Origin of the sequence: Mycetohabitans sp. B3, from assembly GCF_021498065.1 — a bacterium.
In the GTDB taxonomy this organism is placed as follows: Bacteria; Pseudomonadota; Gammaproteobacteria; order Burkholderiales; family Burkholderiaceae; genus Mycetohabitans.
Map to the genome: position 1 here is coordinate 170,566 of NZ_JAHLKN010000011.1, position 57,306 is coordinate 227,871.

At 61.6% G+C, this 57,306-nt stretch carries 52 protein-coding genes, 4 tRNA genes and 2 pseudogenes (1 of these 58 only partly in view); 47 read left to right on the forward strand and 11 right to left on the reverse strand.

What is annotated here, in order from left to right; genetic code table 11:
• From fabF to nagZ, 15 genes are all read left to right on the forward strand, one after another.
• A protein-coding gene (gene fabF / locus KQH55_RS02820; protein ID WP_076787297.1) for a beta-ketoacyl-ACP synthase II crosses the window boundary here: on the forward strand, positions 1-436 show its end. 803 nt of this gene lie to the left of the window's left edge; the window shows 436 of its 1,239 coding nt (coding positions 804-1,239); its start codon lies beyond the left edge, outside the window; its stop codon occupies positions 434-436.
• Positions 436-954 carry a protein YgfX gene (locus tag KQH55_RS02825; protein ID WP_235090149.1) on the forward strand — a complete coding sequence of 173 codons (519 nt, stop codon included), beginning with the start codon at positions 436-438 and terminating at the stop codon, positions 952-954. Before fabF ends, KQH55_RS02825 begins: the two co-directional genes overlap by 1 nt.
• Before the next feature lie 122 nt (positions 955-1,076).
• A complete protein-coding gene (gene rpoE / locus KQH55_RS02830; RefSeq protein ID WP_076797102.1) occupies positions 1,077-1,676 on the forward strand; it encodes an RNA polymerase sigma factor RpoE in 600 nt (199 codons plus the stop codon).
• A gap of 54 nt (positions 1,677-1,730) precedes the next feature.
• A complete protein-coding gene (locus tag KQH55_RS02835) occupies positions 1,731-2,405 on the forward strand; it encodes a sigma-E factor negative regulatory protein (protein WP_235090150.1) in 675 nt (224 codons plus the stop codon).
• 4 nt (positions 2,406-2,409) lie between these two features.
• On the forward strand, positions 2,410-3,456 hold the full coding sequence (locus tag KQH55_RS02840; RefSeq protein WP_076797104.1) for a MucB/RseB C-terminal domain-containing protein: 1,047 nt from the start codon (positions 2,410-2,412) through the stop codon (positions 3,454-3,456).
• Positions 3,457-3,487: 31 nt separating this feature from the next.
• A complete protein-coding gene (locus KQH55_RS02845; protein WP_076797105.1) occupies positions 3,488-4,984 on the forward strand; it encodes a DegQ family serine endoprotease in 1,497 nt (498 codons plus the stop codon).
• A 16-nt stretch (positions 4,985-5,000) separates the two neighbouring features.
• Positions 5,001-5,297 carry a glutaredoxin family protein gene (locus tag KQH55_RS02850; RefSeq protein ID WP_076785227.1) on the forward strand — a complete coding sequence of 99 codons (297 nt, stop codon included), beginning with the start codon at positions 5,001-5,003 and terminating at the stop codon, positions 5,295-5,297.
• A gap of 99 nt (positions 5,298-5,396) precedes the next feature.
• Complete coding sequence (gene lepA / locus KQH55_RS02855) at positions 5,397-7,190, forward strand: translation elongation factor 4 (protein ID WP_235090151.1); 1,794 nt, start codon at positions 5,397-5,399, stop codon at positions 7,188-7,190.
• Between the two features lie 18 nt (positions 7,191-7,208).
• Positions 7,209-8,120: a signal peptidase I gene (gene lepB / locus KQH55_RS02860; RefSeq protein WP_076785225.1), complete on the forward strand. Its 912-nt coding sequence runs from the start codon at positions 7,209-7,211 to the stop codon at positions 8,118-8,120.
• A gap of 50 nt (positions 8,121-8,170) precedes the next feature.
• Entirely contained in the window at positions 8,171-9,328 is a 1,158-nt protein-coding gene (rnc, locus tag KQH55_RS02865) for a ribonuclease III (RefSeq protein ID WP_235090152.1), read from the forward strand.
• Between the two features lie 161 nt (positions 9,329-9,489).
• Positions 9,490-10,353 carry a GTPase Era gene (gene era / locus KQH55_RS02870; RefSeq protein ID WP_139337134.1) on the forward strand — a complete coding sequence of 288 codons (864 nt, stop codon included), beginning with the start codon at positions 9,490-9,492 and terminating at the stop codon, positions 10,351-10,353.
• Positions 10,340-11,251: a DNA repair protein RecO gene (gene recO, locus KQH55_RS02875; protein ID WP_076785222.1), complete on the forward strand. Its 912-nt coding sequence runs from the start codon at positions 10,340-10,342 to the stop codon at positions 11,249-11,251. Before era ends, recO begins: the two co-directional genes overlap by 14 nt.
• Positions 11,248-12,012 (forward strand): pyridoxine 5'-phosphate synthase, encoded by a 765-nt coding sequence (pdxJ, locus tag KQH55_RS02880; RefSeq protein WP_235090153.1) that lies wholly within the window; start codon positions 11,248-11,250, stop codon positions 12,010-12,012. Before recO ends, pdxJ begins: the two co-directional genes overlap by 4 nt.
• Positions 12,009-12,500 (forward strand): holo-ACP synthase, encoded by a 492-nt coding sequence (gene acpS / locus KQH55_RS02885; protein ID WP_235090154.1) that lies wholly within the window; start codon positions 12,009-12,011, stop codon positions 12,498-12,500. The genes pdxJ and acpS overlap by 4 nt, the downstream gene beginning before the upstream one ends.
• Positions 12,501-12,529: 29 nt before the next feature.
• A complete protein-coding gene (gene nagZ / locus KQH55_RS02890; protein ID WP_235090202.1) occupies positions 12,530-13,534 on the forward strand; it encodes a beta-N-acetylhexosaminidase in 1,005 nt (334 codons plus the stop codon).
• Positions 13,535-13,549: 15 nt separating this feature from the next.
• Here the strand turns inward: nagZ and KQH55_RS02895 are convergent, their stop codons facing one another.
• The 3 genes from KQH55_RS02895 to earP all read right to left on the reverse strand — a co-directional run bounded on the left by KQH55_RS02895 (position 13,550) and on the right by earP (position 17,060).
• Complete coding sequence (locus KQH55_RS02895) at positions 13,550-14,908, reverse strand: sigma-54 dependent transcriptional regulator (RefSeq protein WP_076797111.1); 1,359 nt, start codon at positions 14,906-14,908, stop codon at positions 13,550-13,552.
• 285 nt (positions 14,909-15,193) lie between these two features.
• Complete coding sequence (gene efp, locus KQH55_RS02900; protein WP_076785219.1) at positions 15,194-15,751, reverse strand: elongation factor P; 558 nt, start codon at positions 15,749-15,751, stop codon at positions 15,194-15,196.
• Positions 15,752-15,848: 97 nt separating this feature from the next.
• Entirely contained in the window at positions 15,849-17,060 is a 1,212-nt protein-coding gene (gene earP / locus KQH55_RS02905; protein WP_235090155.1) for an elongation factor P maturation arginine rhamnosyltransferase EarP, read from the reverse strand.
• A gap of 101 nt (positions 17,061-17,161) precedes the next feature.
• Between earP and uvrC the strand changes: the two genes are divergently transcribed.
• The 7 genes and pseudogenes from uvrC (at position 17,162) to KQH55_RS16790 (ending at position 21,305) form a co-directional block, all read left to right on the forward strand.
• Positions 17,162-19,267 carry an excinuclease ABC subunit UvrC gene (gene uvrC, locus KQH55_RS02910; protein ID WP_235090156.1) on the forward strand — a complete coding sequence of 702 codons (2,106 nt, stop codon included), beginning with the start codon at positions 17,162-17,164 and terminating at the stop codon, positions 19,265-19,267.
• A gap of 98 nt (positions 19,268-19,365) precedes the next feature.
• Positions 19,366-19,953, forward strand: a complete 588-nt coding sequence (gene pgsA / locus KQH55_RS02915) for a CDP-diacylglycerol--glycerol-3-phosphate 3-phosphatidyltransferase (RefSeq protein WP_076787289.1) — start codon at positions 19,366-19,368, stop codon at positions 19,951-19,953.
• A gap of 136 nt (positions 19,954-20,089) precedes the next feature.
• Positions 20,090-20,165, forward strand: a tRNA-Gly gene (locus KQH55_RS02920).
• Between the two features lie 22 nt (positions 20,166-20,187).
• Positions 20,188-20,263: transfer RNA gene (locus KQH55_RS02925), tRNA-Gly, on the forward strand.
• A gap of 8 nt (positions 20,264-20,271) precedes the next feature.
• Positions 20,272-20,345, forward strand: a tRNA-Cys gene (locus KQH55_RS02930).
• Between the two features lie 259 nt (positions 20,346-20,604).
• Positions 20,605-20,886, forward strand: a pseudogene (locus KQH55_RS02935) (GNAT family N-acetyltransferase); the annotation flags it as partial.
• Positions 20,883-21,305, forward strand: a pseudogene (locus tag KQH55_RS16790) (MarR family transcriptional regulator). The pseudogenes KQH55_RS02935 and KQH55_RS16790, both read left to right, overlap by 4 nt.
• Here the strand turns inward: KQH55_RS16790 and KQH55_RS02945 are convergent.
• Positions 21,238-21,867: an SCO family protein gene (locus tag KQH55_RS02945; protein ID WP_235090157.1), complete on the reverse strand. Its 630-nt coding sequence runs from the start codon at positions 21,865-21,867 to the stop codon at positions 21,238-21,240. The pseudogene KQH55_RS16790 and the gene KQH55_RS02945 sit on opposite strands and share 68 nt — an antisense overlap.
• Positions 21,868-22,135: 268 nt before the next feature.
• On the opposite strand from KQH55_RS02945, the gene otsB reads away from it, so the two are divergent.
• Positions 22,136-22,915: a trehalose-phosphatase gene (otsB, locus tag KQH55_RS02950; protein WP_235090158.1), complete on the forward strand. Its 780-nt coding sequence runs from the start codon at positions 22,136-22,138 to the stop codon at positions 22,913-22,915.
• 37 nt (positions 22,916-22,952) lie between these two features.
• Positions 22,953-24,353 carry an alpha,alpha-trehalose-phosphate synthase (UDP-forming) gene (gene otsA, locus KQH55_RS02955; protein ID WP_235090159.1) on the forward strand — a complete coding sequence of 467 codons (1,401 nt, stop codon included), beginning with the start codon at positions 22,953-22,955 and terminating at the stop codon, positions 24,351-24,353.
• 146 nt (positions 24,354-24,499) lie between these two features.
• Here the strand turns inward: otsA and KQH55_RS02960 are convergent, their stop codons facing one another.
• Positions 24,500-26,362, reverse strand: a complete 1,863-nt coding sequence (locus tag KQH55_RS02960; RefSeq protein ID WP_235090160.1) for an ABC transporter ATP-binding protein — start codon at positions 26,360-26,362, stop codon at positions 24,500-24,502.
• A gap of 684 nt (positions 26,363-27,046) precedes the next feature.
• Between KQH55_RS02960 and KQH55_RS02965 the strand changes: the two genes are divergently transcribed.
• Positions 27,047-28,111, forward strand: a complete 1,065-nt coding sequence (locus KQH55_RS02965; protein WP_235090161.1) for a glycosyltransferase family 4 protein — start codon at positions 27,047-27,049, stop codon at positions 28,109-28,111.
• A gap of 195 nt (positions 28,112-28,306) precedes the next feature.
• Entirely contained in the window at positions 28,307-29,071 is a 765-nt protein-coding gene (locus tag KQH55_RS02970; RefSeq protein ID WP_235090203.1) for a hypothetical protein, read from the forward strand.
• A 310-nt stretch (positions 29,072-29,381) separates the two neighbouring features.
• Here the strand turns inward: KQH55_RS02970 and KQH55_RS02975 are convergent, their stop codons facing one another.
• A complete protein-coding gene (locus KQH55_RS02975) occupies positions 29,382-29,636 on the reverse strand; it encodes a hypothetical protein (protein WP_235090162.1) in 255 nt (84 codons plus the stop codon).
• Positions 29,637-29,857: 221 nt separating this feature from the next.
• Between KQH55_RS02975 and KQH55_RS02980 the strand changes: the two genes are divergently transcribed.
• The 3 genes from KQH55_RS02980 (at position 29,858) to KQH55_RS02990 (ending at position 32,162) form a co-directional block, all read left to right on the forward strand.
• Positions 29,858-30,280: a hypothetical protein gene (locus KQH55_RS02980; protein WP_139337452.1), complete on the forward strand. Its 423-nt coding sequence runs from the start codon at positions 29,858-29,860 to the stop codon at positions 30,278-30,280.
• 305 nt (positions 30,281-30,585) lie between these two features.
• Positions 30,586-31,323: a HipA family kinase gene (locus tag KQH55_RS02985; protein WP_235090163.1), complete on the forward strand. Its 738-nt coding sequence runs from the start codon at positions 30,586-30,588 to the stop codon at positions 31,321-31,323.
• Positions 31,323-32,162, forward strand: a complete 840-nt coding sequence (locus KQH55_RS02990) for a DUF3037 domain-containing protein (protein WP_235090164.1) — start codon at positions 31,323-31,325, stop codon at positions 32,160-32,162. The genes KQH55_RS02985 and KQH55_RS02990 overlap by 1 nt, the downstream gene beginning before the upstream one ends.
• A 308-nt stretch (positions 32,163-32,470) precedes the next feature.
• Here KQH55_RS02990 and KQH55_RS02995 read toward each other — a convergent pair.
• From KQH55_RS02995 to KQH55_RS03010, 4 genes are all read right to left on the reverse strand, one after another.
• Positions 32,471-32,545, reverse strand: a tRNA-Val gene (locus tag KQH55_RS02995).
• 176 nt (positions 32,546-32,721) lie between these two features.
• The gene (gene dnaQ / locus KQH55_RS03000) at positions 32,722-33,465 is read right to left on the reverse strand and encodes a DNA polymerase III subunit epsilon (protein ID WP_235090165.1); all 744 of its coding nucleotides are present in this window, start codon (positions 33,463-33,465) and stop codon (positions 32,722-32,724) included.
• A gap of 53 nt (positions 33,466-33,518) precedes the next feature.
• Positions 33,519-33,968: a ribonuclease HI gene (rnhA, locus tag KQH55_RS03005; protein WP_076797119.1), complete on the reverse strand. Its 450-nt coding sequence runs from the start codon at positions 33,966-33,968 to the stop codon at positions 33,519-33,521.
• A gap of 49 nt (positions 33,969-34,017) precedes the next feature.
• Positions 34,018-34,830: a class I SAM-dependent methyltransferase gene (locus KQH55_RS03010; RefSeq protein ID WP_076785199.1), complete on the reverse strand. Its 813-nt coding sequence runs from the start codon at positions 34,828-34,830 to the stop codon at positions 34,018-34,020.
• 21 nt (positions 34,831-34,851) lie between these two features.
• Here KQH55_RS03010 and gloB point away from each other — a divergent pair, with 21 nt between their 5' ends.
• From gloB to KQH55_RS03045, 7 genes are all read left to right on the forward strand, one after another.
• Positions 34,852-35,694: a hydroxyacylglutathione hydrolase gene (gene gloB, locus KQH55_RS03015; protein ID WP_235090166.1), complete on the forward strand. Its 843-nt coding sequence runs from the start codon at positions 34,852-34,854 to the stop codon at positions 35,692-35,694.
• Positions 35,695-35,914: 220 nt separating this feature from the next.
• Positions 35,915-37,639, forward strand: a complete 1,725-nt coding sequence (locus KQH55_RS03020; protein WP_235090167.1) for a transglycosylase SLT domain-containing protein — start codon at positions 35,915-35,917, stop codon at positions 37,637-37,639.
• A 27-nt stretch (positions 37,640-37,666) separates the two neighbouring features.
• Positions 37,667-37,978 (forward strand): hypothetical protein, encoded by a 312-nt coding sequence (locus KQH55_RS03025; protein ID WP_235090168.1) that lies wholly within the window; start codon positions 37,667-37,669, stop codon positions 37,976-37,978.
• Between the two features lie 496 nt (positions 37,979-38,474).
• On the forward strand, positions 38,475-39,635 hold the full coding sequence (gene carA / locus KQH55_RS03030; protein WP_235090169.1) for a glutamine-hydrolyzing carbamoyl-phosphate synthase small subunit: 1,161 nt from the start codon (positions 38,475-38,477) through the stop codon (positions 39,633-39,635).
• Positions 39,636-39,769: 134 nt separating this feature from the next.
• Positions 39,770-43,024 (forward strand): carbamoyl-phosphate synthase large subunit, encoded by a 3,255-nt coding sequence (gene carB / locus KQH55_RS03035; RefSeq protein ID WP_076785194.1) that lies wholly within the window; start codon positions 39,770-39,772, stop codon positions 43,022-43,024.
• A gap of 150 nt (positions 43,025-43,174) precedes the next feature.
• Positions 43,175-43,651, forward strand: coding sequence for a transcription elongation factor GreA (gene greA / locus KQH55_RS03040; protein WP_076785193.1), 477 nt, complete (start codon positions 43,175-43,177; stop codon positions 43,649-43,651).
• Between the two features lie 38 nt (positions 43,652-43,689).
• Positions 43,690-44,157 carry a DUF4149 domain-containing protein gene (locus KQH55_RS03045; RefSeq protein ID WP_235090204.1) on the forward strand — a complete coding sequence of 156 codons (468 nt, stop codon included), beginning with the start codon at positions 43,690-43,692 and terminating at the stop codon, positions 44,155-44,157.
• Between the two features lie 110 nt (positions 44,158-44,267).
• On the opposite strand, the gene KQH55_RS03050 is transcribed toward KQH55_RS03045, so the two are convergent.
• Positions 44,268-44,861, reverse strand: coding sequence for a YhbY family RNA-binding protein (locus KQH55_RS03050; protein ID WP_076797125.1), 594 nt, complete (start codon positions 44,859-44,861; stop codon positions 44,268-44,270).
• 107 nt (positions 44,862-44,968) lie between these two features.
• Between KQH55_RS03050 and KQH55_RS03055 the strand changes: the two genes are divergently transcribed.
• The 11 genes from KQH55_RS03055 to phoR all read left to right on the forward strand — a co-directional run bounded on the left by KQH55_RS03055 (position 44,969) and on the right by phoR (position 57,039).
• Positions 44,969-45,625, forward strand: a complete 657-nt coding sequence (locus tag KQH55_RS03055) for an RlmE family RNA methyltransferase (protein ID WP_076785190.1) — start codon at positions 44,969-44,971, stop codon at positions 45,623-45,625.
• A 206-nt stretch (positions 45,626-45,831) separates the two neighbouring features.
• Positions 45,832-47,724 (forward strand): ATP-dependent zinc metalloprotease FtsH, encoded by a 1,893-nt coding sequence (ftsH, locus tag KQH55_RS03060; RefSeq protein ID WP_076785189.1) that lies wholly within the window; start codon positions 45,832-45,834, stop codon positions 47,722-47,724.
• Between the two features lie 82 nt (positions 47,725-47,806).
• A complete protein-coding gene (gene folP, locus KQH55_RS03065) occupies positions 47,807-48,703 on the forward strand; it encodes a dihydropteroate synthase (RefSeq protein WP_076785188.1) in 897 nt (298 codons plus the stop codon).
• 92 nt (positions 48,704-48,795) lie between these two features.
• Entirely contained in the window at positions 48,796-50,151 is a 1,356-nt protein-coding gene (glmM, locus tag KQH55_RS03070) for a phosphoglucosamine mutase (protein ID WP_235090170.1), read from the forward strand.
• A 125-nt stretch (positions 50,152-50,276) separates the two neighbouring features.
• Positions 50,277-51,308 carry a phosphate ABC transporter substrate-binding protein PstS gene (gene pstS / locus KQH55_RS03075; protein ID WP_235090171.1) on the forward strand — a complete coding sequence of 344 codons (1,032 nt, stop codon included), beginning with the start codon at positions 50,277-50,279 and terminating at the stop codon, positions 51,306-51,308.
• A gap of 115 nt (positions 51,309-51,423) precedes the next feature.
• Positions 51,424-52,407, forward strand: coding sequence for a phosphate ABC transporter permease PstC (pstC, locus tag KQH55_RS03080; protein WP_235090172.1), 984 nt, complete (start codon positions 51,424-51,426; stop codon positions 52,405-52,407).
• On the forward strand, positions 52,404-53,309 hold the full coding sequence (gene pstA / locus KQH55_RS03085; RefSeq protein ID WP_235090173.1) for a phosphate ABC transporter permease PstA: 906 nt from the start codon (positions 52,404-52,406) through the stop codon (positions 53,307-53,309). The genes pstC and pstA overlap by 4 nt, the downstream gene beginning before the upstream one ends.
• Before the next feature lie 23 nt (positions 53,310-53,332).
• The gene (gene pstB, locus KQH55_RS03090) at positions 53,333-54,175 is read left to right on the forward strand and encodes a phosphate ABC transporter ATP-binding protein PstB (RefSeq protein WP_373566353.1); all 843 of its coding nucleotides are present in this window, start codon (positions 53,333-53,335) and stop codon (positions 54,173-54,175) included.
• Between the two features lie 30 nt (positions 54,176-54,205).
• The gene (gene phoU / locus KQH55_RS03095) at positions 54,206-54,910 is read left to right on the forward strand and encodes a phosphate signaling complex protein PhoU (protein ID WP_235090174.1); all 705 of its coding nucleotides are present in this window, start codon (positions 54,206-54,208) and stop codon (positions 54,908-54,910) included.
• 53 nt (positions 54,911-54,963) lie between these two features.
• Positions 54,964-55,665: a phosphate regulon transcriptional regulator PhoB gene (gene phoB, locus KQH55_RS03100; protein WP_076797130.1), complete on the forward strand. Its 702-nt coding sequence runs from the start codon at positions 54,964-54,966 to the stop codon at positions 55,663-55,665.
• Between the two features lie 60 nt (positions 55,666-55,725).
• Entirely contained in the window at positions 55,726-57,039 is a 1,314-nt protein-coding gene (gene phoR / locus KQH55_RS03105) for a phosphate regulon sensor histidine kinase PhoR (RefSeq protein ID WP_235090175.1), read from the forward strand.
• Positions 57,040-57,306 lie beyond the last annotated feature (267 nt).

The window sequence follows — 57,306 nt, forward strand, 5'->3', positions numbered from 1 at the left end:
CCACATCACGGCGCCACTCGAGGACGGTGATGGCGCGCGCCGTTGCATGCTGGCGGCGTTGAAGAACGCGCGCGTGAACTTGGATGAAGTCCACTACCTGAATGCCCATGGCACGTCGACGCCGTTGGGCGACCTGGCGGAGACTATCGGCATCAAGCGCACGTTCGGCGACCACGTGAAGCACATGGTCGTGAACTCGACGAAGTCGATGACTGGCCACCTGCTTGGCGGCGCAGGCGGTCTGGAGTCGGTGTTCACCGTGTTGGCGCTCCATCACCAAGTATCGCCGCCGACGATCAACATTTTCAATCAGGATCCGGCGTGCGACCTGGATTACTGCGCGAATACCGCGCGGGAAATGAAGATCGACGTCGCGCTGAAGAACTCGTTCGGCTTCGGCGGCACGAACGGTACGCTGGTGTTCAAGCGCGTCTGATGACGGATCGCACCGTCTTCGCAGAGTCCCGGTCCGCGCCGCCGCCGCACTCCGGTATCGCATCGACGGCGTGCGACGACGCGATGGTTTTGCGGCACTCGCGGATGCTCGCGGCGTTGGGCGTGGCCGCCGCGTGCGCGTGCGCGCTGGCGGTGATGCTGGCGCTGGTGCCGCGCATCAGTCTCATCGCCGCCGCAGCGGCAGCGCTCGCGGTGGCGCTCGTATTGGCCGTTTTTTCGCAGTGGCAGGAACGCAAGCGGCCCGTTGCGATCAAAGTCGGGCCGGACGGTGCGGTCACGTGGCACCGTCAGGGCGCGCCGGTGCGATATCACCGGATCCTTGGGCATGCGCGTCCTGCTGCTGGCCTGCTGGTGCTGCGCCTGGCGCCTGACGACGAGCGGGCGACGTGGCACAGTGCAGGACCGGGTTCGGTGCTGATCGCGGCGGATGCAATCGAGCCGTCCCATTTCCGCGAGTTGGCGATCGCGCTGGCACGTCAGCGCCGGCGGCCGGGATGAGTCGTTGCCCCGCAGTGCGCCCGCGCGGCCCCTTGTAACCGTTGTAACGCTTGCCTGCCCGCGGGGGCGCTACAATAGGCGTCCTTTCGCGTCGCAATCTATATAGATAACGGATTTTTCAGGTGAGCGAAAAAGAAATCGACCAGGCGCTGGTCGAGCGCGTCCAGAAAGGCGACAAAGCCGCGTTCGAACTCCTGGTCGCCAAATACCACCGCAAGATCATCAGGCTGATTTCGCGCCTCGTGCGCGATCCCGCAGAAGTTGAGGACGTCGCGCAGGACGCGTTCATTAAGGCATATCGCGCGTTGCCGCAATTTCGCGGCGAGTCCGCGTTCTATACGTGGTTGTACCGGATCGCCGTTAACACCGCAAAGAATTACCTTGCGACGCAGGGTCGGCGTGCGCCGACATCCACGGAAGCGGACGCGGAGGAGGCTGAAACTTTCTCCGATGCCGACCAACTAAGAGATATCAACACGCCTGAATCAGTGTTGATGAGCAAGCAGATCGCACAGACAGTCAACGCCGCGATGGCGCTGTTGCCCGAGGAGTTGCGCACGGCGATCACGCTGCGCGAGATCGAAGGACTGAGTTACGAGGAAATCGCCGAGATGATGGGTTGCCCAATCGGCACCGTTCGGTCGCGGATTTTTCGGGCTCGCGAAGCTATTGCGACAAAGTTGCGCCCGTTGCTGGATACTCCCGAAGGAAAGCGGTGGTAGCGGTAAGGGTCGAGCGGGGGAGTCTACGGGGTTGTCAGTCAGATGGGGAGCATCATGGGGTCCGTTCCATTGCAAATGAACGAGTCGGCGAGCCACATTTCGGTTGCCGAGCGTATTTCCGCCGCGCTGGATGGTGAGTCGCTGGAAAGCGGCGGGCGCGCGGCGCGCGCGCGCGTGTCGCATAGGTTGGCCGAGTTCCTGTCGACGCTGGATGCCGACGGGCGGGCCCTGTGGATCGACTATCATCTGATTGGTGATGCACTACGCTCCGACGAGTTGGCCGAGGATGCCGCGAAGAGCGCAGCGTTCGTTGCCCGGTTTTCTGCGCGACTGGCCAATGAGCCGCACGTGTTGGCGCCGTCGGCATGGCGGACCAACATGCGGCGCACGCTGGCGTTACGGCGCCGCGTGTTGCCAGTGTTCGCGGTGGCCGCTGCCGCCGCGACGCTGAGTTGGGTGGTCGTGCCGCAACTGCAGGGCCTTGGCAGTGCAGGCACAACGGCACAAGTTGCTTTGGTCAGCGAGCCGGGTTCGGATGCAATGCAGCGCGTCGCATTGGCGTCCACGCCGGTGGATGGCAGCGTGCCGCAGGGCATCCAGGATGCGAGCATTGTTCGCGATGCGAATCTAGATCAATATCTGGCCGCGCACCAGCAGTTCGCGCAGCAGCCGATGGTCCAATCCGCCACACCTTTGATCCGTGCCGCCGCGGTTTCCGAGGGCCAATAAACTGATGCAGCTTCAGCGGTCAAAAACAATCGACGCACGGGGGCGGCTGCGGGGAACGATGTTCGTCGCAGCCGTATTCATTTCGCTGGTCTGCGCGGCCGTCCACGTTCAGTCGCGCACCGACGACTCGCTCGTCCCACGGCGCCAGGCGGCCACTTGGCTGAATCGGATCCACCAGGCAGCACAGCAGCAGAGCTACGAAGGGATTTTCGTCTACCAGCGCGGTTCGGCGGTGCAGTCATCCAGCATCGTGCATTTCGCGGATCATGGTGACGGCGAATATGAAAGGCTGGAAAGCTTGGACGGCAAGCCGCGCCGGATGCTGCGGCACAACGACGAGGTCTACACGTTCGTGCCCGAGCGCAAGCTGTGCGTGTTCGAGCATCGGCAGAGCAAGGATTCGTTCCCCGCGCTATTGTCTGCGAGCAGCGACCGCGTATTGAGTGTCTACGATCCGCAGCTGCTGGGGGCCGACCGTGTCGCCGGACTTGACGCGACCGTGATCGAATTGCGTCCGAAGGACGCACTGCGCTACACGTACAAGTTATGGGCCGACCAGAAGACCGGCCTGCTGTTGCGCGAGCAGACGCTGGACAGCGACGGGCAGGTGCTCGAGCAGGTTGCCTTTTCACAGGTCCGGCTCGGCGTGACGGCGGACCGCAACGCGATTGCCCAGGCCGTGCGCAACGCATCCGGTTGCGTGCGTCCCCCGGTGGAGCCGGTCAACATGGAAGCAGCGGGCTGGCAACTGCCGAATCAGATTCCCGGGTTTCGCAAGGTACGGGAACTGCGCCGGCCGATGGCTGCGCGCGATCCGTCGTCGTCGCCCATTGCCGTGGATCAGGCGGTGTTTTCTGATGGGCTTTGTGCGATCTCGATTTTCGTTGAGCCATTCGAGCGCAATTCCCGCAAGGAAGGCTCGGGTGCGAGCGGAGCCACGCACATCCTGGTCAAGCGTCATGGTGATTATTGGATCACCGCGTTGGGCGAAGTACCGATGACGACGCTGCAACAGTTCACTTCTGCCATAGAATATAAGGCTCCTCGATAGTTCGCGCGGTCTCTTTCTTTTTATCGACAATATGAGTATCCATCCGGTGCGCAGATTCCTGCTCGCGGCCGCCATGGCCATCTGTATCCCGTTGGTGTCCCCGTGCGCAGCCGCGGCGCCAGCCGCCGCCAGCCTGCCCGATTTCACGGACCTGGTCGACAAGGTCGGCCCAGCGGTCGTCAATATCCGCACGGCGACGCATGCGCAGCAACAGGGCGCGACGGGCTTGCCCCCCGGGCTGGATGACGGCGACATGTCCGAGTTCTTCCGGCGCTTCTTCGGTATTCCGTTGCCACAGCAGCCAGGCAAGCCGAACCCGCCGCGCGGAGGGGGCGGGGGCGGCGATTCAGATCCGTCGGACTCGGAGCAGAGCAGCGGCGTGGGCTCTGGCTTTATCCTGTCGGCCGACGGCTATGTGATGACTAATGCGCATGTGGTGGATGACGCGGACACGATTTATGTGACGCTGACCGACAAACGCGAATTCAAGGCAAAGTTGATCGGCGTGGACGAGCGCACCGACGTGGCGCTCGTGAAGATCAATGCGGCGAGCTTGCCGACGGTGACGATCGGCGATTCGAACAAGGTCCGGGTCGGGGAATGGGTCGTGGCGATCGGCTCCCCCTTCGGGCTGGACAACACGGTCACGGCCGGCATCGTCAGCGCGAAGGGGCGTGATACCGGCGACTATTTGCCGTTCATCCAAACCGACGTCGCAGTCAATCCCGGCAATTCGGGCGGGCCGTTAATCAACATGCAGGGCGAGGTCATTGGCATTAACTCGCAAATCTATAGCCGTACCGGCGGTTTTATGGGGATCTCGTTTGCCATCCCGATCGACGAGGCAATGCGCGTCGCAGACCAACTCAAGGTCAACGGGCGGGTTGTGCGGGGCCGGATCGCGGTGGCGATCGGCGAAGTGACCAAGGACGTGTCGGACTCGCTGGGTCTGCCTAAGGCGCAAGGCGCGCTGGTGTCCAGCGTCGAGGCGGACGGCCCGGCCGACAAGGCCGGCGTGCAGCCGGGGGACATCATCCTGAAGTTCAATGGACGCAATGTGGACACGGCGACAGACCTGCCGCGGATGGTGGGCGAAACCAAGCCCGGTACCCAGGCGACGCTGACGATCTGGCGCAAGGGCCAAACGAAGGATTTGTCGGTCGTCGTGGCCGAGATGCAGCCGGACAAGACGGCGAAGGCGCAAACTAGCCGCCGCGCGCCGCCGCGCGAGCGTGCATCGAACCAGCTTGGGCTGGCGGTTAGCGACCTGTCGCCGGAGCAGCTTAAATCGATGAATCTGAAAGGCGGCGTGCAGGTCGAGGGCGTGCACGGTCCAGCGGCCCGCGCAGGGTTGCAGCGGGGCGACATCATCTTGCGAATCGGCGATACTGACGTCTCGAATACGAAACAATTCGAGTCGCTCGTGCAGCAACTCGATCCGCAAAAGGCCGCGGCGTTGCTGGTGCGCCGCGGTGATAACACGCAGTTCGTCCCGGTCAGGCCGCGGCCCACGCCGGCGCAGAAGTAATGCGGGCTGACGCTCGATGATGGCGCACGGCTTGCACCGCCTGCCCCGCCTGACGCTGTACGGCCGCGCATGGTGTCATCTGTGCGACGACATGCGGGCGCAGCTCGATGCGATGTGGCCCAGCACGAGCGGCATCGCCGTCGAGGTGGTCGACATCGACGCGGATCCGGTGCTACAAGCGCAGTATGACGAGGCAGTACCCGTGCTGCTGTTAGACGGCGTCGAGTTGTGCCGTCACCGGCTCGACCCTGTGCGCGTCGCGCGGGCGCTGGCGAGCTTCGATGCGGGGCGATGGCCCGCGGGTCCAGCCTGATCGGATGCGTTTTCCGCTAAAATGCGCGGATTCTTGACTTTATCGCAAGGCGTGCTCCGCTTTTGTCCGAGCGCGCCTTTTTCGCTTGATCGACATTGAATGGATCATATTCGTAATTTTTCGATCATCGCGCACATCGATCACGGTAAATCGACGCTTGCTGACCGCATTATCCAGCTGTGCGGTGGCCTGTCGGACCGCGAAATGGAAGCGCAAGTGCTCGACTCGATGGATTTGGAGCGCGAGCGCGGCATCACGATCAAGGCGCAGACCGCCGCGTTGACGTACCGGGCGCGGGATGGTCGTGTTTATAACTTGAACCTGATCGACACACCGGGCCACGTCGACTTTTCCTATGAGGTGAGCCGTTCGTTATCCGCCTGCGAGGGTGCACTGCTGGTCGTCGATGCGAGCCAGGGGGTCGAAGCGCAGACCGTCGCAAACTGCTATACCGCGATCGAGTTGGGTGTCGAGGTCGTGCCGGTGCTCAACAAGATCGATTTGCCCGCGGCGAACCCGGACAACGCGATGGCCGAAATCGAAGATGTGATCGGCATTGACGCCACGGACGCAGTGCAGTGCAGCGCGAAGACGGGTCTGGGCGTGCAGGACGTGCTCGAGGCGCTGATCGCCAAGGTGCCGCCGCCTCGCGGCGACGCGCAGGCGCCGCTGCAGGCGCTGGTCATCGACTCGTGGTTCGACAATTACGTCGGCGTCGTGATGCTGGTGCGCATCATCAATGGCGCGTTGCGCCCGAAAGACAAGATCAGGATGATGGCGACCGGTGCGCAGCATCCGGTCGAGCACGTGGGCGTGTTCACACCGAAGTCGCAAAACCGTGACGTCTTGTGCGCGGGCGAAGTCGGGTTCGTGATCGCGGGCATCAAGGAATTGACGGCCGCGAAGGTTGGCGACACGATCACCCATTTGGCAAAGCCGGCGGCTGAACCGTTGCCGGGCTTCAAGGAAGTCAAGCCGCAGGTGTTCGCCGGGCTGTATCCGGTCGAGGCCAACCAGTACGATGCGTTGCGCGAGTCGCTTGAGAAACTCAAGCTCAACGATGCGTCGCTGCAATACGAACCCGAGGTCTCGCAGGCGCTGGGCTTCGGCTTTCGCTGTGGCTTCCTAGGCTTGCTGCACATGGAAATCGTGCAGGAGCGGCTCGAGCGCGAATTCAACATGGATTTGATCACGACGGCGCCGACCGTCGTGTACCAGGTGCTGATGCAGGACGGCTCGATGGTGATGGTCGAGAACCCGGCGAAGATGCCTGAGCCATCCAAGATCGCCGAGATCCGTGAGCCGATCGTGACGGTGAACCTGTATATGCCACAGGACTATGTCGGCGCGGTGATCACGCTATGCACGAGCAAGCGCGGCAATCAGGTCAACATGACCTACCACGGTCGCCAGGTGCAACTTACCTATGAGATACCGATGGCTGAGATCGTGCTGGACTTCTTCGATCGGCTCAAGTCCGTATCGCGCGGCTACGCGTCGATGGACTATGAGTTCAAGGAATATCGGGCATCGGATGTGGTCAAGGTCGATATGCTGATCAACGGCGACAAAGTCGATGCACTGTCGGTGATTGTGCATCGATCGCAGTCGCAGTATCGCGGTCGCGAGGTAGCCGCGAAGATGCGCGAAATCATCCCCCGGCAGATGTACGATGTTGCGATCCAGGCGGCCGTCGGCGCGCACATCATTGCGCGCGAGAACATTAAGGCGCTGCGCAAGAACGTGCTGGCTAAATGCTATGGTGGCGACATCACGCGCAAGAAGAAACTGCTCGAAAAGCAAAAAGAAGGCAAGAAGCGGATGAAGCAGGTCGGCAGCGTCGAGATTCCTCAAGAGGCATTTCTCGCTATTCTCAAAGTCGAAGACAAATAACCGAAAAACGGAATCTCCATGAATTTTGCGCTGATCCTCTTTATCCTGGTCGTGTTGACCGGCATTGCATGGGTAGCGGACAAGCTGGTTTTTCTTCCTCAGCGCCGGCGGGCCGCGGATGCCGCCGCGCACGCGTTCGATCAGCAGCAACAGCGCATGGATGAGCGCTTTCGCGACGAAAATGCCGCCCGCACACGGGCAAGGCTGCGCGAAGAACGGCTGCGCCAGCCGTGGTGGCTCGAGTATTCGGCGAGCTTCTTTCCGGTGATCCTGCTAGTCTTCGTGCTGCGTTCATTCATCGTCGAGCCGTTCAAGATTCCGTCCGGCTCGATGGTGCCCACGCTGCTTGTCGGCGACTTCATCCTGGTCAACAAGTACGATTACGGGATCCGCTTGCCGATCATCGATAAGAAGATCATCTCGAATCGAGACCCACAGCGCGGCGACGTCATTGTATTTCGCTATCCGAAGGACGAGTCGGTCGATTACATCAAGCGCGTTGTCGGCGTGCCGGGCGACGTGGTCGCGTACCAGGACAAGCGCCTGATGATCAATGGCGAGGTGGTGCTTAAAACGCCGCTGTCGGATTATCTGGATGAGGACCGGCTGTCGATGGGGCAGCCAGCCAAATACGTCAAGCAGTACAGCGAGACGCTCGGGGGCAAGCGCCATGCGTTGCTCAATGATCCGGCCGTGCCGCCGTTCGTGATTGGCGCAGACGATTATCCCTATCGCGACAATTGCCACTACAACGACCGCGGTGTGATTTGCAAGGTGCCGCCGGGCCACTATTTCGTGATGGGCGACAACCGGGACAATAGTGCCGACAGCCGCTACTGGGGCTTTGTGTCTGACCGCAACCTGGTCGGCCGTGCGTTCTTCATCTGGCTGAATTTCTCGAACCTGAAGCGGATCGGCTCGTTCGAATGACGCCTGAGCGTTGCTCGGCTCAGGCTGCGGCACGCGTTATACTTCTATCCATGTCTTTGTCACCGCTGGAAAGCCGGCTGCACTACGAATTTCGCAATGCGGAATTGTTGCGGCAGGCGATGACTCACCGCAGCCACAGTGCCACGCATAACGAGCGGCTCGAATTCCTTGGCGATTCGGTCCTCAACTGCGTGGTGGCGGCCCTTTTGTTCCAACGTTTTGGCAAACTCGATGAAGGCGACCTATCCCGCGTGCGGGCAAACTTGGTCAAGCAACAGTCGCTATACGAAATTGCCCAGGCGCTGAATATTGCAGAGGCGTTGCGGCTCGGCGAGGGGGAATTGCGCAGCGGCGGCTTCCGACGGCCGTCGATCTTGGCTGACACGTTTGAGGCAGTGCTCGGTGCGATCTTCCTGGATGGGGGATTCGACGCGGCGCAAACGGTGATCAAACGACTCTATGTCCCCATTTTGGATCATATCGATCCGCGCACGCTGGGCAAGGATGCCAAGACGCTGTTGCAGGAGTATTTGCAGGGCCACAAGATCGCATTGCCGAGCTACGCGGTGATTGCGACCACGGGCGCCGCCCACAATCAGCAGTTCGAGGTCGAGTGCACGGTGCCGAAGCTCGAGGTCAAGGTGTTTGGCACCGGTGCCAGTCGGCGCGCGGCCGAGCAGGCTGCCGCAAAAAAGGCGCTTGAAGAAGTGATGGCGGTGGCGCCGCAGTTGCTCGGCAAGCCGAAGCGATCGAAGAGCGCGGCACGCGCCGCCAAGCGCGAATCTGAGGGCGCACCGTCGCATGGCACCGGAGTGCAGGGCGCGCTCGATTTACGCCTCAAGTTGGACCGCAAGGCCGAGCAGCTGGGCCGCGCCGAGCGCGCCGCGCATCCCGCCGAGCGGGCGATGCAGCCGATGGAGCGGGGAGGCAATCACCATGAGCGCGTGAGCAGCGCGCCGTCGTCAAATGGTGTGCCGAGCGCCGTCGCGATGATGCGTGCCGCGCATGCTGATCATTCGGTCGAGCGGGCGCCACGTCAGGCCGACAAGGGGGCTGCAGCGTCCGATGCGCCATTGGCCAAGGCGGCGGCAGCGATTGCCACCGCCACCGTGGTTGCTGATGTGCCGGCCGGCCCCGGAAAGGCGCTCGATGAGCCCCGCGATACGGCGCCTCATTCGACGCCGCGCAAGGCCGATGCCGGCGCGTGACCGCGACCGTGCCAAGGCGGCCTGTCGCAGCATGACCTGCCGCGCTTTACTCTTTGAACCCGACAGCCGAGGTCGGGCGCTACGCGCCCACGTCAGCGGTATTTCCTGCAGGTCCGCTTGCCATGAATTCGACTCTTGAACAAACCGGTTTCCGTTGCGGCATGATCGCGATCGTTGGGCGCCCCAATGTCGGCAAGTCGACGCTGATGAACGCTCTCGTTGGGCAAAAGGTCAGCATCACGTCACGCAAGGCGCAAACCACGCGGCACCGGATCACCGGTATCCGGACGTTGGGCGATGCACAATTCATCTTTGTCGACACGCCCGGCTTCCAAACCCGGCACGGCTCGGCGCTGAACCGTTCGCTGAACCGCGCGGTCACCTCGACGTTGACCTCGGTGGACGTCGTGCTGTTCGTGGTCGAGGCAGGCCGTTACGGGCCGGACGATCAACGAGTGCTGGAGTTGATCCCGCCGTCGGTGCCGACGGTGCTGATCGCCAATAAGGTCGACAAGCTTTCGGACAAGAGCGCATTGCTGCCATTTTTGAAAAGCACAGCGGCGCTGCGCGCGTTCCGTGACGTCGTACCGATGAGCGCGAAGCAGCCGGACGACATCACGCGGTTGTTGAAGATCTTGCGGCCGTCATTGCCGCTCGGTGAGCCGATCTATGGCGAGGACGAGCTGACCGACCGCAGCGAGCGATTCTTGGCGGCCGAGATCTTGCGGGAGAAAGTATTCCGCTGGACCGGAGACGAGTTGCCCTACACGAGTACGGTACTGATCGATAAGTTCGAGCAGGAAGGCCGCCTGCGGCGGGTCTTCGCAACGATTCTCGTCGATCGTGACAACCACAAGGCGATGATCATTGGGCAGAAGGGCGCGAAGCTGAAGCAGATTAGCACCGAGGCGCGCATCGACATGGAAAAGCTCTTCGATGGTCCGGTTTATTTGGAGACGTTCGTGAAGGTCAAGAGCGGCTGGGCGGACAACGAGGCGGGATTGCGCGCCTATGGGTACGAATGACGTCTGGCTGGGTCATCCAGATCATGCCAGGCAACCCGACGCCGGCGCAGCACCCGAAAGGGTGCCCGACGGCGTGCCGCCGGGCGCGTCGGATGCGTCGGGCAATGTAGCGCAGTCCGCGCCAGATTACGCTGCATCGACCCGCCGCCGCGCCGCCGCGCCGCGCTCGAGCCCCCGTATCGATGAGCAGCCGGGCTTCGTGTTGCACGCCTACCCGTATCGTGAGACGAGCCTGATTATCGACGTGTTCACGCGCACGCACGGCCGTCTCGCGCTCGTCGCGAAGGGGGCAAAGCGGCCGCATTCGGCGCTGCGCGGCGTGCTGCAGACGTTTCAGCCGCTCGCGCTGTCATGGACCGGTAAGTCCGAAATGCGGACGCTGACTAAGGCTGAATGGGTCGGCGGAATGCGTCCGCTCGCTGGCGATGCACTGCTGTGTGGCTTTTACGTCAATGAATTGCTCGTCAGGTTCTGTGCACGGGAGGATTCGCATACCGCGTTGTTCGACCATTACTTGTTGACGTTGACGCGGCTCGCGCATGACGAACCGGCGGTGCAGGTATTGCGCTCGTTCGAGCGCGTCTTACTGCGTGAGACCGGCTATGCTATGTCGCTTGATCGGACCGTAACGAGGCAGAATGTTGTGGCCGGACGCTCGTATGTGTTCGACCCCGAGCGGGGCGTATGCGACGTCGAAATGCTTGACGGGGCTCAGGCGGATGCGTTGCACGGGCCGGTCATTGCCGGGCAAACGCTGCTCGACATGGAGCGCGACGACTATTCGCGTGCGCAGACCGTCGCGCAGAGCAAGACCCTGATGCGTTTTTTGCTGAATACTTATCTTGGTGGCGCGCCGCTTGCGACGCGCCAGATCTTGATCGACTTGCAAAACCTATGAACATCTTCTCGTCGCCAATGCCTGTCATCGAGCTGGGGGTCAACATCGACCATGTTGCCACGTTACGCAACGTGCGTGGTACGGCGTATCCTGACCCACTGCGCGCGGCGCTGCAAGCTGAGGCTGCCGGCGCCGACGCGATCACGCTGCATCTGCGTGAGGACCGCCGCCATATCGTCGACGCCGACGTGCGCGCGTTGCGGCCGTTGCTTAAGACCCGAATGAACCTGGAGTGCGCGTTGACGCAGGAAATGCTCGACATCGCCTGTGACGTGCGCCCACACGACGTTTGCCTGGTACCGGAAAAGCGCGCCGAGCTGACCACCGAAGGCGGATTGGACGTGGTCACGCACTTCGACGCGGTCAAGGCGGCGAGTCGGCAACTGGCCGATGCGGGCGCGCGCGTATCGCTGTTCATCGACGCCGAGCCGGAGCAGATCCGGGCGGCTCACGAAAGCGGCGCGCCGGTGATTGAGCTACATACCGGACGCTACGCCGACGCGGATGACGACGCCCGGCAGTCACAGGAATTCGAGCGGATTGCCGCGGGTGTCGACCTGGGACGGTCGCTGGGCCTGAAAGTCAATGCCGGTCACGGCCTGCACTATACCAACGTACAGCGCATTGCCGCGCTCGATGGTATTGCCGAGCTGAACATCGGCCATGCCATCGTCGCGCATGCCATTTTTGCGGGATGGGACAATGCCGTGCGGGAGATGAAGGCAATCATCGTCGCGTCGCGCGTCGGCGCGCGTGCATGAGCACCGGGGCCGCGCCGATGGTGCACCGCGCCGTCTATGGGATCGGCACGGACATCGTGCAAGTTAGCCGCATCGCCGCCGTGATGGAGCGTACCGGCGGCCGCTTTGCCGAAAAAATCCTCGGTCCGCAGGAACTCGCGGTCTATCGCGTGCGCGCGGCACGCTCGGAAGGGCGCGGCGTGGCGTTCTTGGCCGCGCGCTTTAGCGCGAAGGAGGCGCTCTCTAAAGCGATCGGGCTCGGCATGCATTGGCCGATGACGTGGCGCGCGGTACAGACGCTCAACGAGAAAAGCGGCAAGCCGGTGATCGTCGCGACCGGTGAGCTGGCCCGGTGGATGACCGAGCGCGGACTCAGCGCACGCGTATCCGTCAGCGACGAACGCGATTATGCGGTGTCGTTCGTCATCGCCGAAGTCGATGCGTCAATGGATGGCTCCGGTGCCGGGTTGATGGACCGGCACGCGACTGACCTCAGGAACCCGAGTTGAACAACCGCAAACGCAAATATGGTCCGGTGATGCTCGACGTCGCCGGCACTTCGTTGAGTCGTGACGATGCCCGTCGGATCGCCGATCCGCTGACCGGCGGCGTGATTTTGTTCGCCCGCAATTATGCGAGCCGCGCGCAACTGCTCGAGCTGACTGGCGCAATCCGCGATGTGCGCGACGATGTGATCATTGCGGTGGACCAGGAGGGCGGGCGCGTGCAGCGTTTCCGGGGTGATGGGTTCACGTCGCTGCCGCCGATGCGTGCCCTGGGCGCGTTATGGAACGACGATGCGCTCGCGGCAATCCGAGTGGCCACGGCGATCGGCTATGTGATGGCATCGGAGTTGCACGCGAGCGGTGTCGACTTGAGCTTTGCGCCGGTGCTCGACCTAGACTACGGGCGTTCGAAGGCGATCGGCGATCGTGCGTTCCACCCGGATCCGCGCGTCGTCGCGCTGTTGGCTAAAAGCGTCGCGCATGGCTTGGCGCTGGCTGGGATGGCAGCCTGCGGTAAGCATTTTCCGGGGCACGGCTACGTGGAGGCGGATTCGCATGTCGAGGCGCCTGTTGACACCCGAGCGCTCGACGAGATTCTCGCCTGCGATGTGCAGCCGTATCAATGGCTCGGGCTGTCGCTGGCCGCGGTGATGCCGGCCCACGTCGTCTATCCGGCCGTCGATGCTCGGCCGGCCGGTTTCTCGTCCGTATGGTTGCAGCAGATCCTGCGCGGTAGGCTTGGTTTCAATGGCGTGATCTTCAGCGACGATTTGTCGATGCAGGCGGCGCGTCAGGCCGGGACCACCGCCGAGGCCGCGCATGCGGCGCTCGATGCTGGATGCGACATGGTGCTCGTGTGCAATCGTCCCGAGGACGCCGACAATGTGCTGCAGCGCCTGCGCGCGCGCGACATCGATACCGCGTCTCGGCGTCGCATCAAGCGGCTCGCACCGCGCGGTGACGCGCCGAAGTGGAGCGAGCTGATGTGCCAGCCCGACTATTGCCAAGCGCGCAAGCTGATCGACAGCCTACGGTGAACGGGGCGGACCGGTTTAGGTCACCTTCATTCGCTGAAGCTTGTTGTACAGTGTCTTGGGACTGATGCCAAGCAGTGTCGCTGCACGATGCCGGGTGCCACCCACCGCATCGAGCGTGGCACGGATCAGCATCTCCTCGACATCGGCAAGCGGCGTGCCGACCGCGATCTGCACCTGGTGGTTCGACCGCGAACGGCTAGTGCGGCCGCCTTCGTTGTCCGGCGACAAGCTTTCGATCATGTCCTCGGATGCCTGATGTGAGCGCTCGATCACGTCGCGCAATTCGCGCACATTGCCTGGCCACTCGTATTCGATCAGCTCGCGCACGCACAGCGGGCTGAGCCGCTTGACCGAATCGTGGCGTTGATTCAGCACGTCGACGAAATAAGTGGCCAGCAGTTCGATGTCCTCGCCGCGCTCGCGCAGCGGCGGCAATGTCAGTGGTGCCACGTTCAACCGTTGCAGCAGGTCGGTGCGCAGCGTGCCGCGGGCCAGCGCCTGCTGCGGCGATTCGACGGTGGCCGCCACCACCCGGAAGTCGGCGCTCAGATCGGTGGTGCCGCCCATCCGGCGAAACGTGCGTGCCCCCAGCGCTCGTGCGAGTGCCTCCTGCTGCGCGGCCGGCAGTAGATCGACACGGTCGATAAACAGCGTGCCGCCGGCTGCCCGCTCCAGCACGCCGGCTCCGCTCGTTTCCGCTCCATCAAATGCGCCGCGCTGGTGACCAAATAGCATGCTTTCCCACGGCTCAGCGCCTGCGTGACTGGCCGCCGCGCCGTCCAGCTTCACCAGCGGGCCTTTCTTGCGACGGCTCATCTCGTGCAGCGTTCGCGCAGCGATCTCCTTGCCGGTTCCCGGCTCGCCAACAATCAGCACTGCTGCCTCCGTCGGCGCGATACGCTCGATCGTGTCATAGACCTGTTGCATTGCCGCACCGCGACCGATCATTGAACCAAAGCGGCCGACGCGCCGCAATGCCGCACGCAGGTTCTGGACTTCCTCGGTAAGCTCGTATGGGCGCGGAATGCGTGCCAGCAGGCTGCGCAATCGCGGGATATTGACCGGCTTGAGTAGATAGTCCCAAATGCCGTGGCGCAGCCCTTCAATCGCGCTTTCCACCGTCGCATTACCGGTCATCACGATGACCGGCGTCACGCCGTCCGGCTGTGACGGCAGAGAATGCAGCACGTCCAGCCCGCTGCCGTCGGGTAGGTTCAAGTCGACCAGTACCACATCGGGAATGAACCGCTGCAACGCGGCGCGCGCTTCTGCGAGCGTGGCTGCAGTGTCGACGGAAAAACCATCGGTACTCAGGATGGCCGACAACCCTGACAGGCTGTTAGGGTCATCTTCAACGATCAGGGCGTGTGGCATAGCGCGACGAGGGATTATCTGCGGCAAATTTTTGAGCGCTGCGTTGGCGGTTCGGGGTGAGCATGCTTCGTGCCAATTCGTCGTACTTTACCAATCAACGCGTTGCCGTAACAGGGTGAGCTGCGCATGTTCCCAATGCGGCAAATTTTTCCTGTTTGGCGCGTAAATTTTTCTACCGCCGTGCAGCAGTGTCGCGTCGCGTTGGCTCCCGTAACTCCCCCGTAAACAAAAAAGCGCTCCAGTCGGAGCGCTTGCGTTGTGGCATTGAGAACGTTCGAGGCGCTGTTACGCGCGGCTACGGTACTCGTGTGTACGCGTGTCAATCTCGATCTTGTCGCCGATGTTGCAGAATAGCGGCACTTGCAATTCGAAGCCGGTAGCCAGCTTGGCATTCTTGAGTACCTTACCGGACGACGTATCGCCCTTGACCGCAGGTTCCGTATAGACGATTTCGCGCACTAGCGTGGTCGGCAACTCGACTGAGATCGCCTTGTCGTTGTAGAACACCACTTCGCACGCCATGCCGTCCTCGAGATAGTGCAACGCATCGCCCATCATCTCGCTTTCGACCTCGTACTGGTTGTAGTCCGCATCCATAAAAACATACATCGGATCAGCGAAGTACGAATAGGTGACCTCTTTGCGGTCGAGCACGACCACGTCGAACTTGTCATCGGCCTTATACACCGACTCGTTGCCCGCGCCGGTCAATAGGTTCTTCAGCTTCAGCTTGACGACCGCGGCGTTGCGGCCCGACTTGTTGTACTCGGTTTTCTGTACAACCATGGGATCGTTGCCGATCATTATGACGTTGCCCGTACGCAGTTCTTGAGCGGTCTTCATAACACTGTCCTGTCCGATAAATGGGTATGGCGAATGGCTGACGGCACGCCCCCACATTGGGCAGTCCGGCAGGCAAGCCTAAGCTCTTGAAAACCCATTATTTTAACGTATTTTGGGCAAATGCGGCCAGATGCCCGGCTAGATCACCAACAGCGGCCAGCTCGTCCGCCCATGCGTGTGCACGTGCCGCAAACGCTTCCCGGTGCTGGATGAAATCGTGCCAATCGGGCAGGCCATGCATTGGATTGCCGTTCCATGCGTGCCAGAAGCGCGTCAATGCGTCGCGCGCGCGCGGCTCCAGTGCCGAGCCGATATGCGCGAGGGCCGCGTCCAGCTTCGGCAGATGCGCATCATCCGCCTGTGGATAGATGTGCCAGACGAACGGCTTGCGTGCCCATTGTGCGCGCACGAACGAATCCTCGCCACGCACGAAGTTGATATCGGCGCTCCACAACAGTCGGTCGTAGCCGCGCTGGTCGGTGAACGGCAACGCATGCGCGCTCAGCGCGCCTGCGCTCGCGCTGGTGCCCGCCGCGAATGCGCGCGGTCCTGCGCGATGACCGAAAAACCGCGCTACGGAGCTGGAGACCCGCCCCTGTGGAACCAATAGCACCAACGGATCCGGCGCATCACGCCATTGCTCGAGCAGCGCGTCGAGAGCGGGATTCTCGTAGGAGAATAGCGATACGACCGTGGCGGCCGGATCGGGCTGCGGCAGCCCGAGCGCCGCCCACCAGCCCGCCCGTTCGGCCGCCGATTCGACGAACGCGCGGCGCTGCGAGTCCAGGTCTTGCTCGCGAAGCACGCCACCAGTGTGGGCGTCGAGGCCGGGGAAGAAGAACGTCTTGGTCAGTGCATGGCGGGGATGAGGCGACGCGCGCAAGTGAAAGTCCGCCACCCAGTCTTCCGACGACAGGTATTCAAGGTTGATCCAGGCTACCCGCGATGAGCGTTGCGCCATCGCAGCAACGTATGACGCTGGCAGATCGCAGGCGAATGCCTCGATGACGACATCGGCGATGTTCAGTGCCGCCGCGCCAGGCCCAGCGAACTGGGATTCATGCCAATGTTCGATGGCGACACCGGCCAGCACTTGCCGCTCACACTCGATATCCAACCCAGGCGCCAGACGCGCGAGCGTGGTCAACTCATCGATGAACAGACGCACTTGCCAGCCGTATTCATTCGCCAACTGCCGGGCCAGCCGCCAGCAGACGCCGGCGTCGCCGAAATTGTCGATTACCGTGCAGAAAATGTCGCATGTGAGCGGCGCACGCGCGCCGGCAAGCAGGGCGGGGCAGGAGGACATGGGACGCGCGCGACGCGCAGGCCGCTTGGCGAATGATCTAAACTGCTTATTTTAAAGCACAGATCCCGTGCGCCGCACGGGACTGACCCGGTATTGGCTACATGACTGAACCGTCTGCTCCTCCGACCGTTGCCGAGCCCGACGCGGATTTTGATCCTAAGCGTGTCATTGCGCAGCTGCCGCACCTGCCCGGCGTGTATCGCTATTACGATGTACAAGGCGCCGTGCTGTACGTGGGCAAGGCGCGCGACTTGAAAAAGCGTGTATCGAGCTATTTCACGAAGACGCTGGTCTCGCCGCGCATCGCGTTAATGGTCCAGCGCATCGCGCGCATCGAAACCACGGTGACGCGCTCCGAAACAGAGGCATTGCTGCTGGAGAACAACCTGATCAAGGCGTTGACGCCACGCTACAACATCCTGTTTCGCGACGATAAGTCGTATCCGTACCTGAAGCTCACTGGGCATCGCTTCCCGCGCATCACGTCCTATCGCGGCGCCGTCGACAAGCATAACCAGTATTTTGGCCCGTTTCCAAGTGGCTGGGCGGTGCGCGAAAGCATCCAGATCCTGCAGCGCGTATTCCAATTGCGGACCTGCGAGGACTCGGTCTTTAACAACCGTACCCGTCCCTGCCTGTTGCATCAGATCGGCCGGTGCACTGCGCCTTGCGTTGGCGCAATCAGTGACGAAGACTATGCGCGTGATGTGACCAACGCGGCGCGCTTTCTGCAGGGGCGTCAGCGCGAGGTAATGAAGGAACTGGAGGACAAGATGCATGGTTACGCGGCCGAGTTGAAATTCGAACAGGCGGCCGCGGTACGCAACCAGATGAGTTCGCTGTCCAAGGTGCTGCAACAGCAGGCGATCGAGGTTGGCACCGAGCGTGGCAGCGGCGATGCCGACATCCTGGCGGTGGTCGCACAAGGAGGGCGCGTATGCGTGAACCTAGCCATGGTGCGGGGCGGCCGCCATCTCGGCGACAAGGCTTACTTCCCGTCCCACGTCGAGACCGCGTTGGCCACGCCGGACGAACTGCCGGAAGCCGGCAATGGGTCGGAAGTGACGACGGTCGCCATCCCGACACCCCGCGCTGAGGCAGCTGCCGATGTCCTGTCAGTGGACCGTGACACCCAGAAGGCGGCGCGGGATGACATCGAGGCAGCGGTGCTGGATGCGTTCATCGCACAGCACTATATCGGCCACCCGGTGCCGCCAGTGATTATCGTCAGTCATGCGCCGGCCACGCGTGAGTTGGTCGACGTGCTGGCGCAGCAGTGCGGGCACAAGGTCACGCTGATCCGCCAGCCGCAAGGCCAGAAGCGGGCATGGTTATCGATGGCCGAGCAGAATGCACGACTCGCGCTCGCCCGACTGCTGTCCGAGCAGGGTTCCCAGCAGGCCCGCACGCACGCGCTTGCTCAGGTACTGTCGATTGACCTGGAGGACTTGTCACCGTTGCGTATCGAGTGTTTCGACATCTCGCACACGATGGGCGAGGCCACCCAGGCCTCCTGTGTCGTCTATCACCATCATAAGATGCAATCCGCCGAGTACCGGCGCTACAACATCACGGGGATCACGCCGGGCGATGACTACGCCGCCATGCGGCAGGTGCTCACGCGGCGCTATGAGAAGATCGTATCGCAGTTGGCCGGCGCATCATCGGCTTCGCCGGCCGACGTGCAAACGGCTGGCGGCGCCGCGCCCGCCCGTGACGCGCAACCCACGGCGCAGGCGGGCGCGGTCGCGGGTGCTGGCGTGCTGCCGCATATCGTGCTGATCGACGGCGGCAAGGGACAAGTGGAGATCGCCCGTCAGGTTTTCACGGAACTGGGACTGGACGCCAGCATGCTGGTCGGGGTCGCGAAAGGTGAGGGTCGCAAGGTCGGTCTTGAGACCCTGGTCTTCGCGGACGGGCGGGCGCCGCTCGAGTTGGGCAAGGAGAGCGCCGCGCTGATGCTGGTCGCGCAAATTCGCGACGAGGCGCACCGCTTTGCCATCACCGGGATGCGGGCCAAGCGCGCCAAGGCGCGTCACAGCTCGCGTCTGGAGGAACTCGAGGGGGTGGGGGCGAAGCGACGGCAGCGATTGCTCGCGCGCTTTGGCGGGCTGCGTGGCGTGATGTCTGCCAGCATCGATGAATTGGCCAGTGTCGAAGGCGTGTCGCGCACGCTGGCCGAGCAGATCTACCGTCAATTGCACTGAGCATGGTGGCCGGCGCGCGCGAGCTGCTTGCTTGTGACGCGCCGGATCACGCGGCACAATGGCAATTGTGCGCAACCTTTCATCACCAGTTCGCTTCGATGCCTTTCAATTTACCGATTTTCCTGACGTGGCTACGGATCGTGCTGATCCCGTTAATCGTTGGCGTGTACTATCTGCCGGACACGATGTTGGTCGCGCAGGACAAGAACGAAGCGGCTGCGGCCATCTTCATCCTGGCGGCGTTGACCGACTGGTTCGACGGATTTCTTGCGCGCAAGCTAAACCAGACCTCGGCATTCGGCGCCTTTCTCGACCCGGTCGCGGACAAACTGATGGTGACCGCCGCATTGCTGGTGCTGGTGCACTTGATGCGGCTCGATTCGGCCATTGCGCTGGTGATCGTGGGCCGTGAGATCACGATTTCTGCGCTACGTGAATGGATGGCGCAGATCGGCGCATCCAAAAGCGTCGCTGTCAATTCGCTGGGCAAGTTCAAGACCGCGTGCCAGATGATCGCGATTCCGATGCTGCTGTATTACGCGCCGATTGGCGTGCCGGGGCAGTTCGCGATCAACACGCGCGTTGTGGGCGAGTGGCTGATCTATTTGGCGGCCGTGCTGACGATCTGGTCGATGCTCTATTACATGAAGCTGGCCTGGCCGCAGATCCGCGATCGGGCCACATGATAGGGTGGAGCGGAGCGGGCATCCGTGCTGATGGCACGGATATTTTATCGGCCTCTATCCTTGACACTGCGCGCCACTTTCAGCATAATCTCGAACTCTGCTGAACACGCCAACGCGTGAACGGCGACAGCATCGTGCGGGAGTAGCTCAGTTGGTAGAGCGCAACCTTGCCAAGGTTGAGGTCGCGAGTTCGAGACTCGTCTCCCGCTCCACGACGCACAGTAGTTGATGCTTGCGGGAGTAGCTCAGTTGGTAGAGCGCAACCTTGCCAAGGTTGAGGTCGCGAGTTCGAGACTCGTCTCCCGCTCCAGGTGCCATGGCGCGATAGCAAAGCGGTTATGCAGCGGCCTGCAAAGCCGTTTAGGCCGGTTCGACTCCGGCTCGCGCCTCCAGACAACCCCCCTAGTTTTCAAGGGGGTTTTTTGTTTGTGCCACAGCCGCGCGAGCCTGTTTAAGGTTGCCGTCCTCGAGTTCGTCAATAAGTGCGTTCGCATAGAGTCCTCCATTGAGATCGGTTTGGGGACATGTACGACTCATGCACGCTGGGACGGACGGATGAAATGATCAAATGGAGTTTCCGGCACTTCGTCGAGTTGAGCGCGGCTGACGTCTACGACATGTTAGACGTGCGCAGCGAGGTCGAGTCATCCACTCGCGGGTTACCTCCGGGTGCTGTCCGCCGCGCAGCACGATGATTGCGCCGATTGTGTCATCGGCCGCGTGCTGACGTCGCCGCGCCATCGCGGCAATGGGTTGGGCCGTGCGTTAATGGCCCATGCGCTTGACCAGATCGGCTCGCGCTGGCCCAACACGGCTGTGCGACTGCATGCACAGGCACACCTGCAGCGCTTCTATGTTGGGTTCGGGTTTAAGCCGATCTCCGACGAGCATGATGACGATGGCATTGCGCACGTCTGGATGCGCCGCCCCTGACCGATGACTGCCTTCGCATCAACAAGAACGCCGCTACAAGCGCTGTCCTGACCAAACAGGATTTTGAAGCGTTGTCCGAGTTCCGTGACCAGGTGCGGCGGTTCCAGCGTTTCTCGGAAAACGCTGCGCAAAGTGAAGGCATTACGCCACTGCAATACCTGCTGCTGCATGTCGAGGGTTTCCCGGGTCGCGAGTAGGCAACCATCGGCGAGTTGGCCGAGCGGCTGCAAGCCCAGCCGCATGGCGTGGTGGCGTTGGTCACGCGCTGTGAGGCGTTGGAATGGGTCAAGCGCGTGCTGCTTCATCTTGCGTCGCTGCGTCGCGCGAACACAGCTCAACGATGGGGCTGCGTCAGGGCGTTTGCTCAATCAGACGCTTCAAGTCATCGGCGATCATGTCTGCGGAGTCGGATGCGGTAGCGAGCAGACGCGCGCGGCCGGTACGATCGAACACATAGATCGCCGAGCTGTGTGTGACCTCGTAATTTCCGTTGCCGTCGGGTTTCTCGGTCTGATACGCGACGCGATAGCGTCGCGCTAGATTAGCAATCTGTTTTTCGGAGCCGCTCAGTCCGACCACGTGCTGCGGATCGAACGCCTGCACATAGGTATGCAATGTCTGCGGCGTGTCTCGGTGAGGATCGACCGAAATGAATAGAATGCGCACGTCGCGGGCATCGTTGCCCAGTTGCTCGAGAACCTGCATTAGCCGGGCCATGGTCTCTGGGCATACATCCGGACAATGCGTGTAGCCGAAAAAGACTAGCGTAGTCTTGCCGGCGAACGACGCGCCGGACACGGTCTGCCCATTGTCCGCCTGCAGCGAAAAGCCGAGATCCGGCAGGTGGCCAGAGACGTTGGTCAGTTTCCACTGGCCGTCATCCCGCATGCACGCCGACAATGTAACCGATAAGCCGACGCACGCGGCGAGCACGGCGTGGCGCAGCACCGATTGACGGCGGGGCGCGCGCGGAATTCGCATACGCGATCGAGGCAACGGGATGGACATCGGAAAATGGAACAGGGGTAAGGCTTGGCGCGGAGCGTATCGACGCATCCACCGAATAAGATACTGTAGCGCATTTCGTTGCGCACGGCGACTCATGCACAGCGGTGGGGCAATATGCCGCGTGTTGCCGTTGCGGTAAGATGCCACGACAATAGGGTCGGACGATGCAGCAACATACATGATGCGCGTCGAGGGTTCATCGTCCTGTGCCGCCGTCTCTTTAATCCAAACTATCCGTTCGATGCAACGCTTATCCGATTCATTGGCTGCACTGTCTCGCGTCAACCCGCTCGATGCAGCATTTTTCTTCGATTTCGACGGCACGCTGGTTGAATTGGCCGGGGCGCCGGATCGTGTGGTCGTTGAGCCGGTGCTGATCCAGTTGCTGGATGGGCTGCGGCAAGCGTCGCATGGCGCGCTCGCGGTGGTGTCCGGGCGCGGCATCGACAGCATTGACACGCTGCTCGCGTCGGACGCACTGGCAAACCTGCCCATCGCGGGGTTGCATGGCGCGGAGCGGCGCGATGCGAATGGCGACGTGCTGCGTGTGGGGTTCAATGATCCACGACTCGCGCACATCGGACGGGAGCTCGAGCGCGTAGTCAGTGACAATCCCGGCATGCTGCTCGAGATCAAGGGCGCGGCGCTGGCGCTGCACTATCGGAATGCGCCGGATCGAGAGCGGGTGGCACGACGCGAGACCGAACGGTTGTGCGTTGAATACAGCGACGCGTATGTGCTGCAGCCCGGCAAGATGGTGTATGAAATCAAGCCGAAGCATGTCGACAAGGGGCGGGCGATCGCGGCATTCCTCGACGAGCCACCGTTCGTGGGTCGCGTGCCGGTTTTTGCCGGTGATGACCTGACGGATGAAAAGGGCTTCGACGTGGTCAATGCGCGCGGCGGCGTATCGATCAAGATTGGTGACGGCAATACGCGGGCCGGCACCAGACTCCCTTCTGTCGCCGCGTTCCGCGATTGGCTCGCAACGCTGATTAGCGCGCGGCCGCCGCACGCATGAACTGCCGGATGCACGGCGACGACCTGTACGGTGCCGCATGAGCCGGTTAATTATCGTGTCGAACCGAGTTGCGCCGATTTCCGAGGGGGGGCCTGCCGCCGGCGGATTGGCGATCGGCGTCTATGACGCGCTAAAAGAGACCGGCGGCATGTGGTTCGGCTGGAGCGGCGACACGCAGTCCGGCCCAATCAGGCCGATCAAGCTCGACGAGCGTGGCCCGGTGACCTTTGCGACGATCGCGCTGTCCCGGCGCGACTACGAGCAATACTACCGCGGCTTTTCGAACGCGGTGCTGTGGCCGACGTTCCACTATCGCTGCGACCTTGCTCATTTTGAGCGGCAGGAGTTTGACGGCTACTGTCGAGTCAACCAATGGCTGGCGGATCAGTTGGTGCCGCTGATCCGGCCCAATGATGTGATCTGGGTCCACGACTATCATCTGATTCCGTTTGCCGAGGCACTGCGTGCGCGGCACGTGGCAAACCGTATCGGCTTCTTCCTTCACATTCCGTTCCCGCCCGCGCAGTTGCTGTTGACCGTCCCGCCGCATGAGGAACTGATGCGGGCGCTGTGTTGCTTCGATCTGATTGGTTTTCAGACTGAAGGGGATCTGCGCGCATTCGTCGACTACATCGAGCATGAGGCACATGGGCAGGTCGAACGCCGCATCGACGCCAGGGTATGCAGCGTGCGGGCGTATGATCGCACGGTGCGCGCCGGCGCCTATCCGATCGGTGTTTACCCGGACGAGATCGCGCAGTTGGCCGCGGCCGGCGAGAGCGCTAGCTATGTGCGTAATCTGAAGGCAACGCTGCACGAGCGGCAACTGATCATGGCCGTGGACCGGCTGGACTATTCGAAAGGGCTGGTGGAGCGGTTCCGTGCGTTCGAGAAGCTGCTCGAGACGACGCCTGCGCGCCGCAACCAGGTGTCATTCGTGCAGATCGCGCCACCGACCCGCGCTGACATGAATGCGTACCAGGACATCCGGCTGCAGCTAGAGGCGGAAGCGGGCCGGATCAACGGACGTTTCGCCGAATTGGATTGGGCGCCGATCCGCTATATTCATCGGCAGTACGAACGACAGGTGCTGGCCGCGTTGTTCCGGATATCTGATGTCGGCTACGTGACGCCGCTGCGCGACGGCATGAATCTGGTGGCTAAGGAGTATGTGTCCGCGCAGGATCCGGATGATCCAGGCGTTTTGGTGCTGTCACGCTTTGCCGGCGCCGCGCAGGAACTGCACGGTGCGTTGATCGTCAATCCTGCCGATCTCGCGGACATGGCTGAGGCATTGGATCGCGCGCTGAGCATGCCGCTGGCTGAACGGCGGCAGCGTCACGCGGATATGATGACGCAGTTGCGTGAGAATAACGTGTCTGTGTGGCGTGATCACTTCCTCGGCGACCTGCGCTTGCCGGCGCCGGGCGGAGGCTGATAGCGAGCGCGCCGTCAAAGAGGGGGGCAGCGACGCACACGCGGCGGCGTACACCAGCGACGCCCACACGCAGCGGTGGGTTGACTGCGCGGGCCGGGCCCTGCCAGAGATGCGCCAGTCTCGTTGCCAAGGACGCGCCAGCTTCGTTAAGCGTGCTCGACGAGTCGCAATTCGTGGTCATGGACCGCTGCGCGCCCCGATTGCTTGATCAATAGGTCTCGATACGGGCCGGGTCGGTTCTTCAGCTCGTCCGGCGTGCCATCGTCGATGACCTTGCCCGCGCTCATCACGATGATGCGGTCAAAGTTCTGCAGTGTCGAGAGCCGGTGCGCGATCGCCACCACGGTGCGGCCCCGCATCAGCCGGTCCAGCGCCTGCTGGATTGCTTCCTCAGAGGCGCTATCCAGTGCGGACGTTGCTTCGTCCAGCAGCAGAATCGGGGCGTCTTTCAGGATGGCGCGTGCAATCGCGATGCGTTGACGCTGTCCACCGGAGAGCTTGACGCCACGGTCGCCGACGATTGTCTCGAACCCCTCCGGCATCGCCTCGATGAAGTCCGTGCAGCGGGCTTCGCGCGCTGCGGCGAGCACTTCCTCGCGAGACGCATCGGGCCGGCCATAGGCGATATTCTCATACACGGTTCGATGGAACAGCGAAATATCCTGCGGCACCAGCGCAATGGCACTGCGCAAGCTGTCCTGTGTGATGCGTGAGATGTCCTGTCCGTCGATCCGGATCACGCCGCCCTGCGGCTCGTAGAAGCGCTGCAGTAGCGCCAGTACGGTGGACTTGCCGGCGCCAGACTTGCCCACCAGCCCGACTCGCTGACCCGGTTCGATATGCAATTCGAAACGATCGAGAATCGGGCGGCGTCGCGGATACGCGAACGTGACCTGCTCGAAATCGACGCGCCCCCCATTCGTGCTTAGCTCGATGGCGTCGTTGCGGTCGGGCATGTCATGCGGCTCGAGCAGCGTCTGTACGGCTTCGGACAGCCTCGCCACGTGTTGCGTGACATCCACCAGCGCGACCGCGAGGTCCCGCGTGCCGTGCAGGATCGTGAAGCCCAGCGAGCTTACCAGCACGATGTCGCCGGGGGTTGCCTGCCCGCGCGTCCATAACCACAGTGTCCAACCGAGCAGCCCGGCCGAGAGCAGTGCCGTGATTACCGCGTGCAACAGCCGTAGCTTCTCCAGGTACAGCAGGCTTTGCTGGCGTGCGGTCATCTCGGCGCGCACGGTCATGCCGAAGCGCCGCTGCTCGCGCAGCGTCATGCCGAAAGCGCGCACCAGCGCCATATTGCCGATCACGTCGACCAGTTCGCCGTCCACTGACGCGGCGCGCGTCGCGAAGGCCTGGTGACGCGCGCTGCCGCGTTGAGCCAGCTTGAACAATACGATCGCCAGAATGGCGGAGGCTACCAGCAGTGTGCTGGCCATCAGAGGGTTGACCGCGAAGCTCATCACGATCGCACCGCATACGGCGATACAAGGCGGCAGCACATTCCACGCCATCATGTTCTCGGCCGTGTAGACGGCATTAGACGTGGCCGTGATGCGGCTGGCTAGCATCCCCGGCTGTTTCTCGGCGAAATAGGTCGGCGAATGGCCGCTCAGATAGCGGAACAGGTCCTTGCGCAAGTCGCCTGTGACGACGACGAACGTATGCGCGGCGATCCAGCCGCCGACCCGCCATAGTAGGTTGTCGGCGGCAATCAAGCCGACCAGCAGCCCGAACGCGCCCCATAGCTCGAGCGGGTGATGGCGGCCGTGGCTGAGCACATCGATCAAATGCTTGATCGCATACTGCGACGCAAGCGCGCAGCCGACTGCTGCGAGTACGCTTGCCAGTACGGTGGCATGTGCGACCGGATGATGCCGGATGTAGCGAAACAGGAACGCCAGTGGCCGATGGGCGTAGCTCGCCAGCCGCGTATTGCGCGCATTGCGTTCGGCCGTGGTTAGGCGCTCGATCTGGTCGGGGTAAAGCGTCGAATCGGTGTTTGCCATGGCGAGTGCGGTGGCCTTGAACAGTGGTGACCTTGGCAGACGGACTGCCAAAGACGGGATTGTAAACGCGCCGGGAACGGTTCAGCCGGGCGATGTGCGAATCGGCAGGCCAGGGCACGTATGGCGATGGACCCAGACGGCAGCCGATCGGGCGTGGCAAGCAAACGACATCCCATGTCCGTAGGTGAGTGTATTTTAAGATACAATGACACGTCAGCCTGCGATCAGTGACAGCGCGTTATATTGCGTTGCGTTAACTCGCGCAGCCCGATCTCCGGCCCGCGTTGCCAGCCCTGTACACAATCTAAAACAGCCTTTTAAAACAAGACTTAGCAAAGTGTATCAATACTGTAACAAGGTAAAGACTTTGAAAGGCAGGCCTGGATTTGTGCTATGCGGCATCGATAATCGAGTCCGGCTCAACCCCTAGGCAGCTTTGCCGAACAGTCAACGGCTTGACGTTTTGAGCGTTTATGGCTTGCACACCGTCGGAAGGCGATGGCATTGAGCGCGGCAGACGGATCAAACTGAGAGACTGTACAACCATACCGCACCGTTGCAGCAAGACCGGCACGCGCTTGCGCCGATGGCACAGGCGGGGCGGTCCAGGTGGCAAACTGGGTGGCCCGAGCCGTATTAAACCGAAGCAGTCACTTCGCCGGACTTTTTTAGGAGTTTACCGACATGCGAATCGCTCAAATCGCGCCGCTGCACGAGGCCGTTCCCCCAAAGCTGTACGGTGGGACCGAGCGCGTCGTGTCCTATCTCACCGAAGCGCTGGTCGAACTCGGACATGATGTGACGCTGTTTGCCAGTGGGGATTCGCAGACGTCGGCCAAGCTCGATGCGGTATGGCCGCAGGCGTTGCGACTGGATCCGTCGATCCGCGACACGATGGCGCCACACATGTTGCTGCTCGAGCAGGTGCGCCGACGGTCGGAAGAGTTCGATGTACTGCATTTCCATATTGACTACTACCCGTTCTCGCTGTTTTCGCGCCAGCCGGTGCCGCATTTGACGACATTGCATGGCCGGCTCGACTTGCCCGAGCTGCAGCCGATCTTCAACGTGTTCGACGACGTACCGGTCGTGTCGATCTCCGACAACCAGCGCAACCCGTTACCGCAGGCCAATTGGCTCTCGACCGTACATCATGGTTTGCCCATCGATCTGCTGACGCCGCGCACCGACATCGAGCCGAGCTATCTGGCCTTCCTGGGTCGTATTTCGCCGGAAAAGCGCGTGGATACCGCGATTCGGATCGCCCAGCAATGCGGCATGAAAATCAAGATCGCCGCGAAACTCGATAAGGCCGATCGCGCATATTACGACGAACAGATCAAGCCGCTGATGTCGCTGCCGCACGTCGAGTACATCGGCGAGATCTCGGAAGCTGAGAAGGCGCAGTTCCTGTCGGGCGCGCATGCGTTGCTGTTTCCGATCGACTGGCCGGAGCCGTTTGGCCTGGTGATGATCGAGGCAATGGCTTGCGGCACGCCCGTGATCGCATTCAAGCGCGGGTCGGTGCCGGAAGTGATCGAGAATGGCGTGTCGGGCTTTGTCGTCGAAGACGAGTTGAGCGCAGTCGCCGCGGTGAACCGGCTGCACACACTGTCGCGCGCCGGCGTGCGGGCGGCATTCGAGGCCCGTTTTACATCGAAGGTGATGGCGCAACGCTACGTCGATGCGTACGAGGCACTGCTGCGCCTCAGCCGTCGCACGGTGCTGCGCGAAGTCGCCGCCGGCTAAGCAAGCCACATCGGGCCGGTTAGGCGAGCCTGCTGCCTCCCTCCAATGCCTACGGCTGTCGATGCCGTGGGCGTTTTTGTTTGCGCGGCGATTGCCGCGTTGCACCGTAAGAGTCCTTATAATGTGCCGCTGGTGCAATTGCGACGGCCTGCAGGGCGGCTGTGCGACAAACAGGAGAGTAACTTGCCGAAGGTGATGCAGCCGAGCCACCATACTGTGCCGGGCGCCGCGACGATCTTCGCGCTGCGCGCGATCGGGCTCGCGTTGCTTGCACGCTGGTTGCACTCAATGTCGCAAATGGGCTTCGTGCCCGTGTTGACTGACATTGCGTCGTCACCATGGGCATGCCTGAACGTCATCCTGCTGTTCCTGCTGATCACGTTGCCCGGCGCGCAGGCACGGGCTGAGCGGCCATTCCATCCGTTGCCACAATGGTTGCGGCAGGCATTGCGCTGCTTCTCGCTCATTTGCTTTTTATTTGCCGCATGGTCGATTGGACTGTTTGTCTGCGCTGCGGGGCCGAAGGCGGTGCTGCGCGCGATGGCCGACAGCAACGGATGGCTCGCCGTATCGCCGGGGCTATATATCGTAGTGGCGTGGATTTGCCGGCCCCGGCCACTGTGGCGGTCTAATTTTGCTGCGCGGCGCTTTGCGATCGGCCGCTATGCGGTGTCGCTCGACGTCGCCACGCGTACCGTCGTCGTTTGGGCCGAAAGCCGGAAGGTTGGCCAGTACGACGGTCGCGAATTATCGGTGCGCATCGTCCACGAGCATGTGCCGATCCGCGCATGGCGGCGATGGGTTCGCGCGGCACAGCCTTGTGCCGATTTGCTGTGGAACTCGCCCGCCGCGGCTGGTCACAACCGGCAATTGGTGATGCACGCAGTGCTTAAAAACGACGCGGATCGTACCGCTAGCAGGGCTTTGGAGAAGGCGCTTGCGTCGCTTAGCGCTGGGTGACCCCTGTCTGTCAATGAATTGGGTTGAACTGCTAATCATACCGTCAGCGCGCTTTTCGTCTGAAAGGTAGCAAGCTCGCAAGCCATCGATCGGTTTTAATTTCCCTTTGCCACGTGTAACGCCTTGTTGGATCGTTTCGTCGCGGTAAACTAATATTGATGTGACGAATAGTTGCTTTTGAGGCTCATGCTGCAGACGATGCGATGACGCGCAAGCAACGCTTGATATTCGGTATTGGCGTATTGATTTTCGTTATCCGAAAATATTGTTATCCTATTCAGTTGGATTCGCCCTCAAGTGCACGAGTTAGCTAATCAGCTAACTCGTGCTGCGCACCGTGCGGCCTTGTGTAGACGACGTGCCCTTGATCGAAGCTTGCCAATTTCCCCTTGTGCGTACGAGCTAGCGCTAGCAGGTACATGTTGGTCAACTGTGCGGCCGATGGCCGTCGGCTTGTGTCGACGTGGTCCGCGTCAAGTAGACCCAAGTCATCAAGCCCAAAGGGATGGTCTGAGTGAATGCGCAGCTGCGCGACGAATGGCGCCGCAATGGGCGGCGAACCCATTGCGTTAGGGTATTCCGGACGGCCCAGAACCCCTTACTGGCCTCGCCTTGGCGCACAGCTTCTTTCCGTGGATAGCCTCAGCCGATGGCCATGCGGGCGCGACTTTGACTAGACCCTCATGATCTAACTAGTTGATTCTATTGATAGTGCACTGCAGCTATCATGCGAAAAATCCGATTTTTGACGGCACACGGGTGGGATAAAAATCTGCGGAAGGTATAATGCCAGACGAGGATCTATCTGAATACGATTTAAGTTGTCATTCCAATACGTCAGCAAACACTCATTTTTTTGCCATTTTAAGTAAAGCGGACGAAATGAAGGTGCCTGGCAAAAGGGATATATACGGCATGGCGGAATTAAAAACGTTTACAGAGAATAATAAAACGGAAGTTATATTTAATTATGCTTTGGCCCATCCAAGAGCGCAGCTGCATAATGCTAATTGTTTCGTGGAAAGCGTTTCGGAGGGTGATGATAATGAGAAGGAACTTAATATTAAAGGGGTGGGAACTTATTTGACGGTCAAATCCATAAAAAAGCTTTCAAAAAAATATAATATAAAATCAATTCAAACGGAGGCGATTAATGTTAGGTCTGCCGCAATTGCCCAAAAATTTGGAGCAAAATTTTTAAGGGCATAAAATAGGATACAGTAATTGAAGGCGGCCCCACCTCACAACTACCGCCCGCACCGCGCCCTCGTCTTGTCAGCGGTGTGTTGACTATTGTGGTTGTGAGGCTATCCCCAATCAGGCCGTTCCGCTTAATCTTTGATACCCCAAAGCACGCCGATGTGCGCCTGGGTGAGCCGCTAACCGCCATCAGTCAGTCCATGTCTAGCGGTTCAAGCTCCGGGCAGCGACGGTAACGGCTCTGTTACCATTTCAGGCCTACGCCCTTCGCGCTACGCAGTGTCGGATCGTGGCGGGCCATATGCGGGGGATCCATGTTCAATCGCGAAGTCGTGCAGATCGTCGAAGTGCTGGGTCGTGCCACGCAGGGTATTACCCAACCATTCATCTGCCGGGGCGACGATAAGCAGCTATATTTTGTAAAGGGGCTTCATGCTGGGCGCCGGAGTCTGGTCGCCGAGTGGCTTGGGAGTGCGATGGCCGAGGCGTTCGGGTTACCCGTTGCACCGTTTCGGATTGCGCAGGTGGCCGACGAACTAATCAAAATCGGCCCTTCACATTTCGCCGAACTTGGCGCAGGCTATGCTTTTGCGTCCTGCGCGGTGCCAAACGCACTAGAGATGTCATGGACGCTGCTTGGCCATGTCGATCCCGAACTGCAATTGGACGTCATCGTGTTCGACTGGTGGATTCGGAACCAAGACCGGACGCTGACCGAGAAAGGCGGCAATCCAAACTTGCTCTGGGACCCGGGAGCAAGTCGGATGCTGGTGATTGATCAAAACCAGGCATTCGATCCCTATTTTGACCGCTCAGCCTTTCTCGAGCTTCACCCGTTCTCGCAGGTATGGCACAGAGTCTATGAGGACTTCGTGACCCGGCAGGTTTACGAGGTGAGGATGCTAAACGCGCTCAAACAGTTCGAGTGCGCGTGCGATAAAATGCCAGCGTCGTGGTCTATCGTTGGCGACGACGTGCCACTCGGGTTCACGCCCGACGAGGCATACGGCCTGCTGCTTAGGTATTGCCACGAGGATTTCTGGAAACCATAATGAAACACGCGTGCCGTTACGCCATTGTCCGCTTCATGCCGTATCTGGAGACGGGTGAGTTCGCGAACGTGGGACTCCTGCTGATGAGCCCCACGGCGAGGTTTTTTGGTTTCCGCATGCTCGATAGCGTGCGGCGAGTGACTGCGTTCTTTGACGAACTTGACCCGAACATCTTCCGCCGTGCGAGGAAGACCTACCAACAAGAGCTGATGCGTATCGGCGCGTCTATCGAACATGCATTCTGCAACGTATCGTCCGGCGCGGGTCCGGACTATGCGAAATTCGCGTTCACCGAACTGGTGAAGCCGAGGCAGGCGATCATGTATGCCGACGCGGAACGGGCGGTCTTGGCGGAGGATCCGGCCGAGAAGCTGCTTGAGCTTTTTGATCACTATGTGGGCCGTGTGTTCGTGACCCGGGCCTATCAGGAGCGGGAAGTCGAAAAGGGCGTGCAGCGCATTCTGAAATCCGCAGAACTGGCTACGCTGTACAAACAGCAGGTGTTGATCGGTGATGACGCCTACCGTGCGAGGTTGCCGTTCGCGCGGATAAACGAGCGCGGCCAGGCGATACGTGCGATTAAGCCGCTGTTTCTCGCGCATGACGACCCCTCACGGCTGTACGACCATGGCTGGGACTGGTTGGGCAAGGTCAAGAAGCTGCGTCGCGACGACAAGCTCATTGGCGACGTTATGTTTGCTGTCCGGCGTCCGGCAGAGGAATTTGGGCCGCATGCAGATGCTTTCGCCGATGTAAAGCAGGATTTGGAACGCGAGGATTTCATCTCAGTTGTATCTGACAGCGACGAACGTAGCATTCTTGCGTTTGCTCGCGACTGAGCTACAGATGGGTACCGGCGCCTCGGCCGTACCAGCCATAGGTGACTGGACTCGGCACGTCGCGCCCAAGCTTCAACGGCGGTCTTGGTATTGAAACTGCGAGACAGCGACAGCCACCTGCGTCGCCGAGTTTGCGCTTCCCAGTATTTTCCTCATTGCCGAATTGTTGCCATGCAAATGCGTCGCCAAGTGAACAGTGGCAAATTTGTGGCAAACAACCCGATTCAGGGAAGGACAGAAATCGAACGAGGAGGGTGTTCGATCGCCAGAAAGTAAGAAGGGCCGGCGTTTGCCGGCCCTTCCGATTCTGGTGGGTAGTACTGGGATCGAACCAGTGACCCCTGCCGTGTGAAGGCAGTGCTCTACCGCTGAGCTAACCACCCAAATGAGTCAGCGATTATGACAGGACTTGCGAGATCCGTAAAGTGCTTTTCACAGGTCCGGGCTGCGTTATCACTATCCGGCGCTCGACGGGTTCCGCAGTGGCGCCGACCTGCTCGTGCGTTGATCACGTGCGCCTCCGTGGACACCGTACCGACGCGCGTGGCACGCCACCGTATCACGCGGCAGCCGCGGGGGCGGTTTCGTTCACCCGCTGCGGCGGCTCCCGCCATACGCACGGCCCTTTGCGTGCTTTGTCGAGTTCGTTGAGTACATCCGCATGGGCGGCAAGCTCGTCATCGCTAGCACTGATAACGGGCAGCTCAAACTGGGCGAGCGACACGCGCGCCGTGGCTACCGACCCTGGGCCCGGCGTGTCGGCCAGCATGTCGATGACCAGACTTTCTTGGCCGCGCGTCATCGCTAGGTAGACGTCGGCCAGCAATTCCGCATCAAGTAGCGCGCCATGCAGCGTGCGGTGCGCATTGCTGATGCCGAAGCGCTCGCACAGCGCGTCCAGTGAGTTACGCTTGCCTGGGAACATCGCCTTGGCCTGCACCAGCGTGTCGATCACTTCGCCGCAATGATCGCAAAATGGCGGCAGCCCCAGCATCGCAAATTCCGCGTTGAGAAAGCCGATGTCGAACGGTGCGTTATGAATGATGATGCCGGCATCCTTGACGAAATCGCGCAGCGCATCGGCAATTTCCGCGAACTTCAGCTTGTCGCGCAGAAACTCGGTAGTCAATCCATGCACGGCCAATGCGCCGGGGTCGCTGTCGCGCTCCGGATTGACGTAAAAGTGTAGGTTGTTGCCGGTCAGTTGCCGGTTGACGATTTCGACGCAGCCGATTTCAATGATCCGGTCTCCGCCTTTGGCGTTCAGGCCAGTGGTTTCGGTGTCGAGAACAAGAAGACGCATGGTGGGATGGTGTGTTCAAAAAAAGTTCAACATGCAGCGCGTGCGTACACGGCTCATGCTTGTTCGAGCGATGCCACGCCCTGGTTGGCCAGTGCGTCGGCTCGTTCGTTTTCCGGATGGCCGGCGTGGCCGCGGACCCAGCGCCATTCGATCTCGTGCAGCACGCTCAGCGCATCGAGACGTTGCCATAGATCGGCGTTCTTGACCGGCGTTTTCGCGGCAGTCACCCAATTCTTTTTCTTCCAGCCGTGAATCCATTCGCTGATGCCTTTTTGCACGTACTGCGAATCGGTATGGACGACCGCCTTGCAGGGCCGCTTTAGCGCCTCGAGGGCGGCGATCACGGCCATCAGTTCCATTCGGTTGTTGGTCGTTGAGCGCTCGCCGCCAAACAGCTCTTTTTCTTGCGCGCCGAAGCGCAGCAGTGCGCCCCAGCCGCCCGGACCCGGGTTGCCTTTGCAGGCGCCATCCGTATAAATTTCGATGAGGGTGTTGGATTCCATGAGTTCGTCGATAGGGGTGACACGCAAACGCCAGCGTACGCTGGCGTCGTTAGGGAGCGTTCGGTGCTGCAACCGGGTTCAGCGCCGGCGCGAGTGCCTGTTTTTTGACTTTGGCCGGACCGATCAGCCGCATACCATGCACCCGCTTGATCGCGGTGATCATGTATGTCGCGCCAAAAATCGGCCACCAGCGATCACCGGCGGCTTCCATGAATGCATACCGCGCGAGCCATGTCTCGGTGTTCACTGGCGGACGGTAGCAGCCGAAGCGGCCACGGTCCAGTTCGAAGCCGAGCAACTTGATCCAGTCCTTCATTCTCGTAAAGGCGATCAGGTCATGTGCCGCCGGCACGAACGCACGGCCGCCGCGGCGGCTGATCGACTGTCGCATGCCCCACAGGCTCAGCGAGTTGAAGCCGACAATCACGAGCCGTCCCTCTGGCACAAGGACGCGTTCGGCTTCGCGCAGTAGCCGATGCGGATCGCGCGTGAACTCGAGTGTGTGCGGTAGGATCAGCAAGTCCACGCTCTGCGACTCGAACGGCAGGTCCAGGAAATCGCACCAAAGCGTTTCGCGTTGCGGCGGTGCGTGGCGTTGGCCGGTATCGGCGGCGCCATGGCTGTTCTGGTCCGGCAATCGATAGGGCGCGCTCGCGCCGCTGGCTGCGTCCAGCACCAGGCCGCGGCATGGCATGCGGTTCTCGCGCAACGCATCAAGCTGCGGTAAGCCCAACTGCAGCGCGTAATAGCCGAACATGTCGGACACCAGGCGATCGAGTTGGCTTTGCTCCCACGCGAGCACGTATCGTCCCGGTGGTGATTCGGTCCAGGTTGGCCAGTCTATAATCGGTCGGTTCGACATTGTATCTATGGGTTCTGCGCGATGAACGTACCGTTGGAAGCCAGATCAGCCCGTGACGCCGGTGGCGGGTTGCAATACATCCCGGTTCCGGCATTTGAGGACAACTATATCTGGGTCATCTCGAACGGATGTGACGCTGCAGTGGTCGATCCTGGCGATGCCGCGCCGGTCGCCGACTTCCTGCAGCGACAAGGCTTGCGGCTGACCGCTATTTTACTCACCCACCACCATGCCGACCATGTCGGCGGAGTGGTCACGTTGATCCAGACGTGTGGCGCACACGGCCCGGTCCCGGTGTACGGTCCGCGCAGCGAAGCCATCCAGGCAGTCACGAACCCGCTTGCGGGCGGGGATGAAGTCCGGATCGAGCCGCTCGGATTGGTATTGTCCGTGATCGACGTGCCCGGCCATACACGCGGGCATATCGCTTATTTCGCGGCGGCCGGCTCGGATCCGGTGCCGCACCTGCTGTGCGGCGACACGCTATTTGCCAGCGGCTGCGGGCGTCTGTTCGAGGGCACCCCACAGCAGATGCTGGCATCGCTGGACGCGCTGGCGGCGCTGCCCGATGCCACCGAAATGCATTGCGCGCACGAATACACATTGTCCAATATCGCATTCGCGCTGGCGGTGGAGCCGGACAACGTCGACTTGCTCGCCTGGCGGGATTGGGCTCAGGGGTTACGCGCCGATGGGGTGGCGACTTTGCCGACTACGATAGGTCATGAGAAGCGTGTCAATCCGTTTCTGCGCGCCCATCTGCCGTCGATCCGACTGCAACTAGCCGACAAGCGGCAGGTGCACACGAGCGGGCGGCTCGACACTTTTACTGCGTTGCGTGAATGGAAGAACGTCTTTCGCTGACGCTACCCGCGTCGGTGGATCCGGACGTCATCACTTATCATAACGACGCCGCATGTCGAGACCCTCACATCGATGGCGGATTTCGCACGGGACCTGAAGAACAAGTCTCAACGCACGGATTTTGCAGGCTTTTTTACAGTTTTTAGGTTGACGCGACGCACGCGTTCTGCGTACTATCGGACCCAATTTTCCGGCGCCCCTTTGGAATCCGAGACGTTTAATGCGATTGATACTCAGCGCGCTGTTGACACTGTTGCTCGCCGCCTGCGCGAGCAGCGGCAAGCATACGGCGCAACCCTCTCAACCGGCTTCCTCCGCGCTTTCCACTTCGCAGAACCTGCAGCTCGTCGAAGGCAATCCCATTCAGAAGCATGCCGCGCTGTCCTCGTCTAAGCACACCATCGACGTTGATCATGGCAGCGTGCAAGAACTGCAAGGCTCCGATGACTTGTGGAGCCGGATTCGCGCCGGCGTCCAGATCCCGGATCTGCAAAGCAATCTGGTCAACATGCAGACGAATTGGTACGCGCAGCGCCCCGACTACGTCGAGCGCATGACTGAACGCTCGAAGAAGTACCTGTATCACATCGTCGAAGAGCTTGAACAGCGGCGTATGCCAACGGAGCTGGCACTGTTGCCGTTCGTCGAGTCGGCGTTTAACCCGCATGCGCTATCGGTCGCGAAGGCCGCCGGCATGTGGCAGTTCGTACCCGGCACGGGCCGTACCTTCAAACTGAAACAGAACATGTTTCAGGACGAACGGCGTGACGTCGTCGCCTCGACTAGTGCGGCGCTCGATTATCTGACGAAGTTGCACGGCATGTTCGGCGACTGGTATCTGGCGCTGGCTGCTTACAATTGGGGCGAGGGCAGCGTAAAACGCGCGATTGCGCGCAACCTGGCACGCGGGCTGCCGACCGATTATCAGAGCCTGCCGATGCCGTCCGAGACGCGCAACTATGTGCCCAAGCTGCAGGCGGTGAAAAACATTGTGATGAACCCGCGGCAATATGGGCTGACGTTGCCGGATATTCCGAATCACCCGTACTTCGTCACGGTGACGACCGCGCGTGACATTGACGTCAAGGTAGCGTCCAAGCTTGCAGGCCTTTCGCTAGAAGAGTTTCGCTCGCTGAACCCCGGCTTCAAGCAACCGGTGATTCTCGGCGCATCACAACCGCAGATTCTGCTTCCGTTTGAGAACGCGAATGTGTTTGAGCGCAACTTGAAAGCCTACGATGGCAACCTGTCGACGTGGAAGACGTACAAGGTGACCGAGCGTGCGACCCCGGCGGTGCTGGCCAAGAAAATCGGCGTCGACTCGGGCATGCTGATGGCGGTCAATAAGATTCCCGCCGGCATGCGGCTCAAGCCTGGCTCGACGCTGCTGGTGCCCAAGGACGATGGCGATGACGAGGATATCAGCGCCGACGTCGCGGAAAATGCGGTACTCGCGATGGAGCCGGAGGTGCCCGATACGCGCAAGATGTTGATCCGCGTGCGGCGCGGGCAGTCGATCGCGGCGGTGGCCCGACGCTATGGCGTGACTGTCGCGCAGATTAAGGCATGGAACCATACGCGGCGCAACACGGTGATGGCGGGCCAGCGGCTGATATTGCACGTACCGGTCCGACGGGCAATCGCTAAAGAGATGTCGGCGCCGCGCGCAGGCCGCGTGGAGAAGTTTTCGGCGCGTGCGCAGAACAGGCGGGCCGTTTCGCGCTACGACGCGCGCAGGGGCCGTGCGAGCATCGTACGCGTTGCCGAGCCGGCTCGCAGCAAGGTAGGCAAGGTGAAGGCGGGCAAGGGGACGGCGAAGTCGGCGGGCGCTGCCGCGTCTACCGGGGCCGGCAAGGCGGCGCCGGCGTCCGCCGGTCGGGCCAAGGCCGCGGTTGCGAGCCGCACTAAGACCGCGGGCGACGCGCGCAAACGCAAGGCAAAATAGGCGGCCCGTGCCGCATCGAGCGTATCGGTGTTCGGTACCACCTTCATTGTGGGCAACATCGGCTTTGGCGCGCTGGCCCGCACGTTCGAGCGCTGGGGCGTGTCGGTATCTCGGTTCTCCGGCGTCACGATGGTGTTGTTCGTACTGGTGCAGGGGCTCATCGCCGCCCGCGTGCCGTTGCCGCCGATGGCGGTGTGGGCCGCCTACGGCGCATTGGGCAGCTCCGGCATTCTCACCTATGCCGTACTTGCCGAGCACTTTCCGGCGCGCCTGATCGGCCGCGTGAACACGAGTTTCACGTTGGTGATTTTTGGGAGATCTTTGTACTGCAAGTGGTGATCGGCGCGGCGCTGGGTCATTGGCCGGCGCGAGGCGGCCATTATCCGGCCCACGCACATCAGTGGGTCTGGTTCGCGTTGTCGTGGTGCAAGGGCTTGCCGCAATCGGATACTTCATGCTGGCGCTGCGATGCGCGGGCAGGAAGTGGGCTGCGACAGGAAACGACCGGGCCTGCCGAGAACGCGCCGCGCCGAGATCCGGTTGAAAATGGACTAAAACTAAAGCGTGGCCGACAGTGGGTCGTTGAACCGATGGATTTTGAGGCAAGATCGGTTTCAAGCTATAATTTGAAAGTTTAAGTTAATCAACCCGCACCCTAGCGCCTACCTTTCCCAAACCGCTCGTCCGCCGCGCGCCCGATTCTATCGGAGCTGTCGCCCGCAGCGGGGCCGATTGTGCACGTCGTCCGTGAGCCGAATGGGCCCCGAGGCGGACAATGCGCCCCCCGGACAAGGACGGCAGGTCGGCAGCAGGGTGTCCCCGGAAGGAGCCCCCCGTGTTGCCGTCTTTTTCTCCCGCTCTGCTCGCGCTTGCCGATGGCACCGTTTTGCGCGGCTACTCGATCGGCGCCACCGGCCACACGATTGGTGAAGTGGTGTTCAATACTGCGATCACCGGCTACCAGGAAATTCTCACCGACCCCAGCTACGCGCGCCAGATCGTCACGCTGACGTATCCGCACATCGGCAATGTCGGTGTGAACGACGAGGACGTCGAGTCGGGCCGCGTCCATGCCGCTGGCCTGGTGATTCGCGATCTGCCGGTGCTGGCGTCGAATTTCCGCGCTCAGCGCACGTTGTCTGACTATCTGGCCGGCGAAGGCGTGGTCGCGATCGCCGGCTTGGATACGCGCTGCTTGACCCGCATTCTGCGCGAGCGGGGCGCGCAGAACGGCTGCATTCTCGTCGGGACCGCCGAACAACAGGCGCTCGAGCTGGCGCGCTCGTTCCCGGGCCTGGCCGGCATGGATCTGGCAAAAGTCGTGTCGACGCACGCGCGCTACGAGTGGACCGAGACCGAATGGCGCCTAGGCGAAGGCTACCGGGCGCAACCAACGCCGCAGTACCGGGTGGTCGCGTTCGACTATGGCATTAAACGCAATATTCTGCGCATGCTTGCCGAGCGCGGGTGCCATGTCACCGTGTTGCCCGCCCAATCGAGCGTCGCTGACGCGCTCGCGCTCGATCCGGATGGCGTGTTCCTGTCCAACGGGCCCGGTGATCCGCAAGCATGCGATTACGCGGTCGCCGCGACGCGCGAATTGATCGAGCGCGGCGTGCCGACGTTCGGCATTTGCCTGGGCCACCAGATCATGGCGCTGGCTGTCGGCGCGAAGACGTTGAAGATGAAGACCGGCCACCATGGCGCCAATCACCCGGTCAAGGATCTGGACAACGGCAAGGTCGTGATCACCTCGCAAAACCACGGTTTCGCGGTTGACGCGTCAACGCTGCCGGCCAACGCGAAGGTCACGCACGTCTCGCTGTTCGATGGCACGCTGCAGGGCTTTGCGCTGCAGGACAAGCCCGCGTTCTGCTTCCAGGGGCACCCGGAAGCGTCGCCGGGGCCGCACGACATCGGCTACCTGTTTGACCGGTTCGTTGGCTTGATCAACGCGAGCAAGGCCGGCCGCAACTGCGCCACGAGCGCCGCATAGCACCGCGCGGCGGGCGGCTCATTGCCCCCGCTGCGCGTCAGTCGGCGTGCAGGCGCGTGTGCGACATGCGCCGCACCGCAATACCGAAGACACGAATATCAGCGCGATACACGCGCACACCAGCGAGTAGCGTTATGCCCAAGCGGACAGACATCAACAGTATTCTTATCATCGGCGCGGGGCCGATCATCATCGGCCAGGCGTGCGAGTTCGACTATTCCGGCGCGCAGGCGTGCAAGGCACTGCGCGAGGAAGGCTATAAGGTGATCTTGGTCAACAGCAATCCGGCGACGATCATGACCGACCCGGATACGGCCGACGTCACGTACATCGAACCGATCACCTGGGAAGTCGTCGAGACGATCATCGCGAAGGAGCGTCCCGACGCGATCCTGCCGACGATGGGAGGCCAGACCGCGCTGAACTGCGCGCTGGACCTGCATCGGCACGGCGTGCTGGACAAATACGGCGTCGAGTTGATCGGCGCGTCGCCCGCGGCGATCGACAAGGCCGAGGATCGGCAGAAGTTCAAGGAGGCGATGGACCGGATCGGGTTGGGCTCGGCCAAGTCGGGAATTGCGCACTCGTGGGAAGAGGCGCTGAAGGTCCAGGCCGAGATTGCCCAGGCGACCGGTGGCGCGGGCTACCCAGTGGTGATCCGGCCATCGTTCACGCTCGGCGGCTCGGGGGGCGGTATTGCATACAACCGTGTCGAGTTCGAGGAGATCTGTAAGCGCGGCCTAGATTTGTCGCCCACGCGCGAGTTGCTGATCGAGGAATCGCTGCTGGGTTGGAAGGAATTCGAGATGGAGGTTGTGCGTGACCGGCACGACAACTGCATCATTGTCTGCTCGATCGAGAATCTCGATCCGATGGGTATCCATACCGGCGACTCGATCACTGTCGCGCCCGCGCAGACGCTGACCGACAAGGAATACCAATTGATGCGCGACGCGTCGCTTGCAGTGCTGCGCGAGATCGGCGTGGATACGGGCGGCTCGAACGTGCAATTTGCGATCAATCCGCGCGATGGTCGCATGATCGTGATCGAGATGAATCCGCGCGTGTCGCGCTCGTCTGCGCTCGCGTCGAAGGCAACGGGATTCCCGATCGCGAAGGTTGCAGCCAAGCTCGCGGTCGGCTATACGCTGGATGAATTGAAGAACGAGATCACCGGTGGCCAGACGCCGGCCTCGTTCGAGCCGACGATTGACTACGTGGTCACGAAGGTACCGCGCTTTGCGTTCGAGAAATTTCGCGAGGCCGATCCGCACTTGACCACCCAGATGAAGTCCGTCGGCGAGGTGATGGCGATCGGACGCACGTTCCAGGAATCGTTTCAGAAGGCGCTGCGGGGGCTGGAGGTCGGCGTGGACGGACTGGACGAAAAGTCCACGGACCGCGACGAGATTGTCGAGCAGATCGGCACGCCGGGTCCGGACCGGATCTGGTATGTTGGCGATGCATTCCGCGTGGGGTTGTCGCGCGACGAGATCTTCGACGAAACCGGGATTGATCCGTGGTTCCTCGCCCAGATCGAGCAGATCGTGCTGAAGGAAAAAGCGCTCGCCGCACGCTCGCTGGTCAGCCTGTCGCGCGACGAGCTGTTGTACTTGAAGCAGAGCGGCTTCTCGGACCGGCGTCTGGCCAAGCTGACGGGCGCAAGCCCGGCTGAGGTACGCGCGCGTCGCATCGAGTTGAATGTGCGGCCGGTATACAAACGCGTGGACACTTGCGCGGCGGAGTTTGCGACGAAAACCGCTTACATGTACTCGACGTACGAGCAGGAGTGCGAGGCGCAGCCGACGACGAACAAAAAGATTATGGTGTTGGGCGGCGGCCCGAACCGGATTGGCCAGGGCATCGAATTCGACTATTGCTGCGTGCATGCCGCGCTGGCGATGCGCGAGGACGGCTACGAAACGATCATGGTCAACTGCAATCCGGAAACGGTATCGACCGACTATGACACGTCGGATCGGCTTTATTTCGAGCCGCTGACGCTGGAGGATGTGCTCGAGATCGTCGACAAGGAAAAGCCGCTCGGCGTGATCGTGCAATACGGCGGCCAGACGCCGTTGAAGCTTGCGCTGGATCTGGAGGCCAATGGTGTGCCGATCGTGGGTACATCGCCGGACATGATCGATGCGGCCGAGGACCGCGAGCGCTTCCAGAAGCTGTTGCAATCGCTCGGCCTGCGTCAGCCGCCGAATCGGACCGCTCGCACCGAGGACGAAGCACTGCAGCTAGCCGGCGAGATCGGCTATCCGCTTGTCGTGCGTCCCTCCTACGTGCTGGGCGGCCGCGCGATGGAGATCGTGCATGCGCCGCGTGACCTGGAACGCTATATGCGCGAAGCGGTCAAGGTATCGAACGATTCGCCGGTGTTGCTGGATCGGTTCCTGAATGACGCGATCGAATGTGATGTTGATTGCATTTGTGACGGCAGTGCGGTCTTCATTGGCGGTGTCATGGAGCATATTGAGCAGGCGGGCGTGCACTCTGGAGATTCTGCCTGCTCGCTGCCACCTTATTCGCTGTCGGCTGCGACCGTGACCGAACTCAAGCGGCAGACCGCGGCGATGGCGCGGGCGCTGAACGTGATCGGGCTGATGAACGTACAGTTCGCCATCCAGCAGGTGCCGCAGGCCAACGGTACGCTCGGCGATGTGATCTACGTGCTGGAAGTCAATCCGCGCGCGTCACGCACGGTGCCGTACGTATCGAAGGCGACTGGGCTGCAACTGGCCAAGATCGCCGCGCGCGCGATGGTCGGACAGACGCTGGTCGCGCAGCGGGTGACACAGGAGGTTGAGCCGCCTTACTTCAGCGTGAAGGAGGCGGTGTTCCCGTTCATCAAGTTCCCGGCTGTCGATCCGGTGCTGGGACCAGAGATGCGTTCGACCGGTGAAGTGATGGGCGTTGGACGCACGTTCGGCGAGGCGCTGTTCAAGTCGCAACTAGCTGCCGGCTCGCGGCTGCCCGCTTCGGGCACCGTGCTGCTGACCGTGATGGACGCGGATAAGCCCAAGGCCGTCGAGTTAGCGCGCATGCTGCATGAGCTAGGCTATCCGTTAGTCGCGACGAAGGGAACGGCCATGGCGATTGCGGCTGCAGGTGTGCCGGTCAAAGTCGTCAATAAGGTCAAGGACGGTCGGCCGCATATCGTCGACATGATCAAGAACGGCGAAATCGCGCTCGTATTCACGACTGTCGATGAAACCCGGACCGCGATCGCTGATTCGCGCTCGATTCGCATGAGCGCGCAGGCGAACAAGGTGACGTACTATACGACGATGTCCGGTGCGCGCGCTGCAGTCGAAGGCCTGCGCTATTTGAAAAACCTTGAGGTCTATGATTTACAAGGGCTTCATGCTCGCCTAAACTGATTGTCGATCCGGCGGCGTGCTTGCGCAGATGAGGTAAGATGCGTTTGTACCCGTCGGTGGTACCCAAAGTAGCCCTATGAGCCGCGGTTGAGCGGTATCCCGAAATGGGATGCGATCAACCGCGGTAATTTTTTTAACCCTGAGCCTGTTATGAGCACTATTCCACTGACGAAGCGCGGTGCTGACCAACTGCGTGACGAATTGCAACGACTGAAGTCGGTCGAGCGTCCGTCGGTGATCCACGCGATCGCCGAGGCGCGTGCACAAGGTGATTTATCGGAAAACGCCGAGTACGATGCCGCGAAGGAGAAGCAGGCGTTTATCGAGGGCCGCATCGCTGAACTCGAATCGAAATTGTCGGCCGCGCAGATCATCGATCCGAAGGCGGTCGATGCGGACGGGCGCATCGTATTCGGCGCCACCGTCGATCTCGAGGATCTCGATTCGGGTGACAAGGTCACCTACCAAATCGTCGGAGACGACGAGGCGGATCTCGAACATGGGCTGATCTCAGTCAGTTCGCCAATTGCTCGCGCGTTGATTGGCAAGTTCGAGGGCGATGTGGCGGCGGTGCAAGCGCCCAGCGGCGTGCGCGAGTACGAGATCATCACGGTACGTTACGAGTAAAATGTCATGCTCCTAATGATTGCGCCATTCGAACGATGATTGCACAGCGCCTGTTCCGCCTGCTCGCGATGCTGTGGGTCGGCAGTCTCGTCAGCACCGGCTACCTGGCTGCGCCGACCCTGTTCGCGTCGCTCGATCGCACGAGTGCGGGCATGGTCGCCGCCTCGCTGTTCCACACGCAGGCGGTGATCGGCGTGGTGGCTGGTATCGTGCTGCTCGGGTGCGCGCACGCGTTTGTTAAACGCGGCGACCGGGCGTACCGGGTCGCGCGCTGGGTGATCATCGCGATGCTGGTATGCGTGCTGGTCGGCTATTTCGCGCTGCAGCCGTTCATGAACGAATTGCGCGTCGCGGCGCAGCAAGCCGGGACGGATGTCGGAGATTCCGCCTATGCGGCGCGCTTTGGTGCTTTGCACGTCGCATCCAGCGCCATCTACCTGGTGCAAAGCCTGCTTGGCCTCGTGCTAGTGTGGCGCTTGCCGGTCGCCACGCGGTCGATGTTCTAAGCGATCGCCCCGCCGCTATCCCGGTGCGCTCGCCGTGTAGGCTGTGTGCAATCGCATGCCGTCAAGCATCGCGCGTGGACGCGCGGGATTCGGTAGCAGGTCGGTGGTGCCTATTTGTTAGACTGGTGCTGGCGCTTCGGACTTGTCTGTCGCTTTTTCGCCTTTTTGACATTGCCGCCAGCGGTGACGCGTTCATTGCCGAGCACCTTGACCAATTGTGGCTTTGGGCGCCGTATCGTGCTGGACGGTTTTACAACTTTGACGACACGTGGCGCGGCACCGGCCGTCGACGTGTCGCGGCGCGCGGCGCAGCGGGCAGTGCCGGCGCTCGGCACATCGGCGTTGCGCTGCGGCACGGCGCGGCGAGCCTGTGCCGTGCGGGGCGCGCGCGAGGCTGTGCCGCGCGGGGCGCTGGCAGCAGTGTCGTCGCGTCGTGGCCTCCAGATGACCAGCAACTTGCCGATATGCTGAATAGGCGCCGCCGACAGACGGTCACAGATCGTGTCGTAAAGCGCCGCGCGCTCGTCGCGCTCGTCGCCAAACACGCGGATCTTAATCAACTCATGCGCGTTCAGGTGCACGTCGATCTCGTTGAGCACCGCGTCGGTCAATCCATCTGCGCCGATCAAGACGACTGGCTTCAGCGGATGGGCTTGCGAGCGCAGCGCGCTGCGCTCGGCGGAGGAAAGGGTAAGGGCAGGCATGTGGGTAATCCGGCAAGCAGGGCAGCAGCCAACGCGGCCGCAAAAGACGCTTATTATCCGCCAAAAGAGCCGTCACCGTGTCGCTCGGGCCACATTTAAACTCTTTTATGGCAAAAAACCGTTTCAATCAATCGTGGTTACATGACCACCTCAATGATCCGTACGTCAAACTCGCGCAGCGCGACGGATATCGAGCACGCGCGGCGTACAAGCTCAAGGAAATCGACGAACAGGACAAGCTGATCCGGCCCGGACAGGTGATCGTCGACCTGGGCGCCGCACCGGGAAGCTGGAGTCAATACGCGCGCAACAAGCTGGCAGCCAGTCCCCACCGTGCCGGCGGCGGCATTGACGGCATGATCATTGCGCTGGATATGCTGCCGATGGAGCCGATCGCCGACGTGACGTTCATCCAGGGCGATTTCCGCGATGATGCGATACTGGCGCAGTTGGAGGCGGCCGTCGATGGCCGCGCGGTAGACCTTGTCATTTCCGACATGGCCCCCAACCTGTCAGGTGTCGCGGTGGCGGATGCGGCGCGGATCGAGCACGTGTGCGATTTGGCGCTCGAATTTGCGCAGGATCACTTGACACCACAGGGAGCGCTGTTGGTTAAGTGTTTTCATGGCAGCGGCTACAGTCAGATCGTCGAGCGGTTCAAACACCAGTTCAAGACCGTGGCGGCGCGCAAGCCGAAGGCCTCGCGCGACAAATCATCGGAAACGTTTATTCTCGGTCGGGTGCTGAAGCATCCGCGGGCGTGAATGCAGGAACATTGGTTCGGTAGCGTACTGTTTCGGCATTGCGCGCCGAAACGCGCAAAACGCGTGGGTTTTTTCAAGTTTTTCGCTATCCGCCCGAGAATCAATCGCTCTGGCAGGGGGAAGCGGACTGGATTAGAATGCCCAAAGGTGGTTGGCTTTCTGGCGGGAAGTCGGATGCCGCCCTATATGAGTGAAGGAGTGGTGCGTTGAACAACAACATGTTTTCCAAGGCGGCAGTGTGGCTTGTCATCGCACTGGTGCTGTTTACGGTGTTCAAGCAGTTCGACAAGCCCCGCGTCCAGGAAGGCGTCACGTATTCGCAGTTCATGGACGACGCGAAGAATGGCAAGGTCAAGAACGTCATCGTCCAGGGCCGCAACCTCACCGTTACTCCTGCGGACGGCCAAAAATATCAGATTGTGTCGCCCGGCGACATCTGGATGGTCGGTGACCTGATGAAGTATGGCGTGCAGGTCAGTGGCAAGGCCGATGATGAACCGAACGCGCTGGTGTCCGCGCTGTACTACCTCGGCCCGACGATCTTGATCATCGGGTTTTGGTTTTACATGATGCGACAGATGCAAGGCGGTGGCAAAGGCGGGGCGTTTTCGTTCGGCAAGTCGCGTGCGCGGCTCATCGATGAAAACAACAATGCGGTGAATTTTACCGACGTTGCGGGCTGCGATGAGGCGAAGGAGGAAGTGACCGAGCTAGTCGATTTCCTGCGCGATCCGCAGAAATTTCAGAAGCTCGGCGGCCGTATTCCGCGCGGTGTGCTGCTCGTCGGACCGCCGGGGACCGGCAAGACGTTGCTTGCGCGTGCGATCGCCGGTGAAGCGAAGGTGCCGTTCTTCAGTATTTCGGGTTCGGACTTCGTTGAAATGTTTGTCGGCGTGGGCGCAGCCCGTGTACGCGATATGTTCGAACAGGCGAAGAAGCACGCACCCTGTATCGTGTTCATCGACGAAATCGACGCGGTCGGCCGCCATCGCGGCGCCGGCATGGGCGGCGGCAACGACGAGCGCGAACAGACGCTGAACCAGATGCTGGTCGAGATGGACGGTTTCGAGGCCAATTCGGGCGTGATCGTCATTGCCGCGACCAATCGCTCCGACGTGCTCGACAAAGCACTGCTGCGTCCCGGACGTTTCGACCGTCAGGTCTACGTTGGTTTGCCGGACATCCGCGGACGCGAGCAGATCCTGAAGGTCCATCTGCGCAAAGTGCCGATTTCAAACGATGTCGATGCGTCAGTGGTGGCGCGCGGCACGCCAGGCTTTTCCGGCGCGGACCTCGCGAATCTGGTGAACGAGGCGGCGCTGTTCGCCGCGCGTCGCGGCAAGCGCATTGTCGAGATGCAGGATTTCGAGGATGCCAAGGACAAGATCTTCATGGGCCCGGAGCGCAAGTCAGCCGTGATGCGCGAAGAGGAGCGTCGCAATACCGCGTATCACGAGTCGGGCCATGCAGTCGTCGCCAAGCTGCTGCCGCACGCCGATCCCGTTCACAAGGTGACGATTATGCCGCGCGGCTGGGCGCTGGGCGTCACGTGGCAGTTGCCCGAGCATGATCGCGTCAACCTGTACCGCGACAAGATGCTCGAGGAGATCGCGATCCTGTTTGGCGGCCGCGCTGCCGAGGAAGTCTTCTTGAATTCAATGTCGACCGGCGCGTCCAATGACTTTGAACGGGCGACCAAAATGGCCCGCGACATGGTGACGCGCTACGGCATGTCCGACGTGCTTGGGACGATGGTCTATATCGATACTGAGCAGGACGGCATGTTCGGCCGGATGTCGTCGCGCTCGGTGTCCGAGGCGACGCAACAGAAGGTCGACGCGGAGATTCGCCGCATCCTCGACGAGCAATATGCGCTGGCGCGCACGCTGCTGGAGGATAACCGCGAAAAGGTCGAGGCGATGGTCAAGGCGCTGCTCGAATGGGAGACGATCGACGCCGACCAGATCAATGACATTATGTCTGGCAATGATCCGCGTCCGCCAAAGAACCTGCCCCCGCCGTCCGGCGACGCGCCGAGCGGCGGCACAGGAGGCGGCGCCGAGGTGAAGCCCGCGCCGGGCGCGACCGCCCCCGCGTAAAACCGCAACCGTTTCCCCGCCAAGGGCTGGTGCTGGTGCACCAGCCCTTTGTCATTTATTTTCTCTCGGGTATGCCTATTCGATGTCGAGTACTCCTAGCACAACCGGCCCGGCCGCCGGCACGACGTTGCAATGTGGCCGCTTCAGGCTTACGCTAGCGCGGCCCCTAGTGATGGGCATTTTGAACGTGACGCCAGATTCGTTCTCCGATGGCGGACATTTCGTTGGCTATGATGCCGCGCGTGCGCGCGCCCAGCAGATGATCGACGAGGGGGCGGACCTGATCGACATCGGCGGCGAATCGACGCGGCCTGGCGCACCGCCGGTCTCGCTGGACGAGGAACTGACGCGGGTGCTGCCTTTGATCGACGCGTTGCGCGATACGGGCGTGCCGATCTCGGTCGATACGTACAAGCCCGAAGTGATGCGCGCCGCGCTCGACGCCGGCGCGGACTTGATCAACGATATCTGGGGCCTGCGTCAGCCCGGCGCGCTCGATGCGGTGCGCGACACGCGTTGCGGGCTGTGTGTAATGCATATGCAAGGCGAGCCCGGTACGATGCAACGCGAGCCGCAGTACCGCGATGTCGTCGCGGAGGTTCGCGACTTTCTCGACGAGCGGATCCGGTCACTGGAGCGCGCCGGGATCGCCGCGGACCGGCTCTGTGTCGATCCGGGCTTCGGTTTTGGCAAGACGGCCGAGCACAATTTCACGCTGCTGCGTGAGCTGCCGCACGCCGTGCCCGCCGGCGTGCCAACTCTTGTGGGGCTGTCGCGTAAGTCGATGATCGGCGTGGCCACGGGTCGCAGCATGCCGCAGCAGCGGATGGCCGGCAGCCTGGCCGGCATGCTGGCGGCGGTCGATCGAGGCGCGGCGATTGTGCGCGTGCACGATGTCGCGCCGACGGTCGATGCATTGAAGGTTTGGCAGGCGATGCGGGCACGACCGTGGTGCGATGCCCAGTCTGTGCACGGCTAGAACGATAAACAGCAACCGAGGCGACGCACGTTGCGGCGTGCGCGGCGCACACCGGTGGACGCGTCGCACAGTACGAAAAAGAGGAGTTCAACATGAGTCGTCGTTATTTCGGCACGGATGGTATCCGCGGCAAGGTGGGCGAGCCGCCGATCACGCCGGATTTCGTGCTGCGGCTCGGCTATGCGGCAGGCAAGGTGTTAGCCGGCGCGGACACCCCGGGCAGCGGGCGGCCGACCGTATTAATCGGCAAGGACACGCGCGTTTCGGGCTATATGCTCGAGGCGGCGTTGGAAGCGGGATTTTCGGCGGCCGGCATCGACGTGATGCTGGCTGGCCCGATGCCCACGCCAGGCATCGCGTATCTGACGCGCGCGCTGCGCCTGGCCGCCGGCGTCGTGATCAGCGCGTCGCACAACCCTTATTACGACAACGGTATCAAGTTCTTTTCGGGCCACGGCAACAAGCTGCCCGACGAGGTCGAGCATGCGATCGAGGACCAGCTCGAGCAACCGATGGCGTGTGCGCCGTCCGAGCGGCTCGGCAAGGCGCGGCGTCTGGATGACGCGGCAGGACGGTATATCGAGTTCTGCAAGGGCACGTTTCCGGCCGCATTCGACCTGCGTGGACTGAAGCTCGTCGTCGATTGTGCGAACGGCGCGGCATATCAGGTCGCGCCGCACGTGTTCCACGAGCTGGGAGCCGAGGTCGTGTCGATCGGTGTTGCCCCGAATGGCTTCAATATCAATGACGGGGTGGGTGCGACTGCACCTGACACGCTGGTGGCGGCCGTGCGCGCCAATCATGCCGATCTGGGCATCGCGCTGGACGGCGACGCGGACCGGTTGCAGGTCGTCGACGCGTCCGGCCGCCTGTATAACGGCGATGAGCTACTGTACGTGCTCGTGAAGGACCGCATTGTCACACACGGATCGGTACCGGGCGCGGTCGGCACGCTAATGACGAACCTAGCGGTGGAGGTCGCGCTACAGCAGCTTGGCGTCGAATTCGTGCGTGCCGCGGTAGGCGATCGCTATATTTTGGAGCAACTGCGCGAACGGGGTTGGCAACTCGGCGCCGAAGGCTCCGGCCACATCCTGTCGCTGGACCGCCATACGACCGGCGACGGCATCGTATCGGCGCTGCTCGTGCTCGCCGCGATCAAACGTAGCGGCCAAACGCTGGCTCAACTGCTTGGCGGGCTGACATTGTTTCCACAGACGCTGGTCAACGTGCGGATGACGCCGGGTGCCGATTGGAAAGGCAGTACCGCGATTCGCGAAGCTGTCGCGCAGGCCGAGCGCGCATTGGGCCCGTGCGGCCGAGTGCTGATCCGCGCGTCCGGCACCGAACCGGTGCTGCGCGTGATGGTCGAAGCGCAGCGGGCGGATGAGGCAAGCGGCCACGCGCAAGCCATTGCCGAAGTCGCGCGCGCGGCGACCGCGGGGTGAGCTGGGCGCCGGCGCGGTAAAAAAATAATGTGACAGTCACAGTTGATTCACCGAATGTCACATGACTGTCACATACGCCGCCTAAGCTTCGCGATGTCTCAAGTGCGCTCACCCTTGGAGGTCTCATGAAATCGATGCACACCGCGATCGCCGGCGTTGTCGGCGCCCTCTTTGCCTGGTCCGTGCAGGCTGCCGATATCACCGGCGCGGGCAGCACGTTCGCGGCGCCGATTTATACGAAGTGGGCCGATGCCTATCGAAAGTCGGGCGGCGGCAAGGTCAACTACCAGGGTATCGGATCGTCCGGCGGCATCAAGCAGATCATCGCGAAGACGGTCGACTTCGCCGGCTCGGACGCACCGCTGAAGGACGATGTGCTCGCCAAGGATGGCCTGTTCCAATTCCCGACCGTGGTCGGCGGCGTGGTGCCGGTGATCAACGTGCCGGGTATCAGGGCCGGCGAATTGGTGCTGTCCGGCGAAGTGCTGGGCGATCTCTACCTGGGCAAGATCAAGAAGTGGAATGACCCGGCGATCGCCGCGCTCAATCCGAAGGTGAAGCTGCCGGATACTGATGTCGCCGTGGTGCGTCGCGCCGACGGGTCGGGCACGAGCTTCATTTGGACGAACTACCTGTCGAAGGTGAATGCCGAGTGGAGGTCGAAGGTCGGCGAAGGCACGACGGTGAATTGGCCGGTGGGCACCGGCGGCAAAGGCAATGACGGTGTGGCCGCGTTCGTGCAGCGCCTGCCTGGCTCGATCGGCTACGTCGAATGGGCCTATGCGAAGCAAAACCATATGACCTACACTGCGCTGAAGAACCCGGCTGGCACGGTCGTCGAGCCGAAGACCGAAACGTTCAAAGCCGCGGCCGCCGGCGCCAACTGGAAGAAATCCTTCTACCAGATCCTGACGAACCAGCCGGGCAAGCAAGCCTGGCCGGTGGTCGGCGCGACGTTCGTGCTGCTGCACGCCGCGCAGGACAAGCCCGAGCAAGGCAAGGAGACGCTCAAGTTCTTCGATTGGGCATTCAAAAACGGCACGCAGGCTGCGAACGAACTGGACTACATCTCGCTGCCGGAATCGGTTATCAGTGAAATTCGCATGCAGTGGAAGTCGAAGGTGAAGGACGGCGCGGGCAAGGCGCTCGCCGGGTAACCGACATCCCGTGTCGGCGCGGCGGGCGCAACCGCTTCGTGCCGCGCTGGCGCGTGGTGCTTTGACGACAACCGGCTACGCGCGCGTTGCGCCGCGTGGTCTGTTAAGAGGCATCATGGCCGACGTTCAGACTGCATCCGGCTCGGGCGGCAACCGTGCAAGGAAAGTGCCGGGCCGCACAGGTGATATCGTCTTCGGTGAGCTGGCGCGGCTTGCCGCGATCGTGACCTTGCTGATGCTTGGCGGGATCATCGTTTCGCTAATCATCTCGTCCCTGCCGACCCTCCAAAAGTTTGGCTTTTCGTTCCTGTGGCGCGCTGATTGGGATCCACCCTCCGATCAATTCGGTGCGCTGGTGCCGATCTACGGCACGATCGCCACATCGCTGATCGCCCTGATCATCGCGGTACCGGTCAGCTTCGGCATTGCGCTGTTCCTGACCGAACTCTCACCTGCCTGGCTGCGGCGCCCGTTGGGCATCGCGATCGAGCTGCTGGCCGCGATCCCGTCCATTGTCTACGGCATGTGGGGTCTGTTGGTGTTCGCGCCGATCTTTGCGAGCGGGTTCCAGAAGCCGCTGCAAACCGTGCTCGGTTCAATGCCGCTGGTCGGCGCGCTGGTGGCCGGCCCGCCGGTGGGCATCGGCATCCTGGCCGCCGGCGTTATCCTCGCGATCATGACCATCCCGTATATCTCTGCGGTCATGCGCGACGTGTTCGAAGCGACCCCGGTCCTGCTAAAGGAGTCCGCGTACGGCATTGGCTGTACGACCTGGGAAGTCATGTGGAAAATCGTGCTGCCGTTTACGAAGACCGGTGTAATCGGCGGCATCATGCTCGGCTTAGGCCGTGCGCTCGGCGAGACCATGGCGGTCACGTTCGTGATCGGCAACACCAATCTGCTGTCCGGTGCTTCGTTGTTCACTCCGGGCAACAGCATCACGTCGGCGTTGGCCAATGAATTCGCTGAGGCCCAGCCCGGGCTGCATACGGCAGCATTGATGGAGCTGGGGCTGATCCTGTTTTTGATTACCTTCATCGTGCTTGCTTTGTCCAAGTTGATGCTGTTGCGTCTGGAAAAAGAGGAGGGCGCACGATGAGCCGACTCGTACATTCTCGTGCGTCGGATCTCGTGTCGCCGGGTAGCACGAACGCCCAGGATGCGACGCGTATCCGGTTGCAGGCGCGTCGCCATCGTACCAACGCAATCGCGTTGACCCTGTCGTTGCTGGCCATGGCCTTTGGCCTGGTGTGGTTAGTGTGGATCTTGTTCACGACGCTGCGCCTGGGCGTCGATGGACTGTCGCTGACGCTGTTCACCGAATCGACGCCGCCACCGAATACGGACGGCGGCGGGCTGGCCAACGCGATCGTCGGCAGCCTTGTACTGGTGGCGTTGGCCACGCTGTTCGGCACGCCGATCGGCATTCTGGCCGGCGTCTATCTGGCCGAGTACGGTCAATCCAACCTGCTAGCCGGCACGACGCGTTTCATCAACGACATCCTGTTGTCCGCGCCGTCTATTGTCGTTGGCCTGTTCGTCTACGCGCTGGTGGTCGCTCACATGGGGCACTTCAGTGGCTGGGCCGGTGTGGTGGCGCTTGCGTTGTTGCAGATCCCGATCGTGATCCGTACCACGGAGAATATGCTGAAGCTGGTACCCAATGCGCTGCGCGAGGCGGCATTCGCCCTCGGCACGCCGAAGTGGAAAATGGTGATATCGATCACGTTGAAGGCGTCGGTGGCGGGCATCACGACGGGCGTGCTGCTGGCGCTCGCGCGTATTGCTGGCGAAACCGCCCCCCTGCTGTTCACCGCGCTATCGAATCAGTTTTTCAGCCTGAACCTGAATCAGCCGATCGCGAACCTGCCCTATACGATCTTCAAGTTCGCGATGAGTCCGTTCCCGCAGTGGCAATCGCTCGCGTGGGCAGGCGTGTTCCTGATGACGCTCGGTGTGCTGGGCCTGAACATTTTGGCCCGCGCGTTGTTTTCGAAGTAAGCGACGGAAGACTACCCATGAACATGGCTGAGCGCCACCTCGACCCTTCTCGTACCGGTGCCAACACGCCGATTCCGCTCGATCCGGCCAAAAGCGTCGCCCGCGTGCTGGTACAGCCGAAGATCGAGGTGAAGAACCTGAACTTTTTCTATGGTAAATATCATGCGTTGAAGAACATCAATCTGAGCATTCCCGAGAAACAGGTCACTGCCTTCATCGGCCCATCCGGTTGTGGCAAATCCACGCTGCTGCGCACGTTCAACAAGATGTTTGCGCTGTATCCAGAGCAACGCGCCGAGGGCGAGATCTTGATGGACGGCGAGAACCTGCTCGCGACCACCCGCGACATCTCGTTGCTGCGTGCGCGGGTCGGCATGGTGTTCCAGAAACCGACGCCGTTTCCGATGTCGATCTACGACAACATCGCGTTTGGCGTGCGGATGTTCGAGACTTTGTCGCGCTCGGAAATGGATGACCGTGTTGAATGGGCCCTGACCAAGGCCGCGCTGTGGACCGAAGTGAAGGACAAACTGCAGCAAAGCGGCTATGGGTTGTCCGGCGGCCAGCAGCAGCGGCTGTGCATCGCGCGTGGCATTGCGATCCGTCCCGAAGTGCTGCTGTTGGACGAGCCGTGCTCGGCGCTCGATCCGATCTCGACCGGCCGCATCGAGGAGTTGATTGCTGAACTGAAGGGCGACTATACGGTGGTCATCGTCACGCACAACATGCAGCAGGCGGCGCGCTGTTCGGACTACACTGCCTATATGTACCTGGGCGAGCTGATCGAGTTTGGGGGCACCGAGAAAATTTTTATCAAGCCGGTGCGCAAGGAAACAGAAGACTACATTACGGGTCGCTTCGGTTAATCGAGCAGATTACCAAGACGGGAGAGCATCATGTCCGACAAGCATTTGTCCAGCCAGTTCGACGCGGACCTGAACCAGGTTTCGTCCAGAGTCCTCGAGATGGGGGGGCTGGTGGAGTCGCAGATCATCAAGGCGATGCAGGCGTTGAACCATTTTGACGCCGAGGTAGCCGACCAAGTGATCGCCGACGAGGCGCGGCTCAACTCGATGGAAGTCGAGATCGACGAGGCGTGCAATCATATCATCGCGCGGCGCCAGCCCGCGGCGCGCGACTTGCGGCTGCTGATGGCCATCTCGAAGACGATCACGAACCTGGAACGCGCCGGCGACGAAGCAGAGAAGATCGCCAAACGCGTGAAGCGAATCATGGAGGATGGCAATGCGCGTACAGTGAACATCGCGGAAATCCGGCTGGCCGGCGACATGGCGACGTCAATCCTGCGTTGCGCGCTGGACGCGTTTGCCCGGCTGGACACGGTCGCTGCCGCGCAGATCGTGCGCGACGACAAGGCGATCGACGACGAATTCCGGGCGTTCGTGCGCAAGCTCGTGACATACATGATGGAAGATGCACGCACGATTTCGGCTGGGCTGGATCTGCTGTTCGTCGCGAAGGCGGTCGAGCGTATCGGTGACCATGCGAAGAACATCGCCGAGTTCATCATCTACATTGTCAAGGGCACGGACGTGCGGCACGTGCCACGCGACCAGCTCGAGCGTGAAGCGCTGTTGTAGGACTGCGCTGCTTCGTTTAACTGTACGATCCTAGAAAGGCGAAAGAGGTGCCGATGCCTAGCAGCATTCTCGTGATCGAGGATGAGCCCGCGATTGCCGAGTTGATTTCGGTGAACCTGCAGCACGCGGGACACTGTCCGATTCGCGCGTACAATGCCGAGCAGGCGCTGAATTTGATCAGTGATGTCCTGCCGGACCTGGTGTTGCTCGACTGGATGCTGCCTGGCAAGTCGGGCGTCGCATTCGCACGTGAGTTGCGCAGCAACGAGCGCACCAAGCACATCCCGATCATCATGCTGACTGCGCGGGGCGAGGAGCAGGACAAGGTGCTCGGGTTGGAGATCGGCGCCGATGACTACGTGACCAAGCCGTTTTCTCCCAAGGAGTTGATGGCACGTATCAAGGCGGTGCTACGACGCCGCGCGCCGCAGCTCACCGAGGATATCGTGTCGATCAACGGCTTGCGACTGGACCCGGCGACGCATCGCGTCGTGGCGAACGGCAACGGCGAGGAAACCCAGCTCGACCTTGGGCCGACCGAGTTTCGCCTGCTGCATTTCTTTATGACGCATCCGGAACGCGTGCACAGCCGCACGCAACTGCTCGACCAGGTATGGGGCGACCACGTGTTCGTTGAAGAGCGCACGGTGGACGTGCATATCAAGCGGTTGCGTGCCGCGCTCAAGCCTGCCAGCTGCGATGCTATGATTGAGACAGTGCGCGGCAGCGGCTACCGGCTGGCTAAGACAGTCTGACGCTGGCGCCGTCGGCACCCGCATCTTCGTCGCTTGTTTCGCGGCATTCTTCGCTCCGACATGAATATTATTTGGGCGCGCTCGCTCGTGTCGCTGGTCTTGCTGGGCTGTGTCGCCACGGCAATCGCCTTTGCGGTCAATGTGGATGCGGCGCTGTCGTTCGCGTTGCTCGCGCTGCTCGCGCAGTCGCTTTTCAACACTTACCACACGCACCGCCTGTGGCGGCTGCTCGATGCGCCGGTCTATGGGGAAGTGCCGAGTGCGCCGGGGTTGTGGGGCGAGATCTATTACCGCTTGCATCGGCTTGCCAAGCGGTGGCACGCACAGGTGCGGCAGGTGGAGCAGCAGCATACGCGGTTCATCCAGGGCATCCAGGCCTCACCCAACGGCGTGATGATGCTCGACGATCACAACCAGATTGAATGGTGCAATGCGATCGGCGAGCAGCACTTCGGGCTTGATGTGAAACGCGATTTGCGCCAGCACGTTACCCACCTGGTGCGCCAGCCCGATTTCGTGCGCTACCTAAACAGCCATCAGTACGACAAGGCGTTGACGATGCGGGGCATGGGTACAAGTCGGCAACATATCCTGTCGGTGCAGGTTTTCCCGTATGGTGACAACCGCAAGCTGATTCTCACCCAGGATATTACCGAGTTGGAGCGCACCGATGCGATGCGGCGCGACTTCGTCGCCAATGTGTCACATGAGCTGAAAACGCCGTTGACCGTGCTGTCCGGATTTCTCGAGACGATGCGCGAGTTGCCGATTTCGGAATTGGATCGCGGCCGATACCTGGATATCATGGCGCAGCAGGCGGCAAGGATGCAGACGATCGTCAACGACCTGTTGGTGCTCGCCAATCTGGAGGGCGACGCCAAGCCGCCGGCCGAGCAGCCAATTAACATGCGCGCGATGCTGCAGCATCTGCGTAACGAAGCGTTGGGATTGTCGGGCGGGCGGCACCACTTCAGCTTCGAAGCCGACGACGAACTCAACGTGGTGGGAACGGAAAGCGAAATCCTTAGTGCGCTCGACAACCTGGTCAGCAATGCGATCCGCTATACCCCGGCCGGTGGGGCAATCCAGGTGACGTGGCGCGCCGAGCGTGACGGCGCCGTGTTTAGTGTCGCCGACACCGGGCTGGGCATTCCGGCCGAACATATCCCGCGGCTGACCGAGCGCTTCTATCGCGTCGATCGCAGCCGCTCGCGTGACACCGGCGGCACCGGGCTCGGGCTGGCGATTGTCAAGCACGTGCTGCAACGCCACGATGCCTACTTGCATATTGCCAGCGAGGAGGGCAAGGGCAGCACGTTCTCAGTCAGTTTCCCGCCGTCGCGGGTGATACAAGGGCGCAGTGGGGCGGCCTGACGTATGCTGGCGCCAACAGCGCTTCACCAACCGCGTTTAGATGCTGACGCCAACGGCGCTTCACCAGCCGCGTTTGAATGCTGGCACCAACGGGGCTTTACCAGCCGTATTCAAGCGCCGGCACCAACGGGACTTCGCAACCTGCGTTCAAGCGTCGGCACCTGGGGCTCAGGCACTTGCGGAAGCTATCACAGTATGATGATAAGGTTATGACGCGCTGTGACCAGAACGGCACTGTCACCCATTCTATCCGTTATTTTGGTACGG

Excerpts from the sequence above, each read along its gene's own strand:
- KQH55_RS02825 (WP_235090149.1), top strand. The coding sequence starts at position 436 with ATGACGGATCGCACCGTCTTCGCAGAGTCCCGGTCCGCGCCGCCGCCG.
- KQH55_RS02835 (WP_235090150.1), top strand. The coding sequence starts at position 1,731 with ATGGGGTCCGTTCCATTGCAAATGAACGAGTCGGCGAGCCACATTTCG.
- KQH55_RS02840 (WP_076797104.1), top strand. The coding sequence starts at position 2,410 with ATGCAGCTTCAGCGGTCAAAAACAATCGACGCACGGGGGCGGCTGCGG.
- KQH55_RS02845 (WP_076797105.1), top strand. The coding sequence starts at position 3,488 with ATGAGTATCCATCCGGTGCGCAGATTCCTGCTCGCGGCCGCCATGGCC.
- KQH55_RS02850 (WP_076785227.1), top strand. The coding sequence starts at position 5,001 with ATGATGGCGCACGGCTTGCACCGCCTGCCCCGCCTGACGCTGTACGGC.
- lepA (WP_235090151.1), top strand. The coding sequence starts at position 5,397 with ATGGATCATATTCGTAATTTTTCGATCATCGCGCACATCGATCACGGT.
- lepB (WP_076785225.1), top strand. The coding sequence starts at position 7,209 with ATGAATTTTGCGCTGATCCTCTTTATCCTGGTCGTGTTGACCGGCATT.
- rnc (WP_235090152.1), top strand. The coding sequence starts at position 8,171 with ATGTCTTTGTCACCGCTGGAAAGCCGGCTGCACTACGAATTTCGCAAT.
- era (WP_139337134.1), top strand. The coding sequence starts at position 9,490 with ATGATCGCGATCGTTGGGCGCCCCAATGTCGGCAAGTCGACGCTGATG.
- recO (WP_076785222.1), top strand. The coding sequence starts at position 10,340 with ATGGGTACGAATGACGTCTGGCTGGGTCATCCAGATCATGCCAGGCAA.
- pdxJ (WP_235090153.1), top strand. The coding sequence starts at position 11,248 with ATGAACATCTTCTCGTCGCCAATGCCTGTCATCGAGCTGGGGGTCAAC.
- acpS (WP_235090154.1), top strand. The coding sequence starts at position 12,009 with ATGAGCACCGGGGCCGCGCCGATGGTGCACCGCGCCGTCTATGGGATC.
- nagZ (WP_235090202.1), top strand. The coding sequence starts at position 12,530 with ATGCTCGACGTCGCCGGCACTTCGTTGAGTCGTGACGATGCCCGTCGG.
- KQH55_RS02895 (WP_076797111.1), bottom strand. The coding sequence starts at position 14,908 with ATGCCACACGCCCTGATCGTTGAAGATGACCCTAACAGCCTGTCAGGG.
- efp (WP_076785219.1), bottom strand. The coding sequence starts at position 15,751 with ATGAAGACCGCTCAAGAACTGCGTACGGGCAACGTCATAATGATCGGC.
- earP (WP_235090155.1), bottom strand. The coding sequence starts at position 17,060 with ATGTCCTCCTGCCCCGCCCTGCTTGCCGGCGCGCGTGCGCCGCTCACA.
- uvrC (WP_235090156.1), top strand. The coding sequence starts at position 17,162 with ATGACTGAACCGTCTGCTCCTCCGACCGTTGCCGAGCCCGACGCGGAT.
- pgsA (WP_076787289.1), top strand. The coding sequence starts at position 19,366 with ATGCCTTTCAATTTACCGATTTTCCTGACGTGGCTACGGATCGTGCTG.
- KQH55_RS02945 (WP_235090157.1), bottom strand. The coding sequence starts at position 21,867 with ATGCGAATTCCGCGCGCGCCCCGCCGTCAATCGGTGCTGCGCCACGCC.
- otsB (WP_235090158.1), top strand. The coding sequence starts at position 22,136 with ATGCAACGCTTATCCGATTCATTGGCTGCACTGTCTCGCGTCAACCCG.
- otsA (WP_235090159.1), top strand. The coding sequence starts at position 22,953 with ATGAGCCGGTTAATTATCGTGTCGAACCGAGTTGCGCCGATTTCCGAG.
- KQH55_RS02960 (WP_235090160.1), bottom strand. The coding sequence starts at position 26,362 with ATGGCAAACACCGATTCGACGCTTTACCCCGACCAGATCGAGCGCCTA.
- KQH55_RS02965 (WP_235090161.1), top strand. The coding sequence starts at position 27,047 with ATGCGAATCGCTCAAATCGCGCCGCTGCACGAGGCCGTTCCCCCAAAG.
- KQH55_RS02970 (WP_235090203.1), top strand. The coding sequence starts at position 28,307 with ATGCAGCCGAGCCACCATACTGTGCCGGGCGCCGCGACGATCTTCGCG.
- KQH55_RS02975 (WP_235090162.1), bottom strand. The coding sequence starts at position 29,636 with ATGGGTTCGCCGCCCATTGCGGCGCCATTCGTCGCGCAGCTGCGCATT.
- KQH55_RS02980 (WP_139337452.1), top strand. The coding sequence starts at position 29,858 with ATGCCAGACGAGGATCTATCTGAATACGATTTAAGTTGTCATTCCAAT.
- KQH55_RS02985 (WP_235090163.1), top strand. The coding sequence starts at position 30,586 with ATGTTCAATCGCGAAGTCGTGCAGATCGTCGAAGTGCTGGGTCGTGCC.
- KQH55_RS02990 (WP_235090164.1), top strand. The coding sequence starts at position 31,323 with ATGAAACACGCGTGCCGTTACGCCATTGTCCGCTTCATGCCGTATCTG.
- dnaQ (WP_235090165.1), bottom strand. The coding sequence starts at position 33,465 with ATGCGTCTTCTTGTTCTCGACACCGAAACCACTGGCCTGAACGCCAAA.
- rnhA (WP_076797119.1), bottom strand. The coding sequence starts at position 33,968 with ATGGAATCCAACACCCTCATCGAAATTTATACGGATGGCGCCTGCAAA.
- KQH55_RS03010 (WP_076785199.1), bottom strand. The coding sequence starts at position 34,830 with ATGTCGAACCGACCGATTATAGACTGGCCAACCTGGACCGAATCACCA.
- gloB (WP_235090166.1), top strand. The coding sequence starts at position 34,852 with ATGAACGTACCGTTGGAAGCCAGATCAGCCCGTGACGCCGGTGGCGGG.
- KQH55_RS03020 (WP_235090167.1), top strand. The coding sequence starts at position 35,915 with ATGCGATTGATACTCAGCGCGCTGTTGACACTGTTGCTCGCCGCCTGC.
- carB (WP_076785194.1), top strand. The coding sequence starts at position 39,770 with ATGCCCAAGCGGACAGACATCAACAGTATTCTTATCATCGGCGCGGGG.
- greA (WP_076785193.1), top strand. The coding sequence starts at position 43,175 with ATGAGCACTATTCCACTGACGAAGCGCGGTGCTGACCAACTGCGTGAC.
- KQH55_RS03050 (WP_076797125.1), bottom strand. The coding sequence starts at position 44,861 with ATGCCTGCCCTTACCCTTTCCTCCGCCGAGCGCAGCGCGCTGCGCTCG.
- KQH55_RS03055 (WP_076785190.1), top strand. The coding sequence starts at position 44,969 with ATGGCAAAAAACCGTTTCAATCAATCGTGGTTACATGACCACCTCAAT.
- folP (WP_076785188.1), top strand. The coding sequence starts at position 47,807 with ATGTCGAGTACTCCTAGCACAACCGGCCCGGCCGCCGGCACGACGTTG.
- glmM (WP_235090170.1), top strand. The coding sequence starts at position 48,796 with ATGAGTCGTCGTTATTTCGGCACGGATGGTATCCGCGGCAAGGTGGGC.
- pstS (WP_235090171.1), top strand. The coding sequence starts at position 50,277 with ATGAAATCGATGCACACCGCGATCGCCGGCGTTGTCGGCGCCCTCTTT.
- pstC (WP_235090172.1), top strand. The coding sequence starts at position 51,424 with ATGGCCGACGTTCAGACTGCATCCGGCTCGGGCGGCAACCGTGCAAGG.
- pstA (WP_235090173.1), top strand. The coding sequence starts at position 52,404 with ATGAGCCGACTCGTACATTCTCGTGCGTCGGATCTCGTGTCGCCGGGT.
- pstB (WP_373566353.1), top strand. The coding sequence starts at position 53,333 with ATGGCTGAGCGCCACCTCGACCCTTCTCGTACCGGTGCCAACACGCCG.
- phoU (WP_235090174.1), top strand. The coding sequence starts at position 54,206 with ATGTCCGACAAGCATTTGTCCAGCCAGTTCGACGCGGACCTGAACCAG.
- phoB (WP_076797130.1), top strand. The coding sequence starts at position 54,964 with ATGCCTAGCAGCATTCTCGTGATCGAGGATGAGCCCGCGATTGCCGAG.
- phoR (WP_235090175.1), top strand. The coding sequence starts at position 55,726 with ATGAATATTATTTGGGCGCGCTCGCTCGTGTCGCTGGTCTTGCTGGGC.